The organism is Tepidibacillus sp. HK-1 (assembly GCF_001748485.2).
In the GTDB taxonomy this organism is placed as follows: Bacteria; Bacillota; Bacilli; order Tepidibacillales; family Tepidibacillaceae; genus Tepidibacillus_B; species Tepidibacillus_B infernus.
Genome location: NZ_BDGM02000008.1, coordinates 57,672 through 106,245, shown reverse-complemented (window position 1 = coordinate 106,245; position 48,574 = coordinate 57,672). Strand labels below are relative to the sequence as shown.

Here is a 48,574-nt window from a genome sequence, read left to right as displayed (position 1 = left end):
GAGTGAGGAGCAAGCGTGGATGTGGGCGAATACAAGAAAAGGCTATTGGCGTACTGCTCATAGCCCTATCTTGACAAAAGCCCTATCTAACGAGCGATTTAAGCGAGCTGGATATCTAAGTTTTAGCGAGTGTTATTCTGCGAAGTGACGTGTAAACTTTGGAAGCGCCGTATACCGAACGGTACGTACGGTGCTGTGGGAGGTCGGCTGGTCAAATAATGGCCAGCCTCCTACCCGATCTCAACTACCAATTGATCTTCGTATTCTCTAACTTCCCAACCTTTCTCAAATAAATGATCCATAAACTATACATATCCCCCATGACTTATCGATCTTACCTTTACAGATAAATGCTTGTTCGTTATGATAGGAGTGTTGAAAAAAAATAAACTCTCTTCTTTTTTGAAGGGTTTATTGAGGTGACGAAGTTGAAAAGTGACCCGAGTCCTAGGTGTATAAAATTAAATATGGATGTAGAGGGTAGCTTTATTTCAACTTGATGAACAGGATAAATAAGCTCCCTCTACAGAATGGAGGGAGCTTTATGGTTATTTTAGATGAAACAAACAAAGAAGAATTTTTCCGAGAATTAGTCCGCTTCATTGAATTAGGTCAAATAGAGCTATTTCGAAAAGATTTTTTTGATCTGCACGTTTATGAGCAAACCGAGTTTTTTCAAGGATTAAATGAAGAAGATCAAAATAGACTTTTTCAATTTTTATCTCCAGAAGAGATGGCAGATATCTTTCAGCATCTGCCGATTAAGGAACAGAAGATCATCTTTGGACGTCTTGAACCGACCTATGCTTCTGCGATGCTTGCACAGATGTATGTGGATGATGCTGCAGACTTTTTAGGTGAATTGGAAGTTGAAAACCAAGACCAATACCTTAAATTATTAAATGTTGAAGAAGCAAAGGAGATTAAAAGCTTACTCAACTATCCAGAGGATACAGCTGGTGGCTTGATGACAACTGAATATGTGGCCATTCCAGCATTTTATACTGTTCAACAGGTGATTATGCAACTGAAAAAAGAAGCCCCAGATGCAGAAACAGTCTATTATTTATATGTGGTTGATGAGGAGCATCGATTAGTTGGGGTATGTTCATTAAGAGACTTAATCATCGCAGATTCAAGTGCACTCATTAAAGATATCATGTCTGAACATGTTGTGTCTGTTTATGTCGGACTAGATCAGGAAAAAGTTGCCGATATTGTTCAGAAGTATGATTTTTTGGCATTGCCTGTCATCGACGAACAAGAACGTTTAGTAGGGATTGTTACGGTTGACGATGTAATGGATGTCATGAGTGAAGAGGCGACAGAAGACATCTCGAAGTTTTCGGCGATAAATGGTCATGATCTTTTTGATACGAATTCTTTCGAGTCAGCCAAACGTCGGTTACCTTGGCTAATTATGCTTCTTTTTATTGGAATGGGAACCGCAACGATTATTGGTCACTTTCAGGCAACATTACAGCAAGTAACGATTCTAGCAGTCTTTATCCCGTTAATAGGTGGTACAGGAGGGAATGCTGGGACTCAAGCCTTGGCTGTCGTGGTAAGAGGATTATCTATTGGAGAATGGGAGAAAAAGGATCTATTACACATGTTAAGAAGAGAGCTAGGGACTGGATTAATTACTGGTACAGTTGCTGGATTGATGATTACCTTAATCACCTATTTTTGGCAGGGTAATCCGATGTTAGGCCTTGTTGTTGGTTTATCCCTATTCTGCACTTTGGTTGTATCAACTTTATCTGGAGCAACGATTCCCATTTTAATTCAACGTTTAAAGATTGATCCAGCTGTTGCTTCAGGACCATTTATTACAACGATTAACGATATTGTGGGGATGATGATTTATTTTGGAATAGCAACGTTATTTATGAGTTTCTTATTATAGGTTATCCATATGTCATTTAAGGGTTTGTATATTCCATAAGCTGCGACATAGCGTGACTAGCAGCTTTAGCTGTGTAGCACGACTTGTACACTTTGTGTGCCTTCAGAAGTGCCCTTTTCTCCGTAATCTTTATTCATAGAAGGGTACGGATGACGGAGCGCGATGGAATATACAAACCTTTTTTCATTATTATGGGACCCCAAAAAAGTAATCGGAATACGCTTCGAAGGAGGTTGTTACTTTGGTGGGCAATCTTGTGCGGATTTTTTATGTAAATGGTTGAATAAACAAGCGTAGAACAATTAATCAACATAAACTATGAATAATCCTAGAATAGAGAGGAGGATATATGCTTATGCCTAGAGTAAACTTTTTTGGAGGTTTTGGCTGGATCATCTGGATTATCATTATCTTCATTTTTATTTGGTTATTGTTGGGTTTGTTCTAAAAAACTTGCGCAGCGCCATAAAAAGATATTAACAATTCAACATTTTCTAAAGAAAGGAGGAAATTTTTATGGCGCATCTTAATTTAATAGGATTTGGTTGGATTGGGTGGATTATTATCATTTTTATTTTTATCTGGATTTTCTTTAAAGGAATCTGGATTCTATAGGGTATTTACACATTTTTAAAAAAGATAGGCTATTAAACTATACAAGAATCATGGTTTTTTCATAGGTTATAGTACAGAGGACAAATAAAAGTTCTCGACAGAAAGCAATGAAAAGTTAAAAGGAGGGGATTTTTTATGGCAGATGGATACAGATGGGGAGGATATAGAACATTGTTATTGTTCATCCTTCTTGTAATTATTTTCTTCTGGTTTGTAGGCGGTATTTGGTGGTAGTAACTAGAGAAGGGGAAGGATGATCCTTCCCCCTTTTTTAGAAGTAAAAAAAAGGATAATTGTTTTCTCTCTATCCAGGTAATTTTGAGAGGAGGGGAAGATGTTGACTGCAAAAATAAATCAAGCAGGCTATGGATGGTCTTGGATTTGGTTGATCATTATAATCTTCCTATTTTTATGGATATTCTGGAAGTTTACAGGGTTTGGTTATGGAGGGTATGGCTATAACGGATATGGATGTTTTTAGTGAAAGGGGGTGAAAGCATGGCAGCTAATACGAACTTTTTTGCTGGAGGATGGTCCTGGATTTGGTGGATAATCATCATTTTTCTCTTTATCTGGCTCTTCTTGGGCTTTTTCGGTGGTTGGGGCGGTTATGGATACGGAGGATATGGCTATTACTAGGTAAACCCCTATTTTTATTGTAAAGAGTACAAATAACTATACAAGTTAGATACCTTTTTCATAATGTATGGTAGAAAAATGAAAAGGAGGGATAGTTAATGGCCAATGGTTGGGGATATGGATATGGATACGGAGGATATAGAACATTGTTATTGTTCATCCTTCTTGTGATTATTTTCTTCTGGTTTGTAGGCGGTACTTGGTGGTAATAGGGAAGGGGGGAACTTTCCCCCTTTTTCTACACCACAACAGAAACTCTAATATAAATAAGGTGGGTGTAATTAAATGGCTGACGGATACGGATGGTATGGATTCAGAACCTTATTATTGTTCATCCTTCTAGTAATTATCTTCTTCTGGTTTGTTGGTGGTTTCTACTTCTAAAGTAGAGGGGGATTTTTCCCCTTATACATAACAAAACTCAACTGTTATGTGGCTCTCTTGAGTTGATTCTCAGATAGCTTCTTTTTGACAAAACCCTCCTCTAAAAAAGCCTGCATGCATTTGCAGGCTTTTTCAAACCCCACAAAAGTAATCGAAGTACGCTTTGAAAAAGTCGTCATTTTTGTGCGTTTTCTAGTTAAAAAAGAATCCTATAGTTCACTAACTACCCTGATATATGTCTATGTAAATGAATAGGCATATGTTACAAAAAATTTATTGCTATTTTTGTATATTGGGTTGGTATATACAGAATGGATCGCTTTCCAAATAATCCCCTGTGACCGCATATGCTCGTGCTCTTGAACCACCACAAACCTCTCGATATTCACAAACTCCACATTTTCCTTTGTATTGGTTTGGATCACGTAAACTAGTAAAGATCGGAGAATGACGATAAATATCGGCTAAAGGAATATTTCTTACATTACCAGCAAGTACGGGCAAAAAACCGCTTGGGTAAACATCACCGATATGGGAAATAAAGACAAAACCTTTACCATCGTTGATCCCGGCAGCTCTACCAATATTGTCCCTTACTTTTTTAATCTGGGAATTAATTTCTTCTGCTTGTTGTTGCATGACATATCGGCGATAATGTGGAGCTGCTGTCGTCTTAATATCAAAGGAAACTTTTGATTTTAACTGATGTAACCATCGAAATACTTCTTCATGTTGAACTGGAGAAACCATATCTTTGATTTGTCCTCGGCCAGTTGGGACTAAAAAGAAAACACTCCATAACTCTGTACCAAATTGCTCAATTTTTCGCGCGATGTTTTCTAAGTCATGGATATTAAAACGGCTCACAGTGGTATTGATTTGGATTGGCATTTCTAGTTCCATTAGATACTGAATACTCTTCATCGTTAATTCATAGGAACCCTTTGTACCACGGAAATAGTCGTGAATTTCAGCAGTTGAACCATCAAGGCTAAAAGCCCATCTTGCAAGGCCTACTTCTTTTGATCTGCGCATCGCTTCCTTGGTTACTTTAGGGGTTGCGCTCGGTGTCATCGATACACGTAGTCCTTTGTGAATCGCATATTCCATAAATTCAAAAATATCTTCTCTCATTAAAGGATCGCCACCTGTGAAAACGAGTAAAGGGCTTTCCATTTCAGCAATTTGATCAATTAATCGTTTCCCTTCTTCTGTTGTTAACTCCCGAGAGTCACGGTGATATTGTGCTTCTGCTCGACAATGCAAACATTTTAACGCACAGGCTCTTGTAACTTCCCAGATCGTGATAAAAGGAGCCTGATTATAATCGGGTATGTACATTACGACCACCTCTTTTTCATCTCTAGAAAAATTATAAAATAAACTTTGCACTATCACTATGATAAAAATCACAGACACGGTAAAAATTCCAAAGTAAACTAATGGTAACATTAGAAGACGGGCAGAGGCAGTACGGTGACTTATGGGAATCGGACCCTTAATGCTACTTAGCTGATGAAGAAATAGGAATTATGTAAAGGAGAGATTAAATATGGCAGTAGAAGCGATTCGTAGTGGAAATGTAGTAGAGTTAGATGTAAGAGAGATGCAAAAAGCAAAGGAAGAGCCATTTCATGTAATTATGGATGCTGTTGACACATTACAACAGGATGATCAATTTATTTTACACGCTGTGATCAATCCAATCCCTTTATTAAATGTAATGAAAGGAAGAGGTTTTGCAAATACGGTAGAACAACTTGAAGAGGATCATTGGAAAATCACCTTTACAAAGGAGATGTAAGAGATGTTGGTATTAGATAATCGTGGGCTTACACCGCCTGAACCCATGCAACGAACCTTAAAAGCACTAGAAGAATTAAAATCAGGGGAACAATTAAAAATTATCAATGATCGCAAGCCGATGTTTTTATTTGAGGAACTAGACCAAAAGGGCTATACCTATGAAGTAACGCCGAGAGAAGATAGCGGTTTTGAAATCCTCATCACGAAAAAGGAGGGTTAAGATGAACCCTTTACCTTCTTCGATGGGAGATATTAAGTTAAGCTATCGGTTTCTCATCATAGGCATCCTCAGTTTTCTTTTTTATTTGATTTTTTTTTACCAATCGGCATTTACATTATCTGAAGGGATCTACCATGCAAATGATATATGGGTGTTAGCACATACCTTTATTCTTGGTTTTCTGATCATGGTTGTAATGGGTGTCATGTATCAGTTGGTGCCGGTTGCTTTATTTGTTTCGATCTATAGCAATCGCTTAAGTCGAATTCAATTTTGGACTTATGTAACAGGGGTTATCGGCTTAGTCTACGGCCTGTGGACAGTTAATACTGCCTGGATGGCCTTGTTCGGTAGCCTTGCTTTTACTGGGGTTTTGCTATTTGTACTCAACATTTTTCTTGGTGTTGGCAAAATCCCTAGCTGGAATATGATGTCGGTCATTATTGTAACAGCCGTTTTCTATCTTTTTATGACCGTATTATTTGGGCTATTGCTCGTCTTAGATTATCAGTATGGTTGGTTTACAAATGTTCATGAACAAATTTTTTATTCTCATATCCTTTTTGGGACAGTGGGTTGGTTAACCTCGGTCATTATCGGATTTTCGTATAAAATGGCACCTATGTTTTCCTTAGCCCATGGTTATTCAGATCAATATGCAAAGTGGATTTATTTGGCCATTCAATCAGGAATCATCCTAACGGTTACAGGAATCTTTGGGGGTTGGACAAGTTTAATTCTTTTTGCTTTCGGATTGCTTTTGGTTGGATTTTTACTTTTTGCTTACCAAATCAAGCTAATTATTAAGCATAAAATGAAGTCGAAATTAGATATTGGCTTTCAGGCCGCTATTTATGCTGTTTACTTTGCGGCAGGATTGTTTAGTGTTTCACCGATTGGCTTTTTCTTATTTAAAGAAGCTTATTTACTCCCATTTGCTTACCTTTTCATCATGGGGTGGATTGGTTTTAGCATTTTAGGCTATCTATTTAAAATCATACCCTTCTTATGTTGGACAGATAAATATAGTGAAAAAGTGGGAAAAGAAAATGTGCCCATGTTAAAAGACATGGTGGATGAGAAAAAAGGAAAATGGGCATTTCTTCTACTCTTTATTGGATTGATTGGCAATGCTTTAGCGATTGGGGTTAAACTCCCCATAGGAGTTATCATCAGTAATAGTATCATGGTGATGGGTGGATTTCTCTATTCATATCTGGTACTTCGAATTTTTAAAATGTAGGAGGAATTAAAATGGTGACCGTTGAACAAGTACGTGATGTATTACAAGCAGTTTATGATCCAGAATTAGGTTTAAACATTATTGAGCTTGGTCTTGTCTACGATATTCAAGTATCATCAAAAAATGATGTGTATATAGTAATGACCTTAACAACACCAGGTTGTCCATTACATGGCAGTATTACTGCTGGAGCAGAATCAGCCATTCGTTCTATTGAAGGGGTAAATAACGTCGATGTAAATTTAGTCTGGCAACCAGCTTGGTCACCTGATAAAATGACTGATGAAGCAAAGAAAAAATTAGGAATGTTTTAAACTAGTAAAATGATGAGAGGAAGGAAGAGAAAGATGAAAGTATTTTATGATTTAAAAACAACAGCAGATTTAAAAGAGATTAAAGAAATGTTAAAACCTTTTGGAGGACGTTGTGCAAAAATAACCGACGGTAAATTAGAGTATCAAATCAAAGAAGAAAAAGAACAAGAAGCCCTAGAGGCACTTAAAGAAAAAGGAATTGTTGGATAATCATCCTTTTCCGTAGAAAATGTATTTTGTACACCAAAGAAAGAGGCGAACAACGGACGCTATGTACAAAATACATTTTTTCAATTAATATAATTCTTTAATTCTTCCAGATCTTTAATTACAATTTCCCCTCGTTTCATGGTTAGGATCCCATTTTTCTCTAAAGTTGACATCATCCGATTTACATTCTCCCTTGCCGCTCCAATAAAATTAGCTAATTCTTGGTGGGTAAGAGTTAATTGAATAGCAATCCCTTCTTCGGTCTTCACACCATATTCTTCTGCAAGACGAACTAATGAAGCAGATAAAGCCCCTAACTTTCCATATAATGTAACATCACGTAATTTGGATTGAGCTTGATGGAGACGTTCTCCCATGATCTGAATAATAGAAATTCCAATCTCAGGATAACGCATAATAATCTGTTCAAGATCTTGATTTCTAATGATGACAACCTCACCGTCTTCAATCATTTCAGCGGTGGCAGGATAGATCGTTTTTCTAAATAAGGCAACCTCTGCAAAGAGATCACCAGGTTTTCGTATATGTAAGATGAGTTCTTTTCCATCAGGTGTTGACTTGGTTAAGCGAACCTTTCCTTTGCGAAGGAAATAAATGGCATCTGCTGGATCGTGTTCCACGAATAAAACCGTTCCTTTTCTTACAGTTCGCTCAACAAGGGCATTTTTTAATAATTCTTTATTTTGCTCTGACAAATCTGCGAATAAGGGAATTAAGTTGATGATTTTTTTTGATGCATGTGGGTGTTCCATCAGAAAAACTCCTTTAAAAGTTTTTGTAAACCCATCCTTCTTCCGTCATGATTCCATCCATTGGAATATCCCACTGGCTTACATGCCAATGTTCTCTAACGATTTGCGATTGAAAGGCTAGACCAATTTTAGGGACTAAAGGGTTTAAGGTCTCTAGAAAACGATCGTAATAGCCTTTTCCGTGACCAATACGGTTTCCTTTAGGGTCAAAAGCAACACCAGGCACGATGACTAGGTCGATTTTCTTCGGATCAACAGGACGAATCATTTCTTTTTTTGGCTCACGTAGACCAAAATATCCTTTTTCAATCATACTTAAACCTGTTATTTGACTGGGGAAAAGCGTTGTATCTTTTGGATTGCATACTGGCACCGATACGACCTTTTGTAAGTTGATGGCTTTAGAAACAAGGTCATCTGTTTGAACTTCGTTTTGATAACTCATATAAGTCATAATATGTTTGGCTTGATAAAAGATAGGAGATTCAAATAAATGTTCAAGTATTTTTCTAGAGTGTATGGTAACCTCATGTGGATCTAGCTTTCTTCGTTTTTCTAAAAAAAGTTTGCGAATTTCTTCTTTAGTAGTTGTCAAAAAAGTCACTCCTCGTTTCAGGTTTTATTTCATTTTACACTTAAGACGACAAAAATGATAAACCAAATCGTATTGATAATTTCAAGGATACCGACCCTTTTAGGCGTTAAAGGGGCTCCAGCACGTGTTGATAGTGTCTTTACCATAGAAAATAAGTAAGCCAATATCAAATAGAACTCAGAAAATAAGAAACCCAATAAAGGGAGGAATATCATATAGAGATTAGTGACCCATTTAAAACGTTTGTTTTCTTTCTCACGATATAAAGTTTTGACAAATAGCGCGGTTCCAAAGAAAAAGAGTAAATTTAACAACCATAAATAGTAGGCTCTCTCATCTAGTTGATGACTACCGATATAGTAAGACGCAAGCAATGTTGACGTAAGCGATACCATTGCGCTGAAGTCATTGAATAATGCCCTTTCTTTTTTCTGCTTAGCAAAATATAGATTGATCAAAAAGAAGGGAATGATCATTAAAATAATAGAAAGTAACTTAGGAAACCAAATAAGAAAAGGGATGCTAAGAAGGAATGAAATGGCTAGATAGGTAAAGGATAACTTCCACCACTCTTTCCGATCCGAAGGCCTTTTAATCCCTTGCAAAAAAGGAGAAATTGATATATATGCAAAAAAGATACTAATAAAGAGAAGGATATGGAACCAGTGAAAATCGGTAACAAGAAAGCCAATGATATAGGGTGCAATCCACATTGCCCATGCGCCATGCTCTTTAGGTAGAATTAATTTCATAGCCTTTTTTTCTCCTTAAAATGTTATATTTTTGTTATAATCATAATTAAGTTTATCAATATAATTATATTGTTTCAATTTCATTTGCGAATTTTTTTTACTTATCACAAAAATTGTTGGACATGAAAGAAAGGTAGTCATTTAATGAACGAACTCATCTTATTTTTGGGCACCATTTTTTTATCTACTATTTTTTTTTATACCATTTATCGTAAAGACAAAGCGATAAGAGCTGATCGGGAAAGATTACTTACTGTGTTTCAACATGTTTCAGATGGAATTATGGTTTTAGATGAACAGAAGAATATAGTTGAAATGAATGATACTGCTAAGGAGTTGCTTGGAGGCGAAATCGTACCAGATATTTTCTGCAATATCTGTCAAGACACGAATGGTAAATTAAAAATTTGTGAATATGATAAATGTTTTTTAAACCACCACAAGCTATCCTACTATGAATTGCAATTAAATCATAAAAATGATTCTAAAATTCCTGTTTCAATTAGTACTTCAAACTTTTTGGGAGCAGACCAAAAGCCTTTAACCATCTTGTCTATTCGAAATTTGAGCGATTATCGCAAAAAGGAACAGAATCGGATCCATAATATGCTTGCTGCTTCCATGATTCGTGCGCAAGAAGAGGAGAGAAAACGCTTGTCGCGAGAATTACATGATGGGATTGGACAGTCGATTTTTAGTGTATTATTAGGATTAGAATATATGCAACCGATTTTAAAAAGTGAAGAAGCAAGACAGCATTTGGAACAATTAAGGGTGACGACAAAGCGAACTCTAGAAGAAATTAGACATATGGCTGTTGAATTAAGGCCTTCTGCCTTAGATGACTTAGGGTTAATTGCTGCACTTAAATCATATATAAAGACGTTTGGTGATACATTCGGAATTCAAATTAATTTTGAATATTCAGGGGACAAGGAACGATTAGCTTCCAGCATTGAAACTGCATTGTATCGAATTAGTCAAGAAGCATTAACCAATGTAGCCAAATATGCAGATAGTGATCGAGTTGATTTAACGATGTGCAAAAAAGAAAATGAAGTGGTTTTGAAGGTTAAAGATTATGGAAAAGGATTTTCAATGGAGGATATCGGGCGTCATGATAAAGGGGTAGGTTTATACGGAATGGAAGAACGAGCTTCCATGTTGGGGGGGACCTTCCATATTACTTCTCAACTAGGGAAAGGGACAGAAATTGAGGTCCATATTCCTTTACAAAAGGGGGAGGAGAAGATTGGATAAGATCAAAATCTTATTAGTGGATGATCATGCAGTGGTTCGATCTGGATTAATGATGTTAATGAATGCCCAAACCGATATGGAGGTTGTAGGGGAAGCAGCTGATGGAAATGAGGGGATTAACAAGGCATTGGAACTAAAACCAGATGTCGTGTTAATGGATCTCAGTATGCCACATGGAAAAGATGGCTTTTCCGCTACTGCAGAATTAAAAAAAGCGATGCCTCATTTATCAGTCTTAATTCTAACAATGCATGATGACGATGAGTATCTTTTCCGTGGATTAAAAGCTGGCGCTTCAGGTTATATTCTAAAAAGTGCACCAAGTCAAGAATTGTTACACGCCATTCGAACGGTTCGTAAGGGAGAAGCTTATCTCTATCCCACTGCTACAAAACGGTTAATTGAAGGCTATCTAAATTTTGCAGAAAAGGAAGAACAAGATTCATTAGATTTACTATCTTCTCGTGAGAAAGAAGTCTTGTCCTTTGTTGCCTTAGGCTATTCTAATAAAGAAATTGCTGATAAGCTTGTTATTAGTGTGAAGACGGTGGAGAACCATAAAGCAAAGATTATGGAAAAACTACAGCTCACCACTCGCCCACAATTAGTGAAATTTGCGATTAAAAAGGGTTTACTTGATTTGGATGAGTGAAATGATCACTTTATGATTCAGATTTATGATATAATAGATTAAATATATTTATGATTAAGAGGCGGTGTTGAAATTGGATATGGACAAGCTTTTTGAAGGGATATATGCCATTCAAAAACAGTTAGGCGAATTTCAACAAGAAATGAGAGCAGAAATTTCTGGGGTTAAAGGTGAGATTTCAGAAATCAAGAGAGACATCAAGAGTATTAATGAACGTTTAGATAGTATCGAGGCCAGTTTAGAACTTCTCGCAAATCGCCAATTTAAGCATGAAACAGAAATTGAAGTGATGAAAAAGAAGTTTTTTGCAACTATCTAGATAACCAAAATATAGGTACCTATGTCATAATTGTGGCAATGGTGCCTTTTTTGTTGAGTCCGAAATGTATTCTTGTATTTACGAAAATGTGATTTTTATCATATATTTTTTTGTGAGGATTTGTTACTATTACCATAGTGTAAAAGGTGAAGGGGGACACAAAATGAGAGCTAATATGAAGATGGCCTTTTTTATAGGAGCAATCGCTGTAGTCATTGGCTTAGCTGGATGTAGCACTGGACAACTTTCTATAAATCATGCACAGAACCAAAGCCAAGGGCAAAATCAAGACCAAAAATCAGAGCAATTTATTGGTCAACCGAAATATCCTGCCGAAATTAAGCGAAATGGAAACGCGGTCGATATTACTTTCTATATAACACAAAATAAGATTGAAATTGCAAAAGATAAATATTATCAAGGTTGGACATTTGATGGTACCGTTCCAGGACCTGTATTGCGTGTAAAACAGGGCGATAAGGTTCGTTTTACCTTAGTGAATAAAGATCCAAATATGCCGCATTCAATGGATTTCCATGCATCAGAGATCGCTCCAGACAAAAACTATGTGGATGTTGCGCCTGGTGAATCTTTTACGTATGAATGGGAGGCTAAAGTTCCTGGTGCCTTTATGTATCATTGTGGAACACCCCCTGTGCTTGCTCATATCGCAAATGGGATGTACGGAGCCATTATCGTCGATCCGGCTGATTCTGAACAAACCTTTGAAAAAGCAAGGGAATTCGTTTTGGTTCAAAGTGAATTCTATAAAGATGCGAACGATCTAGAAGATATGATGAATGGCGAACCACAAGTGGTTGCATTTAATGGAAAAGCCTTTAAATATAAAGATCAGCCTCTAGAGGCTAAACCGGGAGAATTAATCCGTTTTTATGTTGTGAACGCAGGGCCAAACAATTTTAGTGCCTTTCATATTGTAGGAACTATTTTTGAAAAAGTCTATTTAAACGGTTATCCAGAGAATGTAGATAAAGGTGTACAAACCGTTACCATTCCACCTGGAGGAAGTTATGTCGTTGAATTAAGAGTACCTGAAGAAGGAGCTTATCCGATTGTTACTCACTCCTTCAAAGATGCAACAAAAGGTGCAACCGGAATATTAAAAATTACAAAAGATACCAAAGATCAACCATTAGCACCGTAAGAATAAATGGGTTTGTATATTCCAACGCGCTCCGTTGTCCGTGTATTTCTACACTCCTAAAAGCACACAAAGTGTACAAGTGACGCTACACAGCTGAAGCTGCTAGTCGTCCTATATCTTTGCTTATGGAATATACAAATTCTAAGTGATTAAAGGAAGAAAGTTACACTTTCTAATTGATAAATTTAAGAATGAAAAAGGTGAAGGATATGAAAAAAATCATACTTGTCTTAGTAAGCAGTTTGCTTTTTCTTGGAATCCTAGCTGGTTGTGGACAATCATCGAATCAAGCCCAAACCTCAGATGATCAGATTCAAACGGTTCACATTGTGGCTGAGGATTGGAAGTTTATCCCTGATACGATCAATGTTAAACCAGGTAAAGTTAAATTTGTCATTGAAAACAAAGCAAAAAGAATGCATGGATTTGCGATTGATGAGTTAGGGATTAACGAATCATTGGCACCAGGGAAAACGGTTGAAAAAATAGTCGATGTCAAAGAGGCTGGTAGTTACACCTTTTACTGTTCTGTTGTATGTGGGGATCTGGATCAACATGGTGGAATGAAAGGAACACTAACGGTTCAGTAAAACGATTAGACCAATGTCTTGCTAAAGAAAAAATGAAAAAAGGCAGAAAAAAGGGATGATATGGTTGGTCCCTTAATTTTAGATTTTATCTTTTAGATCATTTGGATTGATGTAAAGGTGATTCTTATCATCGGTTTCAATTAAATCTTCTTTTTTTAATTGGGCAAAGGTACGACTAATCGTTTCCCTTGTAACTCCAATCATACTTCTAACAGTGATTTTTTCAATTCGATCTAAGTCTTCCTCATCTAAACCTTTTAATAATTCAACTTGTTGTAACATTTCTTTTATAGATGGCATCTTTCCATCAATCCTTTTTGGTTATTGCTATTACAACTGTATTTATCATATTTATTGTACAATAGTGTGATTCTACTTACAACTCCTTATCATGATTAGTTTGAGTCAAATATTTGTGGGAGAAAATTTTTACAAATATATTATGTAGTATATTCAGTTTTAGAATTTCCTGATGGAAACATATCCTACAGTGCATCGCCTTGTCATAAATGGAGATGGGGCACGATGGATTACCGCATAAAGGAGAGAGATCAGATTGGAAAATAAAAAAATCGAATTGTTAAATCAATTGCTTGAAGCTGAAAAAGCTGGAGTCGTTACACTGGATTTTTTTCAAAAAGCATATCCTGATGTGGAATTACCACTTGATCTGATTAAAAGCGATGAATCTTGGTCAACCAATGGTTTGATTGAAAGTGTGAAAAGAGAAGGCGGTGTACCTAGTAAAAATACAGGGGATTTTGCGGATAAGGTGAAAGCTCAAGAAGGTTTAAGCAACCGATTATCTTTATTAAACAAAGGACAATCCTGGGTTGTTCGTAAAATTGATGATTTATTTCAAATGGAATTACATGAGGAAACCCGTTCATTTTTAACTCAGATGAAAAAGAAACATATTGAAAATATTCAAACCTGTCAAGACTTTTTGGATCGTCAGTAAAGAACAATCTAGCAAGGAATGGCAAGATGAGTATAAAAAATAAAACGAGTATATAAGATTAAATAGATAACAAAAGAATACAATGGGAATTTACACCTCCTACGAATTTGTGTAGGGGTGTTTTTTTTGTCTTTTTTTTTCTAGTTTGCGAAAAAAACTACATATTTTTCTTTCTGTCAATAAATACTAACACAAAATGTGTATTTTTTCCCAACAAAGGAGAATGAAGCATGACAAAGAAAAAGATACCGCCTTTATTAAAGAAATGGACGTTTTTTCAACAAGAAAAGATCCGATCGAAGGATGGATGGAGTGAAGTAACACCCTATGATCGGGATAATGAGAAAATCTATCGTCGTCGTTGGCAACATGATAAGTTTATCCGCACTACCCATGGGGTGAACTGTACAGGTTCATGCAGTTGGCGAGTTTTTGTGAAGGATGGAATCATTACTTGGGAAAATCAGGCGATTGATTATCCTTCACCAGGTCCAGATATGCCAGAATTCGAGCCAAGAGGATGTCCAAGAGGGGCAACCTTCTCATGGTACACCTATAGTCCTGTACGTGTGAAATACCCTTACGTTCGAAGCACACTTCTAAAATTCTGGCGAGAAGCTATGAAGCAACATGGGCAAAATCCGATTGAAGCATGGAAAAGTATTTTAAGTGATCCAGAAAAAACAAAAGCATATAAAGAGGCACGCGGTAAAGGTGGATTTGTTCGCGCTTCTTGGGATGAAGTAAACAAGATGGTCGCATCCTCGATGATACATACGATTCAAGAATATGGCCCAGATCGCATTGTCGGTTTTTCTCCGATTCCTGCCATGTCGATCGTTAGCTATTCTGCAGGAGCTAGATTTCTTAATCTTGTCGGTGCCCCGATACTTAGTTTTTATGACTGGTATGCAGACTTACCACCTTCTTCGCCGCAAATCTGGGGGGAGCAAACCGATGTGCCAGAAAGTAGCGATTGGTATAACTCAGGGTACATTCTGATATGGGGTTCTAATATCCCACAGACTCGTACTCCTGATGCTCATTTTATGGTAGAAGCACGTTATCGGGGAACGAAAGTGGTTGGCGTTAGCCCTGATTACGCAGAATACATTAAGTTTGCGGATCATTGGCTGGCGGTTAACCCTGGAACCGATGCTGCATTAGGGATGGCCATGACCCATGTCATCTTGAAGGAATTTTATGTAAACAAACAAACAGAGTATTTTACCGATTATGTGAAAAAGTTTACGGATCTTCCGTTCTTAATCAAACTGAAAAAACGTGGAGAAAATTTTGTAGCTGACCGCTTCCTTGTTGCTAGTGACTTAGGACTACCTTTGGATAAAGCTGAATGGAAAACGGTTGTATTTGATAAAAACTCAAACCAATTTGTCGTTCCCAATGGCTCAATCGGCCATCGTTGGGATGGTAAAGTGAATTGGAATTTAAAAATGGAAGATAGTGAAAAGGGAATTACAAATGTGGATCCACCGTTAACACTTCTAGGTCATCAAGATGAGGTTGTGATGGTCGCTTTCCCTTATTTTGATGAAGGAAAGAAGGAAATTCTTCATCGTTCTGTTCCTGTAAAAAAATTAGAATATCAAGGGGAAATCATCTATACGACAACTGTCTTCGATCTCATGTTAGCAAATACAGGTGTGGATCGTGGATTGCCGGGAGATTATCCAAAAGATTATAACGATGCAGAACCCTATACACCAGCATGGCAAGAAGCGATTACAGGTGTAGATCGGAATCTAGTGATTCAAATTGCCCGTGAATTTGCCCAAAATGCAATCGATACCAAGGGGCGCTCGATGATCATTATGGGTGCAGGAATCAATCACTGGTACCATTCAGATATGATCTACCGGACGATTTTAAATTTAGTCATGCTTACAGGTTCCCAAGGTAAAAATGGTGGAGGATGGGCCCATTATGTGGGTCAAGAAAAGATTCGTCCTTTTGAAGGGTTTCAGCAAATTGCGATGGCAAGAGATTGGGGTGGGCCACCTAGATTGCAAAATGGAACCTCTTATTGGTATTTCGTATCCGACCAATGGCGATATGATGAATTAATGTTGGATGAACTCACTTCACCATTGGTTGCCCAAACTCGTTATCGTCATACAGCAGATTATAATGTATTAGCGGCTCGTCTTGGTTGGTTACCTTCTTATCCTCAATTTGATCAAAATCCATTGAAATTAGTGGAAGAGGCAAAGCAATCAGGAGCTAAGGAAAAGGATCAAATCGTTCAATATGTGGCTGATCAATTAAAGCAAGGGAAGCTACGTTTTGCAATAGAAGATCCAGATGATCCTAAAAATTTCCCGAAGGTGTTTTTGCTATGGCGGGAAAATCTATTGCAAAGTTCAGGTAAAGGACATGAATTCTTCCTTAAACACTTACTTGGAACCCATAACGGGGTTTTAGGTGAAGAAAACCAGACCTTAAAACCATCAGAGATCAAGTGGAGGGAAGAGGCTCCCAAAGGGAAAGCGGATTTGATCGTCAGTTTAGATTTTCGCATGGCTGGAACTCCGCTTTATTCAGATATCATTCTTCCAGCAGCGACTTGGTATGAGAAGTTTGACTTAAGTAGTACAGATATGCATCCCTTTGTTCATCCCTTTAATCCAGCCATTGATCCTCCTTTTGAAGCAAGGCCGGATTGGGATATTTTTAAAGGAATTGCCCAAGTTTTTTCTGAGCTTGCCAAAACCTATTTACCAGGGGTACATAAAGATATTGTTACAACTCCCTTACTTCATGATTCGCCTGATGAGATCGCTCAGCCATTTGGTCAAGTGCCTGATTGGAAGAATGGAGAACATGATCCCATTCCAGGGAAAAATCTTCCTAGGATTCACGTTGTAGACCGCGATTATACCCAAGTTTATGAAAAGATGATTAGCCTTGGTCCGCTTGTAAAAGAATCGATTGGAGCGCATGGAATTGCCTGGAAGGGAGCAGAAGAATATACCAAACTCCAGAATCTACTAGGCACAAGGGACCAAGAAGGATTTACGGAATATCCTTCCCTTTACAGTGCGAGGGATGCTGCAGAGGCCATATTAGCCTTATCGAGTACTACCAATGGTTCAATGGCAATGAAATCTTGGGAAGCACTTGAAAAGAAAACGGGAGTAGAATTAAACGATATTGCTAAAGAACGAGCTGAAGAGCATTTTTCATTTTTTGATATCTCTACCCAACCAAGAAAGGTGATCTCATCAGCTATATTTAGTGGGCATATGAGTGGGGAAAGAAGATATTCTCCCTTTACTGTTAATGTAGAACGGTTAGTCCCATGGAGGACATTAACGGGTCGTCAACATTTTTACTTAGATCATGAATTGATCATGGAATTTGGCGAGAATTTACCGCTTTATAAACCAACTCTGTCAATGAAACCTTTTTATCCAAATGATCGAAGGCCAAATACGAATGATAAGGAAATCACCTTGCGTTATCTAACACCACACCATAAATGGTCCTATCATACGACTTTTTATGATACATTGCCTATGCTCACTTTATTCCGTGGTGGACCCCATGTCTGGATCAGTACTAAGGATGCGGAAGAAGCAGGGATTCAAGATAACGATTGGATCGAATTATATAACCGCAACGGAGTGGTTACTGCGCGTGCTGTCGTAAGTCATCGGATGCCAAAAGGTACCGCATATATGTACCATGCTCAAGATCGTACGATTAATATTCCTGGCTCACCGACGACAGGGGAACGAAGTGGATCACATAACAGTTTAACGAGCCTTCATTTAAAACCCACTCATATGATCGGTGGCTATGCACAGCTTAGTTATGGTTTTAATTATTACGGAACGGTAGGAACACAACGTGATGATAAAGTGATCATACGCAAATTGGAGGAGGTGTACTGGCTTGACTATTAAGGCCCAATTTGGCATGGTGATGAATTTGGATAAGTGTATAGGATGCCATACCTGTAGCGTTACTTGTAACAATGTGTGGACGAATCGTAAAGGTGCCGAATACATGTGGTGGAACAACGTAGAAACAAAACCTGGGATCGGCTATCCAAAAGAATGGGAAAATCAAGAAAAACATAAAGGAGGTTGGACCCTTCTTAATGATCGTTTGGAATTAAAAGCAGGTGGAAGAAGTACAAAGTTATCGCAAATCTTTTACAATCCTCATCTTACACCGATTGATGATTACTATGAACCTTGGACCTATGATTATGAAGAATTAACCAAAAGCCCTTTACAAAAACATCAACCTGTAGCAAGGCCTAAATCCTTGTTAACAGGAGAATATCTGGAGCTTAAATGGGGGCCAAACTGGGAGGATGACTTAGCAGGCGTTCATGTGACAGGAAAACGAGATTATAATTTCAAAGGAATTGAAGAGAAAATCCGCTTCGAATTCGAACAAACCTTTATGATCTACCTTCCAAGAATTTGCGAACATTGTATCAATCCTTCTTGTTTGGCCTCGTGCCCATCAGGTGCGATTTATAAAAGGGAAGAAGACGGTATTGTCTTGGTTGATCAAGAAGCATGCCGGAGTTGGCGTTTTTGTATGACAGGCTGCCCTTACAAGAAAACGTATTATAATTGGAATACACAAAAAGCGGAAAAGTGTACCTTCTGTTACCCAAGGATTGAAGCTGGTTTACCAACCGTTTGTTCTGAGACTTGTGTTGGTCGCCTTCGCTACATCGGGATTGTTTTGTACGATTCTGAGCGAATCAAGGAAGTCGCCTCCACAAAGGATGAAAAAGAATTATATCAAGCCCAGTTAAGCATGTTCTTAGATCCTAATGATCCTAACGTGATTGAGCAAGCACGACATGATGGCATTCCAGAAGGTTGGCTTGAAGCAGCAAAGCGCTCACCCATCTATAAGTTGGCTGTGGAATACGGTGTTGCCTTACCATTGCATCCTGAGTTTAGAACTTTACCTATGGTATGGTATGTACCACCACTTAGTCCAATTATGAATGCCTTTCAAGGAAAAGGAGGGGAAGAAGATGCAAGTGTCTTATTCCCAGCGATTGAGCAATTACGAATTCCGATTGAGTACTTGGCCAATCTCTTAACTGCTGGGGATACTGAAATCATTCGCAATGTCCTGAAGAAAATGGTTGCCATGCGCCAATATATGCGTGCATTAAATATTGGTAAACAACCAGATTCAAGCTTGCTTCAACCCTTTGATTTTACAGACCGAAAGATGCAAGAGATGTATCGTTTACTAGCGATTGCCAAATATAGTGATCGATTTGTGATTCCAACAGCTCATCGGGAAAATACCGGTGATTTACAAGAAGAGCAAGGTATAGCAGGTATTTCCTTCTTGGAAGGCTGTCAAACATGTAGTACTGAGTATCGTGACGAAATGGATAACCATCAACTCCATCTAGAGGTGAGGGAATAATGGAAAACACCCAACTTTTATTTAAACTATGTTCACTTTTCTTGCAATATCCTGAAGAGTCATGGGTAAGAAGCAAAGACTTAAATAAAATCATCCAATTTTTAAATAACGGGAAAGAAAAAGAATCCTTAAAGGAATTTAAAAATTATCTCGATCATCATCACTTAGAAGATCTTTGTGAACGCTATGTTCAAACCTTTGATTTTAATGAGAAGACAGCCCTTTATCTGACATATTTTCAGCATAAAGATCAAAAGGAAAGAGGACCTGCTCTTCTGCAATTAAAGGATGAATATCGGAAAGCTGGATTTTACCTTGAAAGTAGCGAGTTGCCTGATTATTTACCCGTTATACTCGAATTTTTGGCGATCGCTCCTTATCGATATTGGCCGAATATTCTCTATTCGCAAAAAGAGAATATTGAAAAGCTGTATAAGGAGTTGGCCAATCTGCAAAGCCCCTATCAATTTGTGGTTGGAGCCAGCTTAGATCACATTCAATCTCTAATGCAACCTGAACTTACTGGAGGTGTGTTATGACAATCCTTAATCAATTTTTGTGGGTGATTTACCCCTATGTCACCATAACCATTTTTATTTTAGGCCACATCTACAAATATAACCGAGATCAGATTGGTTGGTCTGCCAGATCAAGTGAGATTATGGAAAAACGCTTGTTAAAATGGGGAAGCCCTCTGTTTCATTATGGGATTATCTTTGCCTTTTTTGGACATGTGGCTGGGATTTTAGTTCCAAAATCAGTCTATGAAGCACTAAGGGTTCCAGATGAGCTATACCATTTAGGTGCTGTTGCGATAGGTGGAGTAGTTGGAGTGATAGCCTTGATTGGTTTGGTGATTTTAGTCATTCGTCGCTTAACCGTTTCTCGAATTCGCTTATTTACGCAAAGAATGGATTGGTTCACTGAGTTTGTCTTGTTATTGGTCGTATTTCAAGGGGTTTATGTGACCGTCATTCGAAACTTTTTGGCAGGTGAATTTGACTATAGAAGTACAGTTGGTCCTTGGTTTCGTAGTCTATTCACCTTTTCACCTGATCCAACATTGATGAGGGACGTACCTCTAAGTTTTCAAATTCATATTCTGTTAGCATTTCTACTCTTTGCTTTATGGCCCTTTACACGACTTGTCCATCTATGGAGTTTACCGTTGGAATATCTAAAACGCAACTATATTAGTTACCGTAGTCTTAACTTTCTCCGTACCTTTCGGCTGACAAAAAAATAAACCTTAAAAAAGAGGTGTATTTGTATGGTGCCAATTCTGCATTAATCATGTAGATGATTGCGATGATTATCGCTTTTGCTGTATGGGCCTCACTTTCCCCTATGGCTTCACAGATCCAAAAACTATATCAATTGTCAACGACACAAAAAAGTATTCTTGTTGCCATTCCTGTTTTATTGGGTTCTGTGATGAGAATTCCCCTAGGAATATGGACTGACCGTTATCGAGGAAAGAAACTTTATACATGGTTAATGATATTTTTAATCATTCCAACCATTGGCATTAGTTGCTTTGGGGATAGCCTTTTTTGCCGAATTTGGCAACGGTGCTGTGTTTAAATTAGTGCCAGAATTGTTTCCAAAAGTAACAGGGGCAGTTACCGGAATCGTTGGTGCTGCTGGTGGAATAGGTGTTTTTTTCCACCAATTTTAATGGGAATCGTTAAGGACATCACAGGACAATATATGCTTGGCTTCCTATTGTTAGGGATATTCACCTTCGTGAATTTTGTGATCAATCTCAGGTTATTTGTAAAAAGTTAAATTATAATTCAATAATAATAGGCTGTTGACAATGATGTCAGCAGTTTTTTTAAAATTTTTAATACAAAAGAAATGCACAGACAATGGAGCGCTTTAGAATATACAAACCTTTTCTAATAGGGAAATTCACTAGCCAAAGATAGGGGAGTTCCCTGATTACGTTTTCATTACTGAAAAAGTAGAATGATAGTGGAATTAAATAGAAAAAAGAAAATTTGGGAGAGGAAGTCTGAAATGATTACTTGAAGTAGTATTCTATAAAAAAAGGCATAGCAAACAAGCCATCGATCGATGATCGCAAGTGGAGGCATAAAGCTTCCAGCTACAAGGTCATGCTTAAATAAATCGGCAATCCATTGGGCATCCTTTTTGTCCGTCTTTTTGCCGCGTATCGCCTTGACGTATTTAGGATGTGCCAGAGTGATATTACAGGAATCTTCAAGTACATTAAACACGGGAATCCAGTATTTCCCGGTAGATTCCATACAGACATCCTTGCAGTCATTTTCACAAAGCCATTGTGACAACTCTTTCAATCCTTTGGTGAAAGTCGAAAAGCGATGGCGTTTGTAATAGGAAAAACTCTTTTCTGAGGTGTATAGGGATAGCCAGCATTGACTGATTGCCCAGCAATAAACGAGTAGTGTTTATACAAAGATAAGTCTGCGTGCTCGAAGTCACACTTATTTGTGCTTGGAAAGGCAATCTACACATATAAAAATGCGGTCACTCCATAATTGGAGCAACCCACTCACCTCCACGTGATTTGTAGTTTACTGGTATTCCTATGAGTTTAGAATAATAAAAATTTCGCCCAAAGCACAACTATTTCATTACGTTTTGTGCCTTGAGCGAAGCGAAAGGAATGGATATAAAGATGAACAAAGAGAGTTTAATGAAAAAGTACAATCTAAAAGGAAACCCAAAAACAGGATTAACGATGGCAACTTTTGGCTTCTTTATTGGTTTTGCTGCTGTTTCTCTGTATGGACCTGTGGCAACTAATATTAATAAAGTGATGAATATGCCTGCTCTGATGTTAGGGTTTTTAGTGGCTGCACCAAACCTCACAGGTTCTCTTTTAAGAATCCCTTTTGGGGCATGGGTAGATAAAGTAGGAGGAAAAAAGCCTTTTCTAACTCTATTTGCTTTATCAATTATTGGCATGGCTGGACTTACTAGTATTCTTTATCTTTACTATCCAGACCAACTAACGCTTAAAATGTACCCACTTATCTTTTTCTTTGGTCTATTAAGTGGTAGTGGAATTGCCACCTTCTCTGTCGGGGTACCACAAACCTCCTATTGGTTTCCTCAGAATAAACAAGGTTTTGCACTTGGAGCATATGGTGGTTTAGGAAATACAGCTCCTGGGATTTTTGGGATCTTACTTCCCTTTGCTTTAGTTGGACTTGGCTTAACAGGTTCATATGCAACATGGTTTCTTTTCTTAGTGATCGGAACATCGATTTACACTGCATTTGCTCAAGATGCTTATTACTTCCAGTTGATCAAAAAAGGAGTAGAAAAAGAGGAAGCAAAGCAAGTATCCAAAGAGCTTGGCCAAGAATTATTTCCATCTGGCACTGTTGTACAAGCATTAAAGATTTCTGCAAAAGTTCCTGGAACATGGGGACTAGTCGCTTTATACTTTACATCCTTTGGTGGTTTCCTAGCTTTAACCACTTGGTTCCCTACCTATTGGATTCAATATCATGGACTTGAGGTACGCCAAGCGGGACTATTAATGGCTTTAGGTTTTTCAATTCTTGCTTCCTTTATTAGGGTTTATGGTGGTCATATTAGTGACAAATTTGGTGGCGAAAGAACGGCCATGGTTAGTTTTATGATTGTTTTAGTCGGATCGGTGGTTCTTGCTTTTGCAAAAAGCTTTGGTATCTCCTTACTAGGTGAAATCATTATGGGGGCAGGAATGGGCGTCGCCAATGCTGCCGTATTTAAACTTGTTCCTAAATATGTACCAAGTGCACCTGGTGGTGCAAGTGGTTGGGTTGGCGGATTAGGTGCATTTGGAGGCTTTGCTGTACCTCCTATTCTTGGAATCTTTGTTGATTTCTATGGTCAAGCTGGTTATGCAAAAGGATTTATCGTTTATACCGTGCTAGCCGTGATTTCAATCTTTATTGCTTTCATCCTAAAAACGAAATATGCAAAGTCAGTTTATCCAGGTATAAGTAAAAACTAAGCACTTAGGAAAATTCCTACCCGTGTAAATAGGGGAGTCCACTAAACAAAATAGGGGATTCCCCTGATTTAAAAGAGGGTTAAAATGGTATGTAATGAAAAAGAGGGGGGTAATAGTATGAATGTAAAAAAAGACCTCTCTGATCATGAAACTCCAAGAACAACATTGATCGTTACTGTCTTTGCGATGATCGTTACATTTGTTTTATGGGCTTCACTGGCACCAATGGCATATGAAATTGGAAGGGTTTACCGTTTGTCGGTTACAGAAAAGAGCATCCTTGTTGCAATCCCTGTCTTGCTCGGATCGCTGATGAGAATTCCGGTTGGTGTGATTACTGATCTTTATGGAGGAAGAAAGGTTTTTACTTTGCTTCTTTTGTTTTTAATCATTCCAACCGTCGGAATTGGCCTTGCTCAGTCCTTTACCATGTTGCTTTTTTGGGCATTTCTTATTGGTATGGCAGGGACATCGTTTGCCATTGCGATTACTTATGTCTCTAAATTCTATTCACAAGAAAAACAAGGACTAATTTTAGGAATTGTGGGGATTGGGAACGCAGGGACTGCTGTTTCTAATTTCACCTTGCCTACAGTCGCTAACCACTTTGGGATTTCAATCACTTTTTGGCTGATGTCTACGGTTACAGGGATTACGGCGATTCTTTTTTGGACCAATACAAAGGAAATGCCATTGCTTCAACAAAAGAAGTTTATCCTTCAATCTTTTTCAGTAATGAAATACAAAGATACATGGGCTTTATCTAACTTTTATTTTGTGACCTTTGGTTCCTTTGTTGCTTTTGGTGTTTATCTACCTTCTTTACTGCAAGATTTATTTCATCTATCGACAGTTGATGCAGGATTAAGAGCTGCCGGTTTTATCATTCTAGCCACTGCAGCTAGACCATTAGGTGGGTATTTCTCAGACCGATATCATGCAGGCAAAGTATTACATATTGCTTTTCTCATGATTATTTTTAGTTCAATCCTTCTTACATTTTGCACAAAGAATTTTATTTTGTTTTCGATAGGCTCATTAACCATCGCTTTATTTGTCGGTATTGGTAATGGAGCTGTTTTTAAACTAGTAGCTCAATTGTTCCCTAATGATACTGGCGCTGTGACAGGAATAGTGGGTGCGGTTGGTGGAATAGGGGGATTTTTTCCTCCGATTTTGATGGGAATGATTAAAGAGATGACAGGAAATTATAGTTTAGGTTTTTTACTTTTGGCCATTTATACGCTTGTGAATGTTGCTATTAATCATCGTCAATACCTTATGAAATTATCAAATCAAAATAATATACTGGATTATTAAACACATTCAATACATTAAAGGGAGGAGATACGCATGGGAAAGAAACGTTCACCATTATGGAAAAAGTTAAGATTTTTCCAACCTAAAGAACAATATGCCAATGGTTGGAGCGAATTAACTTCTCAAGATAGAGAATGGGAAAAACTTTATCGTAATCGTTGGCAGCACGATAAAGTCGTTCGTACAACTCATGGGGTAAACTGTACTGGTTCTTGCAGTTGGAAGGTATTTGTTAAGGATGGAATTATCACATGGGAAAATCAAGCGATTGATTACCCGACAACAGGGCCAGATATGCCGGAATTTGAACCAAGGGGATGTCCTAGGGGAGCAAGTTTTTCATGGTATACCTATAGCCCGCTACGCGTGAAATACCCATATATTCGCGGTATTCTACTTCAATTTTGGCGTGATGCTCTAAAAGAAGCAAACGGTGATGCTGTAGAAGCATGGAAGCGAATTGTAGAAGACCCGGACAAAGTCCGAGCTTACAAATCAGCTCGAGGTAAAGGGGGTATGGTTCGTACTTCATGGAATGAAGCTTATCAAATCATCTCTGCACAACTTCTTTATACGATTAAAAAATATGGTCCTGATCGAATTGCTGGATTTACACCGATTCCAGCGATGTCGATGATCAGTTATGCCGCTGGTTCTCGTTTTTTATCCTTAGTTGGAGCCCCCATGCTTAGCTTCTATGATTGGTATGCAGATTTACCTCCAGCTTCACCACAAATTTGGGGTGAACAAACGGACGTACCTGAAAGTAGTGATTGGTACAATGCAGGTTATTTAATGATGTGGGGTTCAAATGTACCTTTAACACGTACACCTGATGCCCATTTTATGACTGAAGTACGCTACAAAGGAACGAAAGTCGTTTCCGTTAGCCCGGATTATGCAGAATCAGTGAAATTCGCTGATACATGGTTAGCTGTCAACCCTGGTTCTGATGGTGCATTAGCACAGGCCATGACCCATGTTATTCTTAAAGAATTTTATATCGAAAAACAAACGCCCTATTTTATAGACTATGCAAAGAAATATACTGACCTACCTTACCTAGTTACATTAAAGAAAAAAGGGGACAGCTTTATTACTGACCGTTTCCTCTTAGCAAACGACTTAGCTGACACTTACGAAAATGCAGAATGGAAAACAGTAGTCTTTGATGAAAAAACACAGCAATTCGTCGTTCCGATTGGAAGTATTGGACATCGTCATGAAGGGAAAGGAAATTGGAATCTTCAGATGCAAGATGAGAAAGGGAATGCTTATGATCCAAGTATTTCTCTTTTAGGAGTCGAAGACAAGATAGTCTCTATTGAACTTCCTTACTTTGATGATCTGAATCGAGATATCCTTCATCGCTCTGTTCCGGTAAAAAGGGTTGAAAAAGACGGAAAAGAACTTTTCGTTACGACCGTTTATGATCTCATGCTTGCCAACTATGGAATAGATCGTGGCTTACCAGGCGATTATCCAAAAGATTATGATGACAAAAAACCATATACACCTGCATGGCAAGAAGAATATACCAGTGTACCACGGGAGCAAGTGATTCAAATTGCCCGTGAATTTGCTCAGAATGCGGTAGATACTAATGGTCGTTCAATGATCATCATGGGAGCAGGAATTAATCACTGGTACAATGCAGATACAATTTACCGTACCATTTTAAATCTTGTCCTCTTAACAGGATCCCAAGGAGTAAATGGTGGTGGTTGGGCTCACTATGTAGGACAAGAAAAAGTCCGTCCAGCAGAAGGTTGGCAAACCGTCGCTTTTGCAAGAGATTGGCAAATGCCACCAAGATTACAAAATGCCACATCTTATTATTACTTTGCAACAGATCAGTGGCGCTATGAAGAATTGCCGATGAACGAATTAATTGCAGCAAATGTAGAAAAACCAAGATACCAACATGCAGCAGACTATAATGCTTTAGCAGCCCGTTTAGGCTGGTTACCTTCTTACCCACAGTTTGATCGTAATTCTATCAAACTAGTAGAAGAAGCAAAAAAAGCCGGAGAAGAACCTGTTTCCTATATCGTAAAAGAGTTAAAAGAAGGCCGGATGCAATTTTCTGTTGAAGATCCAGATCATCCATTGAACTTCCCTCGTACTTTATTTGTCTGGCGTGCAAACTTAATTTCTAGTTCTGGAAAAGGGCACGATTATTTCTTGAAAAACTTCTTAGGTACCTCTCATGGTTTGCTTGGCGAAGAGAGCAAAGAACTGCGCACAAGTGAAATCAAATGGCGTGAACAAGCACCAGAAGGTAAACTAGATTTACTAGTGAACCTAGAGTTTAGAATGTCTGGAACAGCTATGTATTCCGATATCGTTTTACCAGTAGCAACCTGGTATGAAAAGCATGATATTAGCAGTACAGATATGCATCCATTTGTCCATCCATTTAATCCTGCGATAAATCCTCCTTGGGAGTCTAAATCGGATTGGGATACCTTCAAAGGCTTAGCAAAGGTATTTTCAGAAATGGCAAAAACCTATTTACCCGGTGTGCAAAAGGATGTTGTCGCTGCACCATTATTGCATGATTCACCTGATGAAATTGCACAGCCTTATGGAAAGGTTCGTGATTGGAAAAAAGGTGAAGTAGAAGCGATTCCAGGTAAAACCATGCCAAAGTTCGTCATTGTTGAACGGGATTATACTAAGATTTATGATAAATATACGGCAATAGGTCCTTTGGTCGAGAAAAATCCGATTGGAGCACATGGGGTTGCTTGGTCAGCAAAAGAGCAATATGAAGAATTAAAACGAATCAACAACACAGTAAAAACGAAGGGGATCACTGAAGGAATGCCTCAGTTAGAAACGGCTCGTCAAGTAGCGGAAACAGTAATGACCCTATCTAGTGCTACTAATGGGAAAATGGCATTAAAAGCTTGGGAGTCTGAAGAAAAGAAAACAGGTCTTAAGCTAAAAGATTTAGTAGAGGGTCGTACCGAAGAAAAATTTGATTTTAATAGTATTACTGCTCAACCAAGAGAAGTGATTCCAACACCTGTCTTTAGTGGAACGAATAAAGGGCGTCGTTACTCACCATTTACGACCAATATTGAACGACTTGTTCCATTTAGAACCTTAACTGGGCGTCAACACTTTTATGTTGATCATGAGATTATGTTGGAATATGGAGAAGGCTTGCCTGTATTTAAACCTACTCTTCCAACTAAAGCATTTGCTAAGCATGAGCAAATGCCTGAATCGGAAGGGAAAACGATTACCTTACGTTACTTAACACCACATGGAAAGTGGAACATCCACAGTATGTATTATGATTCATTAACGATGTTAACCCTTTTCCGAGGCGGCCCAACCGTATGGATGAATAACGAAGATGCAGAAGAGATTGGTATTAAGGATAACGATTGGATTGAAGTATATAACCGCAATGGTGTTGTCGTAGCACGAGCAGTCGTTAGCCATCGTATACCAAAAGGAACAACCTATATGTACCATGCACAGGATCGTACCATCAATGTACCAAGTTCTCAGGTGACTCATTTACGTGGCGGTACCCATAACAGTCCAACACGTATTCATTTGAAACCAACCCACTTAATTGGGGGATATGCTCAATTTAGTTATGGATTTAACTATTATGGACCGACAGGAAACCAACGTGACTTAAAAGTAGTGATTCGTAAACTCAAGGAGGTGGATTGGCTTGAAGATTAAAGCACAGGTAGCCATGGTCATGAATCTTGATAAATGTATTGGATGCCACACTTGTAGCATTACCTGTAAGAATACCTGGACCAATCGTCCAGGTGCAGAATACATCTGGTTTAACAATGTAGAGACAAAACCAGGGATCGGCTATCCAATGGAATGGGAAAATCAGGAGAAATATAAAGGTGGCTGGGTCTTAAAGAATGGAAAATTGGAATTAAGAGCGGGAAATCGTGTAAGTAAGCTTGCGAATATTTTCCATAACCCCGATTTACCGACAATCGATGAATATTATGAGCCTTGGACCTATGATTATGAGAAGTTAACGAATAGTCCTCAAAAAAAAGTTCAACCTGTTGCACGGCCAAAGTCTCAGATTACAGGCGAATATATGGAATTGAAATGGGGGCCTAACTGGGAAGATGATTTGGCAGGGGCGCATGAAACAGGAAAGCGAGACCCCAACTTAAAAGGAATTGAAGAAGATGTTCGTTTTGAGTTTGAGCAAGCCTTTATGATGCATCTACCTAGAATTTGCGAACATTGTTTAAATCCTTCTTGTGTCGCTTCCTGTCCGTCAGGAGCAATGTACAAACGCGATGAGGATGGAATCGTCTTAGTTGACCAAGAAGCATGTCGCGGTTGGCGTTTCTGTATGACAGGCTGTCCTTATAAAAAAGTCTATTTCAACTGGCAAACTCAAAAAGCAGAGAAATGCACCTTCTGTTTCCCAAGAATTGAATCTGGATTGCCTACTGTATGTAGTGAAACCTGTACCGGAAGAATTCGTTATATTGGTGTTCTACTCTATGATGCTGATCGAGTAGAAGAAGCTGCGTCCGTTGAAGATGAAAAGGAATTATATAAATCCCATTTAAGCCTTTTCCTTGATCCGAATGATCCAGAAGTGATTGCTCAAGCAAAACGTGATGGCATTTCCGAGGATTGGTTAGAGGCAGCACGCAAGTCACCAATTTATAAGTTGGCGATTGAATATGGGATTGCTCTACCACTACACCCAGAATATCGTACATTGCCAATGGTATGGTATGTTCCACCTTTAAGTCCAATTATGAACCGAATTGAAGGAAAAGGATCCCAGTTAGATCCAGTCGATATTTTCCCAGCAATTGATGAAATGCGCATTCCTGTTCAATATCTAGCGAATTTGCTATCTGCTGGAGATGAAAAAGTGATAACCACTGTTTTAAAACGAATGGCAGCAATGAGACAATTCATGAGAGCCAAAAATCTCGGAAAAGGATATGACGAAACGATTTTACAAGCATTGGGTCTAAATGAAACCATGATCGAAGAAATGTATCGTCTTCTAGCCATCGCCAAGTATGAAGAGCGGTTTGTGATTTCAACAGCTCACAAAGAAGAATTTATGCATCTTTATTCTGAACAGGGGACAACAGGCTTCGACTTTAATGGTGGGGATTGTAATACTTGTATGACTGGGGATTATTATGGAGACAATCATAGCTTTTTCTTAATGACAGGTGGTAAAAATGGGAAATAGGGAATTGCTTCATCTCATCTCTATTCTATTGCAATATCCTGATCAGGAATGGTTTGAAGCCGACTTCGAAAGCGAAATAGCGGAAGTCTCCGATTTAAACCCTGAGATTTATCAAAAGTTAACTCATTTTCTTGCCTATTTAAAAGAAACGGATGCTGATGAATTAAGGAATCTTTACGTGCAAACATTCGATTTTAATGAAAAGACGAATCTCTACTTGTCATATTCAAAAATGAAAGAGGAAAGAGAACGCGGAGTTGTTTTAGTGGAATTAAAGCAATTTTACGAACAGGCAGGCCTTGTCATGGAAACGGAGGAATTGCCTGATTACCTTCCACTTTTCCTTGAATTTATTGCAATTGCGGACCAGAAAGACATTTCAAAACTACTACCACCCTTTCAACCAGCTATTGAAAAGGTAAGAGATGAGCTGATAGAGGTAGATAGTCCATATGCTAATTTGATAGAAGCAAGTTTGATGATTTTAAATCAAATCTTACCTAATCACTTTGTAGAGTAAGGAGGAGGTGCAAAGATGAACGTTTGGAACCAATTCTGGTGGGTGATATTCCCTTATCTTACATTAACCATCTTTGTTGTTGGCCATATTTATCGTTATAATACGGATCAATTAGGCTGGACAGCGAAATCAAGTGAATTTATGGAAAAGAAATCCTTAAAATGGGGAAGTATTCTATTTCATGTAGGGATTTTGATGGTTTTTGGTGGTCATTTGGTTGGATTGCTTGTTCCTAAAGCTTGGACCAAAGCACTTGGGATGACAGAAGAGATGTATCATGCTGGAGCGATCTTTGGGGGTGGTTTTGCTGGAATCATCACATTAGCTGGGATCATGATCCTATTATTCCGTCGAGTCAATGTAAAACGAGTTCGTATGACAAGTCATATTAGCGATATTCTAATTGCGGTTCTCTTGTTTATAGAGATTGCGATAGGTGTCTATAATACCCTAGGTTTTAATCTATTCGTTGGTGGATTTGACTATCGAGAAACCATTGCACCTTGGTTAAGAGGATTGCTTCTCTTTAGACCAGATCCAACACTAATGGTTGATGTACCTTTACTATTTAAATTGCATACACTCTTTGCCTTTGCCATTTTTGGCATTTGGCCATTTACTCGACTCGTTCATGTCTGGAGTATTCCGCTAGAGTATTTAAAAAGAAGCACGATTCTTTACCGTAGTAGAAATGTACAAAGAGTAATGCAAATGAGTCAATCGCAACAAAAATAAACAATAGCCACTTCCTAAACTCCTTTTCGTGTTAATGACAATCTAGTTATTTTGACCTATTTTTAGTCTTATTTTTGGGAAATATTATTCAAAAATCTATCAAAATTTAGTAAACTTTACTATGATATTTTGTCAAACTAAGTTCAAAAATAATAGATTTTGTCGAAAAGGAGCAGGGAAATGAGAAAAATAAAATATAAACTAATCATGTTTTTTGTTATTATTGTACTGCTTGTTTTAGGTCTTTTAGGTGGATATAATATTTTATCTACAATCAATCAAAATCATCAATCACTTAACCATTTTAAAGAAAATCTTTTAAGAGATTATGACACGATGATTAAAAGTGAAGTAGAAACGGCAGTCACTCTATTAAACTATGCGTATAGTCAATATCAAAATGGAACGATGAGTGAAGATGATGCGAAAAAGCTAGGTGTTAAGCTAGTAAAGGAACTGCGCTATGGAGATTCCGGCTATTTTTGGATTGATCGAACAGATGGTATATTGGTTGGACATCCAATGCTTCCAGATCAGGAAGGTAGCAACAGACTTAATATCAAAGATCCGAATGGTACTTACTTAATCCAAAATATTATTAAAGCTGCTAAAGACGGTGAAAATAATGGATTTTCCGAATATATGTGGGAAAAACCTACAGATGTAGGAACAAATAAGCTAACGGAGAAAAGAGTCTATTCAAAACTCTTTGAACCATGGAATTATATTGTAAGTACAGGAAACTATATCGATGAAATTGATACAATAGTTGGCCAACAAGAAAAGGTGTACAAGGAAAATATGATAAAGAATGTCTCCTTTCAACTTGTGATTATGGTGATTCTTATTCTCTTAGCTGGAATCATTGTTTATATATTTAGCAATAGACTATCAAACCGAATTTTGATAGTTGCTAATCAGATTACAAAAATAGCAAATAATGATCTTTCTATTAATGAGGTTACAATTGAGTCTAATGATGAAATTGGCGAGCTTGGAAAAGTACTTAATATGATGGTTGCTAATTTAAAAGGGATGATAAAAGAAATTAGTACGAATATAAGGGAATTAGACGATTCTAGCCAGCAGCTCTCTGCTACAGTGGAGGAAATATCCGCTCAAAGTCAAACCATTAATGCAGCAACACAACAGATCGCAGCGGGAATGGAAGAAACCAGCGCCTCTACCGAGGAGATTAGCGCATCAGGACAAGAAGTAGCAACGGCAACTAACCAATTCGTCACAAGTGCAGGAGAAGGGAATGTAATCGCCAAGGAAATTGAGAAGAGAGCCGAACAAATAAAAGAAAATGTAGAACATTCAAGTAAAGAAGCGTCTGTAATTTATGAAGAAAAACAAGAACGGATCCTTAAAGCGATCGAAGCAGGAAAAGTTGTTTCAGAAATTGGCAGAATGGCTGAAGTGATCGCAGAAATTGCAGGACAAACCAATTTATTAGCCTTAAATGCAGCAATTGAAGCAGCAAGAGCTGGGGAACATGGCAAAGGTTTTGCTGTAGTTGCTGATGAAGTACGTAAATTGGCTGAGCAATCTACCTCTACCGTTTCTGAAATTCAACAAGTGGTCAAGCAAGTACAAGATGGTTTTCATCATTTATCGGAGAATGCCAAGGATATTTTACAATTTGTAAATGATAAGGTAGCTACAGATTACAAAATGCTGCTTGAGACTGGCGAACAATATCAACAAGATGCTAATGTAATCGGTCAATTATTTGAGGAATTTACAGCAAAATCAGAACAAATCTCAACATCGATTGACCAAATCAATTCAGCGATTGAATCAGTGGCCTCATCTGTAGAACAATCAGCAGCTAGTTCCCAAGACATTGCCAACAATTCGATTGAGATTTCAACTGCGATTGAAGAAGTAAGTAAAGTGGCCAATTCACAAGCGGATTTAGCACAAAGATTAAATGAGATGATTAAAAAATTTAAAGTTTAACGTTAAACTCATATAAGCCCTGATTTTTCAGGAATAAATCAAGGGGCTGTCAATAGTTGATAAAATCATCTATTGACAGCCCCTTTTTCGTTTTAATTGTTATTGATGGTTTAGATTACAATATTGTTCATAAGCTTGTTGAACGATAGGCGTCCATCTAGACCCATCCACTTTCTCGATCAATTCCTTTGCCTTTTGCAAATCTTTTATCGCATCTTCATAGCGATCTGAAGAGAGAAGGGCTTCAAATCGTCTGTAATATCCCTTTGCTGCTTCATAATCTGATTCTAATTGTTCAGCTAAATGGATGGATTCATTATATTGTGTCATCGCTTCATTGTACATGTTTTTCTTCACTAAAAGGATTCCCTTAAGCCGTAAAGCCTTTAATTTTTTCAAATCGTTTTTTGTTTTCACGGCAAAATTAATCGCTTGGTCACACTGTTCGACAGCAAGATCAAGATGATGATGATTCAGTTCGTATACACTCTTATAGCGATAATAGTCGCTAAGATAGGAGATCTCATTTGTTTCATTAAAAATTTGATAGGCTTTTTCTAAGAGCTCAGGAATATTTTGATCGGCTTTTTGCTTGAAATAAAGCTTTGCCATCCCTATATAGTTGATTCCTTCCTCAACAGGTAAACCATGTGTCTTTGCTATTTCCAGCGATTGCTTGTAGTAGTCAAAAGCTTGGTCTATCCTTCCTTTTTCATACATTAAGTCACCTAAGTTCAATAATGCTTGGCTCATTATATAGATGGATACTCCATCTTGAGCTTTCACAATGGCTTCTTGAAATAATGATTCAGCTTTAGCGAATATGCCTTTTTCCAAATATAAAATTCCAAAATTGTTAAGAGTGGCGATATAAGTATGAATATCTGATATTTTTTTTGCAATTTCGATCGCTTTGTTAAAATGATTGAGCGCTTTGGATACCATACCAGATGTATGATAAATAATTCCTAAATTTCCAGATATATTAATCATTGTTCTTAGGTTATTTATTCTTTCAGCATAATCATAAGCTTTATTCAAATAATAAAGAGAACTATCAGTATCTCCATTTAAAAAATATAAAATACCAGCTTGACTCATCGTTTCTGCTAGATTTTCGTAATCCCTTGTTTTTAATAAGATTTCCTCCGATTTTTCTGCTAAAGGCAATGCTTCAGGATTTCCTAAAATTCTTAAAATATTGCATTTTAATTGCAGTAATTTCCCATACGTATTACTGTTTTCTCTTATTTTCGGCTGGATCTCATTTAAGATTGCTAATGCCTCTTCGTATTGGCTCATAGCTTTATAGAGATTCGCAATCATAATTTGAATCTGATAGATATCATCTGATACATTTGCGATCTCAAGCGCTTTTTTAAGATGATCTAATGCATTGTCATATTGGGCAAGGATAGTATAAATATTTCCCATTTCTATGAGAGAAAGAATCGTTTTATTTGTATCTTTATTTTGTGTTTTCTCGTTGATTTCAAGGTATTTCTTAAAAAAGTCTAAAGTACTAGTATATTGATAATCCTTTTTTAATCTGAAAGCCGCTTTATAGTAATACTCTTTTGCTTGACTTAGGCTACCAGCTTTTTCAAAATGAGTGGCTAATTGTTCGTAATAGTTTTCAAGGTCTTTTTCATAGTTGATTTCAAGCCATTCCGCAATTTTTTTATGATATTCCATCTTTGTTTTGTTTAGCATACTATGATATATGACTTCTCTTACTGTTTCTTGATTAAAGGTATAGATTTTGTCTCTCCCTAATGAGGAATGAACCGATTGCAGTGAAACAATATTCATTTTTACTGGTAGCGCTAATACATCTTCAGTGGATGTTGAATTCATTAAATGAGTCAACCAGGATAAATGAAACTCTTTCCCGATAACGGAAGCGAGTTGTAATAAGTTTCTCGCCGATTCATCTAAATCAGATAAGTTAGCTAAAATAAGGCTTTCGATGGTGTTAGGAATCGTCTGAAGTTCGGATACATCGATCGATGCAGTTCCGTCTTGAATAGAGAATGTTTTTCTTCTTTTAAGAGCCATCAAATATTCTTTGATATGGAGTGGATATCCTTTTGTAAATTGAATAATCGCCTGAAGCAATGGTTCATCAAGATGGCTGCAATTTAATAGTTTGCAAGCTAGTTTCTCTGTTCCAGTTGGACTAAGCGGTTTGAGTTTCAGAATAGGATGGCTATTTTTGCCACTATCACTTAATTCTTCTATTTCATATCTTGAGGTTAAAATGAAAAGGGATTTCACATCTGGCAGTGTTTTGACCAGATTTGTCAATATTTCCATTGATCCCGCGTCTGCCCAGTGGATATTCTCAATGATAAAAACAAAAGGTTCTTTATCAGCGGCTTGTTTGATAAATAGAGAAACCTGATTGAATATTTCTCTTTTGATATCTTCATAGTTCATCGCATTCAAGATATTCTGAAATTCATGGTCTCTTTTTAAACCCATAACCAAGCTTAAAAAACGATAGTTCCGTTGAATCTCCTCCTCACCAACGCTTGAGTTTTGAAAGAGATAAGCAAGATACGACTTTAGGCGGTTTTCTTTTATCTTTTCACTTTCAGTAGGATGGAGGTTCATTATTTGGTAGATCATGTTGGACAGAACCGAATAGATTTTGTTTTTGTAGCCGACATTGATATCGACCCAATGTTTTTTAAGTTGATTGTCTAGTTCTGACGTAAAGCTTCTTAGCAGGCTTGTTTTACCAGTTCCTGCCTCCCCGATAATGGTGATATACTCTGTGCTATTCAGTTGTTTGTAGATTGAATGCAGAAAGTTCGTTTCATCATCCCGTTCGATTAAAAACAGCGAATCAATAGCTGCTTCTCGTTTTAAATGAAGAGGGGTGAAGCATTTTACTGGTTTTTCTTTGTTTTTGGCAATGATCTCTTTTTCAGGAGAGTAATCAATTTGATCATTTGTTTCTTGATAGACAGATTCTGATACAAGGATCGTGCCAGCTGCTGCTTGAGTTTGAAGTCTTTGCGCTGTGTTGACCACATCTCCCATAACGGTAAAGTCTTTATCAAAATAGTTTCCCACACTTCCAGTCACAACCTGACCATAATTAATTCCGATGGAAAGATTTAATGTTACCCCTTTACTGGATAGTCTTTCTTTTGAAAAATCTTGGATTAAGTCGATCATCTTCATGCCACAGCTGACGGCTCTGTAAGGGTCATCGCTATGAGGATATTTTGCTCCGAAAAGAATCATCACACAGTCACCGATGTACTTGTCGATGGTTCCTTCCAATTCATATACAGGTTTGGTGATATAAGCAAAGGTTTCATTGATGATTTCCCGAACTTCCTCTGGATCCATTTTTTCCGACAATGCCGTAAATCCAGATACATCAGCAAAGATGACAGCTACATTTTTTCTGTTTTCCGTAAGAATCTCATAGTTTTGCACAGAGCTTTCTTTTTCTGATTGGGATATTTTATGTCCACAATTAAAGCAAAACTTGGCCATGATGGGGTTAGGCGAATCACAGGAAGAACATTTTATTGGCAATTTCATCCCACATAAAGGACATTCCTTTGGATAATTTGATGGTAAGTGATAACCGCAATTAAAACAAAGAATAAGAATCCCTCCTAGCGTAAAAAAATGATAAAAACTAGGTTCTTTGATTGACAAAAAGTGAAGTTTATGGTTTATTTATCTTAAAGTAAGTTAGTAAATCATTCCAAATCTATTATATACGGTATAGATAAGAATTGAAACGATTTTGTCGTTTTTTGTAAAAAACTTAATAGATGTCGATAATAGCAAACTTATCGAAAGGTAAGGACGCAAAGCCATGGGTCTAAGGAATAATCATTCTATGATTGCCAGGTTGCCGAAACAAAGTTACTAGGGTTATGCTTCGTTTAATTTTTATTATTAATAGCATGACTTGAGTTATTTATTGATTTGCCTAATTAAGCAAATCATCTTGGCGCCTATGGCTTGTTCATATAGGTGCCTTTTCTTTTAGCGATAAGGTTCGAAAGGAGGTGAGACGAATGAAAAGAATGATGTTTATTATCACAGCAGTTGTACTCTTGCTTTCAAGCATACCAGTTGTGGCAGCTGAGAATCCAGTGATTTATACGGATACGATTACGGTAACAGAAGATGGTGGCAGATATCAAGTTGGCTTTGTCAATGTTGAGTTTAAAAAGGATTTTATCGATCCAGAGAAGTTGCCGGCCACTTTTGATGTCAAGGTTTATGCTGAGAATGGGGTAGGATATGTTGAATTTGCCCCGGATACACCAAATTTCTTTAAAAAAGTTCACATTAGAATAGACAAATACGATGGACTTCTTTACGATCAGGCAACAGGGGAAAATATTGAGGTTCATGTTAAGAAACAACAAATTTTGGCTGAGCATTTTTCACGTTATTCTTGGTACTAGTAATCATCCATGAAAACCCTCTTAAAAAATTAAGAGGGTTTTCATCTACTTTTTAAAGTATGTATACATTCGCATATTAAAATAAGACAGAGGGGTAAATGATGTGTTCTATTACTTACTATTAGGCCACCTGCTAGGTGATTTTACATTTCAAACCGGTAAAATTGCAGAAAATAAACTAAAAGATTGGAGATGGAATTTACTTCATTCATCAATTATAACAATTTGCATGCTGATTCTTCTATTCCCATTTAATTCTTACATATTGGGATTTATTTTATTAAACGGGATTCTCCATTTTATGATCGACTCATTTAAATCAAAACTATCCATTAAGAGTTCTTTAGGTTCATTTCTCTATTTTATTTTGGACCAAGTCGTGCACATCATGATCCTATATTGGTTATCTACTATAATTGTTAAAATTTCTCCACCATTACTTATTGATGTGCAAATCATCAAGTTTCTTATTATTCTGGTCTTTATCTCATCTTTTTCCGCAATTTTGATTCAGTTTATACTGAAAGCTATTTTTCCTGCATACCAGAAAAATTTTTTTAATGGAAATGAAAAGGGTGTTGGCCAATTAACAAGGATTGTTTCTTTTTTTATTTTTTATCTAAGCTTTTCTTTTTCTATATATTTTTTAATCGGATTATTGGCTATTATCATAGGATTAATTATTTATTATAATAGAAAATGGCGTACATGGATGAGCCTAAACTATTTTATAGCAAAACTTTTCATGGATGTATTGATATCTATGATCGGTTTTATCTTCTTATTGATTCAGGAATGAGGTGCAATTTTGTTGACGAATTTAAAAACGATCATCTGTATAGAATCAATCAAAAAATACGAAGAGTTTTTGGATGTCATTAAAAATGAATTTGAACCGATACTTATCATTACAGATTTAATCCAATTGGAAAAGGAATTAAGATTAAACCATGATCCCGATGATACCATTATCTTTATTGATCATATATTCCTAAATCAAATGGAAGAGCAGCTTTTCCAAATTTTAAGAAAGCCACAGAATAAAACGATTGGTTTATTTCAAGATAACATTGACTTACTTTCAAGAGAAGCTTTTCTTGATGATATTCTTGTGTGTAAGAGTAAGTTTACAATAAGTAAATTCCTTTATAAGCTTAAGAATAATCTGACACATCAACAAAAATTGGATACTTTAGAAAAGGAAGTACAACGTTTCTATAATATAGGAAAAGAATTATCTGCTGAGAAAGATATTAATAAGCTATTACAACAAATTATGGATTCATCGATGGAAATGACTTCTGCTGATGCTGGAACGATTTATATAGTTGTTAACCAAGATAATCTCGATTGGACTACTTATGAAAGAAATTCTAAAAATCAACTATTAAAATTTGTATTAGCGAGAAATAATAGCCTGAAGGTAGAACTAGAATCAACAACGTCGCCGATTTCAAAAAATGGAATTTCCGGTTACGCTGTGATTACTGGTCAATCATTACGAATTGATGATGCTTATGATTTGCCAAGTGATGTTGAATACCAGTTTAATTCTGGTTTTGATCAAGTTACTGGTTATAGAACAAAGTCAATCCTAACGGTGCCGATGAAGGATCACCGAGATCGTGTGTTAGGCGTGATACAGCTTATTAATAAAATGAAAGCAAATAAGGTTATTCCTTTTAGTGATAAAGATGAAATGATTATTTATTCTTTGGCAGGACAAGCAGCAGTCATTATTGAAAACAATATCATCTACAAAAATATGGAAGAGCTATTGGAAAAAAATAGATTGACGATATCTGATGAAATAACCAAAAGAAAACAGGCTGATGAAGAGATTAATAAGTTGCTTAGTGCGATTGAACATAGTCCTTCATCTGTAATTATTACAGATATAAACGGGTACATCCAATACATAAATCCAAAATTTACGCAAGTTAGTGGTTATACGTATAAAGAAGTGATAGGGAAAAATGTAAGCATTCTTAAATCCGGAATACATCCTAAAGAAATGTATATTGATTTTTGGAAGACTATACTTTCAGGTAAAGAATGGTCTGGTGAATTTTATAATAAGAAAAAGAATGGAGAGTTGTATTGGGAATCGACCTCTGTTTCCTCAATAAAGGATGAAAACGGTACAATTAAATATTTTATATCAGTGAGAGAGGATATTACTGAAAAGAAAATACTTTATAAAAAAATAGAAGAACAAAATATAGTGCTTCAGAAAACCATTAGGAAGTTAAATGACGCACAATCTCAATTGATTCAAAAAGAAAAAATGGCAGGAATCGGTCAACTGGCGGCAGGAATCGCTCATGAAATCAATAACCCCTTGGGTTTTATTACGAGTAATTACCATACATTTAAAAAATATACTTTAAAAATAGAGGAACTCTTACAAAAGTATAAAGATGCCTTGCTCAATTTCTCAGAACTTTCAACTGAGAAAAAAGAAAAAATATTGGATGATATTATAGAATATGAAAAGAATAACAAGATTGCCTTTGTAATGGAAGATCTTTTTGAACTATTAAATGATACTAATGAAGGATTAGAACGGATTAAAATGATTGTAAATGCACTAAGAGCTTTTTCCAGTATTGATCAGGTAAATGAATTTAGTCCTTACGATCTTAATGAAGGAATTAAAACCGCTTTAATTATCGCCAAAAGTAAAATTACATATGATACGAATATCAATGAAGAGCTGACAGATATCCCCAACATCATTGCCATTGGTGCCGAAATCAATCAAGTGATTTTAAATTTAATTCTGAATGCTGCATATGCAATAGAAATGAAACAGGATAGTAATGAAGGGATGATTACGATTAGGACTTATCAAAAAGAAGAATATGTATACTGTGAAATAGAGGATAATGGGATCGGAATAAAAGAAGAGCTTATCAATAGAATCTATGAACCTTTTTTTACTACAAAACCTGTTGGAACAGGAACGGGTCTTGGATTAAGTATTTCTTATGATATCGTTGTAAACAAACATCAAGGGGAAATATCTGTAGAAAGTAAAGAAGGAATAGGATCTAAATTTGTGGTAAAACTGCCTATTAAAGGTAGGGTGTCTATTCTTAATTGAATCTCATTATTTATTTCAGTATAATTCAATAAACGATAAAAAACGATATATTTTGGCAAACCTATTGAAAGGTAGGGACGCAAAGCTATGGGCCTAAGGGATTAACTATGGTTGCCAGGTTGCACTTGAGAAAAAGATCTATGTGCACTTGGTGTACATAGATCTTTTTTTAGTAGATGCAATAAGCCGAATTTTTTGATAATCATAATCTCAAGGGGGAGGATTCTGATGGTTAAACTCAATAATCATAATTCATCGATTGGTTTTACTACTGAGCTTACAACCAACTATAGAAAAGAGAAAGTAAGTTCTTTAAAAATTACTTTTCTCTATTTTATAATAGCTAACGCTTTCCTTTTGCTAGCCAATTTTGTTACTCAACTTAAGGATGACAACACTATACACTCTATTTTGGCCTTTCATGATTTTAAATACCTGATTGCAATTATATTTACTTCACTATTTGTTTTTCTGTTCATTTATTATAATCGCTTAAAACTAAGAAAAGATGAATTAGACCTTTGTATGTTATCTAAGATCATTGAACAGAGTCCAATAAGTATTATTATTATGGATGAAAACGGAAAGATAGAAGATGTAAATCCACAATGTACCCAACTAACAGGATATACATATGAAGAAATGTTAGGCAAACATTATAGTATTTTTCATGATTCAATTACATTAAGCCAGAATTGGCAAGGTGAATTTCAAAGCAAGAAAAAAAATGGAGAATTATTTTGGGGGCATGTATCTATCTCCTCTATCCAAAATGAGAAGAAAAAGATTGTTCGCTATATTGCTCAGATTGAGGATATTACAATGAGAAAGCAGATGGAAGAGAAATTAAAAAGCGCCCAATCCCAAGTAATCCACCAAGAGAAACTTGCAGCGATTGGACAGATAGCAGCTGGGGTCGCTCATGAAATCAATAATCCTTTAGCTTTTATTAAAAGTAACTTCGATACCTTAGAGAAATATTTCTATAAATATAAAGAAGTGATCGAAGTCTATCAAAGATTAAAGGGCAATTTGAGAGAAGAAGAACAATTGAAATTGGAGAATATTAATTTGATCATAGAAGAAATTGAAAGAATTGAAAGGAAAAATAATATTTCGTTTATTAACGAAGATTTAGAAGAATTATTTAGAGATTCAAATGATGGAATCGAACGAGTAAATGAAATTATAAAAGGATTAAGGATGTTCTCTAGAAAGGAACAATTAGATACCTTTGAAGATTATGATTTAAATGAAGGAATAAAAAATACACTAGTTGTTACTAGAAATATCTTAAAATACCAAGTGCAAGTTGAAGAATACCTTGGGGAGATACCAACTATTCATGCCATAGGTGGAGAAATCGACCAAGTATTGCTCAATTTATTATTAAATGCCACCTATGCAATTAAAGAGAAACAACCAGAGATTGGCTTGATAAAAATTCGAACATTCGCTAAAGATGATTCTGTGTATTGTGAACTTGAGGATAATGGAATAGGAATAGAAGAAAAAAACATATCATCAATCTTTGATCCCTTTTTTACAACAAAACCTGTAGGAGAAGGAACAGGGTTAGGACTAAGTATAGCTTATGATATTATTACTAATCAACATCATGGAACTATAACTGTGGAAAGCACAAAAGGAGTCGGAACTAAATTTATGATTAAACTCCCCATTCATCAAGCATTCAATTAATCTCAAAGAAATGATGATTTAATATTTATATTTGAAAGTAGGTGAAAACAAGTTGAAAAAATATAAGATCCTTTTAGTTGACGACGAGATCAATGTGATTAATTCTATTAAGCGTGTTTTAGATGGTTCAAATTATCATTTATATTATACAACCTATCCTGAAAAAGCTTATGATTTATTGAATACCTATCAATTTGATCTTGTGATAACCGATCAGAGAATGCCAAAAGTACTGGGGATCGATATATTAAAGTATACAAAAAAAGTGTCTTATAATACAGTTAGAATATTAGTTACTGGTTATTCTGATCTAGATGTGCTCGTTTCTGCTGTCAATGAAGGTTCTATCTACCGATATATATCAAAGCCCTGGAAAAATGATGATCTTGTAAAAATAATAGAAGAGTCAATTGATTATAAACAAAGAATGGACCAGAAAGATACGATTTTAAATCAATTATTAACAAAGAATAATGAATATGAAAATATGATACAACAATTAAGAAATAAGCTTGTCAAAACAAATAGACAGATAGAAAAAACTTTACTTAGGGTTATACAAGCAAAAGATATGGAACTATTTACACATTCCAAAAATGTAGCTCATTATTCATTATATATTGCTGATTTACTAAATCTATCATATAAGCAAAAATTAACACTTAAATATGCAGGTTTGTTTCATGACATAGGGAAAATAGTAATTAGGGATCATATATTATTTAAACCTGATAGATTAACCGAAGAAGAATATACAGCAATGAAATATCATCCTTTGGTAAGTTCTTATATATTAGATGAAATTGATTTTATGAAAGAAGTCGTAGAAATCATTCGTCAACATCATGAAAGAATTGATGGTCTTGGGTATCCCCTTGGCCTAACTAATGATGAAATATTATTTAAAGCCAAAATCCTTTCAGTTGCTGATGCATATGATGCTATGCGTGCGAATCGTATCTATCGAAAAGGGATGTCCCAAAAAGAAGTACTTGAGGTTTTACAAAATGGAAGAGGAAAGCAGTTTGATAAGAACATAGTTGACACTTTTATAGGGGGATTGTTAAATGAAAAATATCCTCTTTGTAGATGATGAAAAAAGTATCCTAAATTCATTAAGAAGATTATTTATTCATGAAGAGTACGGTGTTTTTTTAGCGGAAAACGGAAATGAAGCCCTTTCTATTTTGGCAAGTGAAAATATTGATTTATTGATTACAGATATGAAAATGCCAGTGATGAATGGCTATGAACTATTAAAAGAAGTTTATAAAAAATACCCTAAGCTGATCCGAATCATTTTAAGTGGTTTTGCAGAAAAAGAAATAATTATGAAGTCAATTAGGGAAAATTTAGCATTCTTTTACCTATTAAAGCCCTGGGATAATGATCATATGATCAACCTAATCAATCGATTATTCTATCTGAAAGATATTTTGGAACAAAAGAACCTATTAAGATTTGTCGAAATTTATGGAGATGCATTCCCTTCTTTGTACAGTAATGAAAAAGAATTAAGATTAAAATTAGTGGAGAAGGCAGAAATTGAAGAAATCATCAAAATTATTGAAAGAGATCCTTCGACAACGTTGAGAGTATTGTACTTTGTGAATTCTGCATATGGTATCAAAACAGGTTCAGTAAAGAAAGCACTAAATTATTTGAACTTGAATGATTTAGAAAATATTTTATTTAGAGATTGGTATGATAGCTTGGATGATGCCATTACTCAGAAAAATATTGGATTGATAGTAAATCATTCAATATTAACAAATAAAATTGTTCATTATATCTATCAAGAACTACTGTGTAAGAACATTGACCTTCAATATGACTCAGTAGGTTTATTGTGTAATATTGGGGGTTTAATTTTACAATCTGCTTTTACAAATGAATATACGGATTTAATAACTGATGCTAAGGAGAAAAAAGAAACGATAGAAAAATTGGAAGAAAAGACTTTTAAAATGACATCTCAGGAAGTAGGAGGTTACTTATTAAGCTGGTGGGGGCTTCCTGATCCTTTGATTGAATCAGCATCTTACCTTCACAAACCATTGTGTGACAATATTAGAAATAAAGAATTGGTTTATATCCTGCATCTAGCAAATTATTATTCATGGAAATTTTTCGGGCTTATTCCTTATGAACTAAATCGTAAAGTATTTGATTTATTAGGTCTGAAAGAAAGAAACTTAGAACAAATGGTTCATAAGATTGCCATAACTTTTATAGAGGAAAAACAAAAAAGGGATTTGTAGGAAGGGGTGAAACTGTGCAACAAAATACTGTGTTAATTGTAGATGATGATGTAAAAGTATTAAACTCTTTAAAAAGAGCATTATTGGATGAAAACTTTCGATGCATATTTGTTGAGAGGGCAAAAGATGTTTTTGATATTTTAGAGAAAGAAGAGATTAGTGTAATTGTATCAGATATGAAAATGCCCGAGATTAACGGTTTGGAATTGCTTAAAAAAGTAAAAGCATCTTACCCCCAAATTGTGAGAATTGTTTTATCTGGCTATACGCAATTACCCCAGGTATTGGCTGCCATTAATCAAGGAGAAATTTTTAAATTTATAACAAAACCATGGAATTTAGATGACGAATTTATTCCTGTTATTCAAGAAGCGATAGAGAACTATAATATGATGAAAGAGAAAGAGTTATTAAGGAAAGATTTGGAAAGAAAGAATGATTCCTATCGTCGAATCATTGAAACAACAAAAAATAAATACGATCTTTTCCAAGAAAATATGCTAAAAGTTGGTGAAATGGCAACCTATATTTTTAAGAACATCAAGGAGATTGCTTTAAAGGATACGGACGAAAAAAATAAGATGGTACGTGCTTTGGATATCTATAAAGATTTATATTTAGGGTATGTAAAGACCTTACCAAGTACATATGAAGTGTTTGATATCAATCAATTAACTCATGATCTTGATCAATTTATTTTTAGTGAAAGTCGAACGAAACATTTACAAACGACAATAAAAGGGAACGCCAATTTAAGTTTACGAGGAAATTATAAACTTTTAATCTTTATTTTGTTTTCTTTTTATAAATATGTTATTGAATATCAAAATACGGATGAGCTTCCTGTTACTTTAACGATAGAAGAGTCTCCTCAAACAATAAAATTAGATTGTTTTTCATCAATAACTATAAAGGAACCTATTGATTTAGATCATCTTCATTTAATTCGTTTGTTTTTGCAAGAGTTAGCAAATAACATACATCGTGATTTTATTATCTATGAAATGAATGGGGTTTTATATACTAAGATCCAGCTTGAATTTACAAAATCATGATCCAAATGGATACCAAAATTAGGTATCCATTTTGTTTGTAAACTTATTTTCAATGGGAGCATAGAGATTAATTAGAAAAAAGTAAGCGTTTTCATTATTATTAGAATATTAAAAACTTATTGACAGTTTTTTAATTTATTGTGATAATTTTTATAATTATTTCGAATTCCGATATTTTGTATTCCAAGAGGTGAAACATGAACCAGAGAGAGAACAACTTAACAATATCAACCGTATTAAAGGTTAAAAAGTTGAACACAGGATTTCTTATTGGGGGAAAATTTTATAATGCTATAGAAGATATTTCATTAGATGTTACACCTGGAAAGGTTATATGTATCGTAGGTGAATCAGGTTGCGGCAAAAGTGTATTAGCCCTTTCTATAATGAACTTGCTGCCAAAAGGGATTGGTAAGGTAGTTGGCGGAGAAATCATTTTTAATGGTCAAGATTTAACCAAACTTTCCCAAGAGGAAATGAACGATATACGTGGTAAAGATATAGGAATGATTTTTCAGGAACCGATGACTTCTCTAAACCCTGTCTTTTCTATAGGATTTCAACTTGAAGAAGCACTACTTAACCATTTCGATCTTTCAAAGGATGAGGCACGCAAAAAAAGTATACAATTGTTAAAACAAGTAGGTATTCCTAGGGCAGAAAAGGTGATTGATGAATACCCTCACCAACTCTCCGGGGGAATGCGCCAACGGGTGATGATCGCTATGGCGATCGCTTGTAACCCTAAATTGTTAATTGCCGATGAACCAACCACTGCGTTGGATGTAACGATTCAAGCCCAAATCCTTGAATTGATTAAAGATATTCAACAAAAGATGGATATGGCTGTTTTATTGATTACTCATGATTTAGGTGTCGTTGCCGAAATGGCTGATGAAGTAGTGGTCATGTACGCAGGGCAAATCGTGGAACAAGGGAGTGTAGAACTCATATTCAACACCCCAAAACACCCGTATTTAAAACTATTATTACAATCGATTCCCAAATTAGATGAAGATCGTGAAAGACTAGATTCAATTAAAGGAATTGTTCCTTCGCTTGTAAATCTACCAAGAACAGGCTGTAGATTTGTAGATCGTTGTCCAGTAGCTAAAGAAGAGTGTACTCAAATTACCCCAGTCTTAGGTGAGGTAGATACGAATCATACTGTACGCTGTTTACTATATCAAGAAAGCTATCCTAAGAAAACGGGGGTCTAGATCATGAGTTCAAATTCAAATACACTACAACGAAAAAATTCGGAATATTTACTAGAGGTAAAAAATTTAAAAAAATATTACCCGATCTTTGGCGGATTCTTTCGTAAACAAATTGGCGAGGTAAAGGCAGTCGATGATATTTCTCTGCAGTTAAAATATGGTGAGACGATCGGTCTAGTGGGTGAATCTGGCTGTGGGAAGTCTTCAGCAGGACGAACGATTTTGCGCCTACAAGACCCGACATCTGGATCGATCGTTTTTCAAGGGAAAGATATTACAACAATTCGAGGAAAGCAGTTAAGGGATATTCGAAAAGATATGCAAATGGTTTTCCAAGATCCCTATGCTTCTTTAAATCCAAAGATGATGGTAGGTAGTCTGATATCAGAACCCATTCGCAATTATACAAATCAATCAGATAAAGCATTGAAAGATCAAGTGATGGAGTTGTTAGAAAAGGTAGGATTACCAGCAGATACATATTATAAGTATCCACACGAATTCTCAGGTGGCCAAAGACAGCGAATAGGAATTGCTAGGGCTTTAGCATTGCGGCCAAAGTTAATCATCGCTGATGAACCGGTCTCTGCCTTAGATGTTTCAGTACAGTCTCAAGTATTAAATCTACTGCAAGATCTACAAGAGGAGTTTCAACTCACTTACCTTTTTATCGCTCATAATTTGAGTGTGGTCAAACATGTGAGTGATCGTATCGGTGTCATGTATCTGGGGCGCATTGTGGAATTAACAGATAAACGTACATTATATCAAGAACCTTTACATCCATATACACAAGCACTATTATCTGCGATTCCTGTTCCCAATCCGGGAAGACGAAAAGAAAGAATCGTATTGACGGGTGATGTTCCAAGCCCAGAAAACCCACCAAAGGGTTGTGCCTTTCATCCAAGATGTCGATATGCAATGCCTGAGTGTCAAGAGATAAGACCAGTAATGAAGGAGGTGAAATCAGGACATTACGTTGCATGCCATCTATATTCAAAATAAATAAAGGGGGAAAATGTATTGAAAAAGTCAATATTTGTTTTGTTGTCACTGATTCTTGCCATATCTATGTTCTTAGTCGCTTGTAGTAGTCAAACAACAGAAGCTCCACCAAAAGAAAATGCTGATCAGCCTAAAGAGGAAACAAAGGTAGAACCACAATATGGTGGGAAAGTAACC

The 48,574-nt window shown here is 36.4% G+C and carries 42 protein-coding genes, 3 pseudogenes and 2 riboswitches (1 of these 47 running past the window's edge); of the genes and pseudogenes, 37 read left to right on the top strand and 8 right to left on the bottom strand.

Annotated features, from left to right (window positions below):
* Positions 1 to 544 precede the first annotated feature (544 nt).
* The 4 genes from mgtE (at position 545) to BEN26_RS06035 (ending at position 3,372) form a co-directional block, all read left to right on the top strand.
* Positions 545 to 1,909: a magnesium transporter gene (gene mgtE / locus BEN26_RS06050; RefSeq protein ID WP_069798432.1), complete on the top strand. Its 1,365-nt coding sequence runs from the start codon at positions 545 to 547 to the stop codon at positions 1,907 to 1,909.
* A 952-nt stretch (positions 1,910 to 2,861) separates the two neighbouring features.
* Complete coding sequence (locus BEN26_RS06045; RefSeq protein WP_181482216.1) at positions 2,862 to 3,005, top strand: hypothetical protein; 144 nt, start codon at positions 2,862 to 2,864, stop codon at positions 3,003 to 3,005.
* A gap of 17 nt (positions 3,006 to 3,022) precedes the next feature.
* Positions 3,023 to 3,163, top strand: a complete 141-nt coding sequence (locus BEN26_RS06040) for a hypothetical protein (protein WP_161937302.1) — start codon at positions 3,023 to 3,025, stop codon at positions 3,161 to 3,163.
* A gap of 98 nt (positions 3,164 to 3,261) precedes the next feature.
* Positions 3,262 to 3,372: a sporulation protein YjcZ gene (locus BEN26_RS06035; RefSeq protein WP_181482215.1), complete on the top strand. Its 111-nt coding sequence runs from the start codon at positions 3,262 to 3,264 to the stop codon at positions 3,370 to 3,372.
* A gap of 454 nt (positions 3,373 to 3,826) precedes the next feature.
* Here BEN26_RS06035 and BEN26_RS06030 read toward each other — a convergent pair whose 3' ends face one another.
* Positions 3,827 to 4,888, bottom strand: coding sequence for a TIGR04053 family radical SAM/SPASM domain-containing protein (locus BEN26_RS06030; RefSeq protein ID WP_399168065.1), 1,062 nt, complete (start codon positions 4,886 to 4,888; stop codon positions 3,827 to 3,829).
* A 211-nt stretch (positions 4,889 to 5,099) separates the two neighbouring features.
* On the opposite strand from BEN26_RS06030, the gene BEN26_RS14095 reads away from it, so the two are divergent.
* Genes BEN26_RS14095 through BEN26_RS06010 form a run of 5 tightly spaced genes read left to right on the top strand, consistent with a single transcriptional unit; the run spans position 5,100 to position 7,340 of the window.
* Positions 5,100 to 5,351, top strand: coding sequence for a DUF2249 domain-containing protein (locus BEN26_RS14095; RefSeq protein WP_069798434.1), 252 nt, complete (start codon positions 5,100 to 5,102; stop codon positions 5,349 to 5,351).
* A 6-nt stretch (positions 5,352 to 5,357) separates the two neighbouring features.
* On the top strand, positions 5,358 to 5,573 hold the full coding sequence (locus tag BEN26_RS14090; RefSeq protein WP_069798556.1) for a DUF2249 domain-containing protein: 216 nt from the start codon (positions 5,358 to 5,360) through the stop codon (positions 5,571 to 5,573).
* A 1-nt stretch (position 5,574) separates the two neighbouring features.
* Positions 5,575 to 6,816 carry a hypothetical protein gene (locus tag BEN26_RS06020; protein ID WP_069798436.1) on the top strand — a complete coding sequence of 414 codons (1,242 nt, stop codon included), beginning with the start codon at positions 5,575 to 5,577 and terminating at the stop codon, positions 6,814 to 6,816.
* A gap of 11 nt (positions 6,817 to 6,827) precedes the next feature.
* Positions 6,828 to 7,130 (top strand): metal-sulfur cluster assembly factor, encoded by a 303-nt coding sequence (locus BEN26_RS06015; RefSeq protein ID WP_069798438.1) that lies wholly within the window; start codon positions 6,828 to 6,830, stop codon positions 7,128 to 7,130.
* Between the two features lie 33 nt (positions 7,131 to 7,163).
* A complete protein-coding gene (locus BEN26_RS06010) occupies positions 7,164 to 7,340 on the top strand; it encodes a hypothetical protein (RefSeq protein ID WP_181482214.1) in 177 nt (58 codons plus the stop codon).
* Positions 7,341 to 7,420: 80 nt separating this feature from the next.
* Here the strand turns inward: BEN26_RS06010 and BEN26_RS06005 are convergent, their stop codons facing one another.
* From BEN26_RS06005 to BEN26_RS05995, 3 genes are read right to left on the bottom strand one after another with little or no spacing between them, the layout of a single operon-like run.
* Positions 7,421 to 8,113, bottom strand: a complete 693-nt coding sequence (locus BEN26_RS06005; RefSeq protein ID WP_069798440.1) for a Crp/Fnr family transcriptional regulator — start codon at positions 8,111 to 8,113, stop codon at positions 7,421 to 7,423.
* 13 nt (positions 8,114 to 8,126) lie between these two features.
* Positions 8,127 to 8,708, bottom strand: a complete 582-nt coding sequence (locus tag BEN26_RS06000; RefSeq protein WP_068724915.1) for a 5-formyltetrahydrofolate cyclo-ligase — start codon at positions 8,706 to 8,708, stop codon at positions 8,127 to 8,129.
* Between the two features lie 29 nt (positions 8,709 to 8,737).
* Positions 8,738 to 9,460 (bottom strand): YwiC-like family protein, encoded by a 723-nt coding sequence (locus tag BEN26_RS05995; protein WP_069798442.1) that lies wholly within the window; start codon positions 9,458 to 9,460, stop codon positions 8,738 to 8,740.
* A 144-nt stretch (positions 9,461 to 9,604) separates the two neighbouring features.
* Here BEN26_RS05995 and BEN26_RS05990 point away from each other — a divergent pair, with 144 nt between their 5' ends.
* The 5 genes from BEN26_RS05990 (at position 9,605) to BEN26_RS05970 (ending at position 13,446) form a co-directional block, all read left to right on the top strand.
* Complete coding sequence (locus tag BEN26_RS05990; protein ID WP_084818749.1) at positions 9,605 to 10,720, top strand: histidine kinase; 1,116 nt, start codon at positions 9,605 to 9,607, stop codon at positions 10,718 to 10,720.
* Positions 10,713 to 11,372, top strand: coding sequence for a response regulator (locus BEN26_RS05985; RefSeq protein WP_304650434.1), 660 nt, complete (start codon positions 10,713 to 10,715; stop codon positions 11,370 to 11,372). The genes BEN26_RS05990 and BEN26_RS05985 overlap by 8 nt, the downstream gene beginning before the upstream one ends.
* Before the next feature lie 67 nt (positions 11,373 to 11,439).
* A complete protein-coding gene (locus BEN26_RS05980) occupies positions 11,440 to 11,691 on the top strand; it encodes a hypothetical protein (RefSeq protein WP_068724911.1) in 252 nt (83 codons plus the stop codon).
* A 163-nt stretch (positions 11,692 to 11,854) separates the two neighbouring features.
* Positions 11,855 to 12,856 (top strand): multicopper oxidase domain-containing protein, encoded by a 1,002-nt coding sequence (locus BEN26_RS05975; protein WP_069798444.1) that lies wholly within the window; start codon positions 11,855 to 11,857, stop codon positions 12,854 to 12,856.
* 209 nt (positions 12,857 to 13,065) lie between these two features.
* Complete coding sequence (locus tag BEN26_RS05970) at positions 13,066 to 13,446, top strand: cupredoxin domain-containing protein (protein WP_069798446.1); 381 nt, start codon at positions 13,066 to 13,068, stop codon at positions 13,444 to 13,446.
* A gap of 78 nt (positions 13,447 to 13,524) precedes the next feature.
* On the opposite strand, the gene BEN26_RS05965 is transcribed toward BEN26_RS05970, so the two are convergent.
* Positions 13,525 to 13,746 (bottom strand): helix-turn-helix domain-containing protein, encoded by a 222-nt coding sequence (locus BEN26_RS05965; protein WP_068724906.1) that lies wholly within the window; start codon positions 13,744 to 13,746, stop codon positions 13,525 to 13,527.
* 256 nt (positions 13,747 to 14,002) lie between these two features.
* On the opposite strand from BEN26_RS05965, the gene BEN26_RS05960 reads away from it, so the two are divergent.
* From BEN26_RS05960 to BEN26_RS14085, 6 genes are all read left to right on the top strand, one after another.
* Entirely contained in the window at positions 14,003 to 14,407 is a 405-nt protein-coding gene (locus tag BEN26_RS05960) for a DUF6306 domain-containing protein (protein ID WP_068724904.1), read from the top strand.
* A 230-nt stretch (positions 14,408 to 14,637) separates the two neighbouring features.
* Complete coding sequence (locus BEN26_RS05955) at positions 14,638 to 18,333, top strand: nitrate reductase subunit alpha (RefSeq protein ID WP_069798448.1); 3,696 nt, start codon at positions 14,638 to 14,640, stop codon at positions 18,331 to 18,333.
* Positions 18,323 to 19,840: a nitrate reductase subunit beta gene (gene narH, locus BEN26_RS05950; RefSeq protein WP_069798450.1), complete on the top strand. Its 1,518-nt coding sequence runs from the start codon at positions 18,323 to 18,325 to the stop codon at positions 19,838 to 19,840. The genes BEN26_RS05955 and narH (BEN26_RS05950) overlap by 11 nt, the downstream gene beginning before the upstream one ends.
* Positions 19,840 to 20,379, top strand: a complete 540-nt coding sequence (gene narJ / locus BEN26_RS05945; protein WP_069798452.1) for a nitrate reductase molybdenum cofactor assembly chaperone — start codon at positions 19,840 to 19,842, stop codon at positions 20,377 to 20,379. Before narH (BEN26_RS05950) ends, narJ (BEN26_RS05945) begins: the two co-directional genes overlap by 1 nt.
* A 2-nt stretch (positions 20,380 to 20,381) precedes the next feature.
* Positions 20,382 to 21,086 carry a respiratory nitrate reductase subunit gamma gene (narI, locus tag BEN26_RS05940; protein ID WP_069798562.1) on the top strand — a complete coding sequence of 235 codons (705 nt, stop codon included), beginning with the start codon at positions 20,382 to 20,384 and terminating at the stop codon, positions 21,084 to 21,086.
* A 62-nt stretch (positions 21,087 to 21,148) separates the two neighbouring features.
* On the top strand, positions 21,149 to 21,424 hold the full coding sequence (locus BEN26_RS14085; RefSeq protein ID WP_069798454.1) for an MFS transporter: 276 nt from the start codon (positions 21,149 to 21,151) through the stop codon (positions 21,422 to 21,424).
* A gap of 497 nt (positions 21,425 to 21,921) precedes the next feature.
* Here BEN26_RS14085 and BEN26_RS14340 read toward each other — a convergent pair.
* Positions 21,922 to 22,206 (bottom strand): annotated as a pseudogene (locus BEN26_RS14340) (IS110 family transposase); the annotation flags it as partial.
* Positions 22,207 to 22,505: 299 nt separating this feature from the next.
* On the opposite strand from BEN26_RS14340, the gene BEN26_RS05925 reads away from it, so the two are divergent.
* The 7 genes from BEN26_RS05925 (at position 22,506) to BEN26_RS05895 (ending at position 33,601) form a co-directional block, all read left to right on the top strand.
* A complete protein-coding gene (locus BEN26_RS05925; RefSeq protein WP_068724892.1) occupies positions 22,506 to 23,834 on the top strand; it encodes an MFS transporter in 1,329 nt (442 codons plus the stop codon).
* Positions 23,835 to 23,951: 117 nt separating this feature from the next.
* The gene (locus BEN26_RS05920) at positions 23,952 to 25,154 is read left to right on the top strand and encodes an MFS transporter (RefSeq protein ID WP_068724889.1); all 1,203 of its coding nucleotides are present in this window, start codon (positions 23,952 to 23,954) and stop codon (positions 25,152 to 25,154) included.
* 33 nt (positions 25,155 to 25,187) lie between these two features.
* Complete coding sequence (locus BEN26_RS05915) at positions 25,188 to 28,862, top strand: nitrate reductase subunit alpha (RefSeq protein WP_069798456.1); 3,675 nt, start codon at positions 25,188 to 25,190, stop codon at positions 28,860 to 28,862.
* The gene (narH, locus tag BEN26_RS05910; protein ID WP_084818752.1) at positions 28,852 to 30,381 is read left to right on the top strand and encodes a nitrate reductase subunit beta; all 1,530 of its coding nucleotides are present in this window, start codon (positions 28,852 to 28,854) and stop codon (positions 30,379 to 30,381) included. The genes BEN26_RS05915 and narH (BEN26_RS05910) overlap by 11 nt, the downstream gene beginning before the upstream one ends.
* Entirely contained in the window at positions 30,371 to 30,901 is a 531-nt protein-coding gene (gene narJ / locus BEN26_RS05905) for a nitrate reductase molybdenum cofactor assembly chaperone (protein WP_069798458.1), read from the top strand. The genes narH (BEN26_RS05910) and narJ (BEN26_RS05905) overlap by 11 nt, the downstream gene beginning before the upstream one ends.
* A 15-nt stretch (positions 30,902 to 30,916) precedes the next feature.
* Positions 30,917 to 31,636: a respiratory nitrate reductase subunit gamma gene (gene narI, locus BEN26_RS05900; protein WP_069798459.1), complete on the top strand. Its 720-nt coding sequence runs from the start codon at positions 30,917 to 30,919 to the stop codon at positions 31,634 to 31,636.
* 180 nt (positions 31,637 to 31,816) lie between these two features.
* On the top strand, positions 31,817 to 33,601 hold the full coding sequence (locus BEN26_RS05895) for a methyl-accepting chemotaxis protein (RefSeq protein ID WP_069798461.1): 1,785 nt from the start codon (positions 31,817 to 31,819) through the stop codon (positions 33,599 to 33,601).
* Positions 33,602 to 33,700: 99 nt separating this feature from the next.
* Here the strand turns inward: BEN26_RS05895 and BEN26_RS05890 are convergent, their stop codons facing one another.
* Together BEN26_RS05890 and BEN26_RS14270 are read right to left on the bottom strand one after the other, a co-directional pair.
* Complete coding sequence (locus tag BEN26_RS05890; protein ID WP_220126416.1) at positions 33,701 to 37,054, bottom strand: tetratricopeptide repeat protein; 3,354 nt, start codon at positions 37,052 to 37,054, stop codon at positions 33,701 to 33,703.
* Between the two features lie 45 nt (positions 37,055 to 37,099).
* A pseudogene (locus BEN26_RS14270) lies at positions 37,100 to 37,282 on the bottom strand (double zinc ribbon domain-containing protein); the annotation flags it as partial.
* A 120-nt stretch (positions 37,283 to 37,402) separates the two neighbouring features.
* Positions 37,403 to 37,489: riboswitch (cyclic di-GMP riboswitch) on the top strand.
* Positions 37,490 to 37,650: 161 nt separating this feature from the next.
* Between BEN26_RS14270 and BEN26_RS05885 the strand changes: the two are divergent.
* The 10 genes and pseudogenes from BEN26_RS05885 to opp4A form a co-directional block, all read left to right on the top strand.
* Entirely contained in the window at positions 37,651 to 38,046 is a 396-nt protein-coding gene (locus tag BEN26_RS05885; RefSeq protein ID WP_069798463.1) for a hypothetical protein, read from the top strand.
* Positions 38,047 to 38,149: 103 nt separating this feature from the next.
* Positions 38,150 to 38,845 carry a DUF3307 domain-containing protein gene (locus tag BEN26_RS05880; protein ID WP_069798465.1) on the top strand — a complete coding sequence of 232 codons (696 nt, stop codon included), beginning with the start codon at positions 38,150 to 38,152 and terminating at the stop codon, positions 38,843 to 38,845.
* A gap of 9 nt (positions 38,846 to 38,854) precedes the next feature.
* Positions 38,855 to 41,152, top strand: a complete 2,298-nt coding sequence (locus BEN26_RS05875) for an ATP-binding protein (protein WP_220126415.1) — start codon at positions 38,855 to 38,857, stop codon at positions 41,150 to 41,152.
* Positions 41,153 to 41,196: 44 nt separating this feature from the next.
* Positions 41,197 to 41,279, top strand: a riboswitch (cyclic di-GMP riboswitch).
* A 101-nt stretch (positions 41,280 to 41,380) separates the two neighbouring features.
* Positions 41,381 to 42,853 (top strand): PAS domain-containing sensor histidine kinase, encoded by a 1,473-nt coding sequence (locus BEN26_RS05870; RefSeq protein WP_084818753.1) that lies wholly within the window; start codon positions 41,381 to 41,383, stop codon positions 42,851 to 42,853.
* A 52-nt stretch (positions 42,854 to 42,905) separates the two neighbouring features.
* The gene (locus tag BEN26_RS05865) at positions 42,906 to 43,946 is read left to right on the top strand and encodes an HD domain-containing phosphohydrolase (protein WP_069798467.1); all 1,041 of its coding nucleotides are present in this window, start codon (positions 42,906 to 42,908) and stop codon (positions 43,944 to 43,946) included.
* Positions 43,921 to 45,114 carry a response regulator gene (locus BEN26_RS05860; protein ID WP_069798469.1) on the top strand — a complete coding sequence of 398 codons (1,194 nt, stop codon included), beginning with the start codon at positions 43,921 to 43,923 and terminating at the stop codon, positions 45,112 to 45,114. Before BEN26_RS05865 ends, BEN26_RS05860 begins: the two co-directional genes overlap by 26 nt.
* 14 nt (positions 45,115 to 45,128) lie before the next feature.
* On the top strand, positions 45,129 to 46,169 hold the full coding sequence (locus tag BEN26_RS05855) for a response regulator (protein WP_069798471.1): 1,041 nt from the start codon (positions 45,129 to 45,131) through the stop codon (positions 46,167 to 46,169).
* 197 nt (positions 46,170 to 46,366) lie between these two features.
* The gene (locus BEN26_RS05850; RefSeq protein ID WP_069798472.1) at positions 46,367 to 47,389 is read left to right on the top strand and encodes an ABC transporter ATP-binding protein; all 1,023 of its coding nucleotides are present in this window, start codon (positions 46,367 to 46,369) and stop codon (positions 47,387 to 47,389) included.
* Positions 47,390 to 47,392: 3 nt separating this feature from the next.
* A complete protein-coding gene (locus BEN26_RS05845; protein WP_069798474.1) occupies positions 47,393 to 48,397 on the top strand; it encodes an ABC transporter ATP-binding protein in 1,005 nt (334 codons plus the stop codon).
* Positions 48,398 to 48,463: 66 nt separating this feature from the next.
* Positions 48,464 to 48,574 (top strand): annotated as a pseudogene (opp4A, locus tag BEN26_RS05840) (oligopeptide ABC transporter substrate-binding protein); it runs 1,575 nt beyond the window's last position.

What these genes read in the sequence shown, in the direction of transcription:
- mgtE (WP_069798432.1), top strand. Translation starts at nt 545, where the DNA reads ATGGTTATTTTAGATGAAACAAACAAAGAAGAATTTTTCCGAGAATTA.
- BEN26_RS06040 (WP_161937302.1), top strand. Translation starts at nt 3,023, where the DNA reads ATGGCAGCTAATACGAACTTTTTTGCTGGAGGATGGTCCTGGATTTGG.
- BEN26_RS06035 (WP_181482215.1), top strand. Translation starts at nt 3,262, where the DNA reads ATGGCCAATGGTTGGGGATATGGATATGGATACGGAGGATATAGAACA.
- BEN26_RS06030 (WP_399168065.1), bottom strand. Translation starts at nt 4,888, where the DNA reads ATGTACATACCCGATTATAATCAGGCTCCTTTTATCACGATCTGGGAA.
- BEN26_RS14095 (WP_069798434.1), top strand. Translation starts at nt 5,100, where the DNA reads ATGGCAGTAGAAGCGATTCGTAGTGGAAATGTAGTAGAGTTAGATGTA.
- BEN26_RS06020 (WP_069798436.1), top strand. Translation starts at nt 5,575, where the DNA reads ATGAACCCTTTACCTTCTTCGATGGGAGATATTAAGTTAAGCTATCGG.
- BEN26_RS06015 (WP_069798438.1), top strand. Translation starts at nt 6,828, where the DNA reads ATGGTGACCGTTGAACAAGTACGTGATGTATTACAAGCAGTTTATGAT.
- BEN26_RS06010 (WP_181482214.1), top strand. Translation starts at nt 7,164, where the DNA reads ATGAAAGTATTTTATGATTTAAAAACAACAGCAGATTTAAAAGAGATT.
- BEN26_RS06005 (WP_069798440.1), bottom strand. Translation starts at nt 8,113, where the DNA reads ATGGAACACCCACATGCATCAAAAAAAATCATCAACTTAATTCCCTTA.
- BEN26_RS05995 (WP_069798442.1), bottom strand. Translation starts at nt 9,460, where the DNA reads ATGAAATTAATTCTACCTAAAGAGCATGGCGCATGGGCAATGTGGATT.
- BEN26_RS05990 (WP_084818749.1), top strand. Translation starts at nt 9,605, where the DNA reads ATGAACGAACTCATCTTATTTTTGGGCACCATTTTTTTATCTACTATT.
- BEN26_RS05975 (WP_069798444.1), top strand. Translation starts at nt 11,855, where the DNA reads ATGAGAGCTAATATGAAGATGGCCTTTTTTATAGGAGCAATCGCTGTA.
- BEN26_RS05970 (WP_069798446.1), top strand. Translation starts at nt 13,066, where the DNA reads ATGAAAAAAATCATACTTGTCTTAGTAAGCAGTTTGCTTTTTCTTGGA.
- BEN26_RS05965 (WP_068724906.1), bottom strand. Translation starts at nt 13,746, where the DNA reads ATGCCATCTATAAAAGAAATGTTACAACAAGTTGAATTATTAAAAGGT.
- BEN26_RS05955 (WP_069798448.1), top strand. Translation starts at nt 14,638, where the DNA reads ATGACAAAGAAAAAGATACCGCCTTTATTAAAGAAATGGACGTTTTTT.
- narJ (WP_069798452.1), top strand. Translation starts at nt 19,840, where the DNA reads ATGGAAAACACCCAACTTTTATTTAAACTATGTTCACTTTTCTTGCAA.
- BEN26_RS14085 (WP_069798454.1), top strand. Translation starts at nt 21,149, where the DNA reads ATGATTATCGCTTTTGCTGTATGGGCCTCACTTTCCCCTATGGCTTCA.
- BEN26_RS05925 (WP_068724892.1), top strand. Translation starts at nt 22,506, where the DNA reads ATGAACAAAGAGAGTTTAATGAAAAAGTACAATCTAAAAGGAAACCCA.
- BEN26_RS05920 (WP_068724889.1), top strand. Translation starts at nt 23,952, where the DNA reads ATGAATGTAAAAAAAGACCTCTCTGATCATGAAACTCCAAGAACAACA.
- BEN26_RS05915 (WP_069798456.1), top strand. Translation starts at nt 25,188, where the DNA reads ATGGGAAAGAAACGTTCACCATTATGGAAAAAGTTAAGATTTTTCCAA.
- narJ (WP_069798458.1), top strand. Translation starts at nt 30,371, where the DNA reads ATGGGAAATAGGGAATTGCTTCATCTCATCTCTATTCTATTGCAATAT.
- narI (WP_069798459.1), top strand. Translation starts at nt 30,917, where the DNA reads ATGAACGTTTGGAACCAATTCTGGTGGGTGATATTCCCTTATCTTACA.
- BEN26_RS05895 (WP_069798461.1), top strand. Translation starts at nt 31,817, where the DNA reads ATGAGAAAAATAAAATATAAACTAATCATGTTTTTTGTTATTATTGTA.
- BEN26_RS05885 (WP_069798463.1), top strand. Translation starts at nt 37,651, where the DNA reads ATGAAAAGAATGATGTTTATTATCACAGCAGTTGTACTCTTGCTTTCA.
- BEN26_RS05870 (WP_084818753.1), top strand. Translation starts at nt 41,381, where the DNA reads ATGGTTAAACTCAATAATCATAATTCATCGATTGGTTTTACTACTGAG.
- BEN26_RS05860 (WP_069798469.1), top strand. Translation starts at nt 43,921, where the DNA reads ATGAAAAATATCCTCTTTGTAGATGATGAAAAAAGTATCCTAAATTCA.
- BEN26_RS05850 (WP_069798472.1), top strand. Translation starts at nt 46,367, where the DNA reads ATGAACCAGAGAGAGAACAACTTAACAATATCAACCGTATTAAAGGTT.
- BEN26_RS05845 (WP_069798474.1), top strand. Translation starts at nt 47,393, where the DNA reads ATGAGTTCAAATTCAAATACACTACAACGAAAAAATTCGGAATATTTA.